The following is a 57,671-nucleotide window of genomic DNA, read 5'->3' as shown; positions in this document are numbered from 1 at the left end:
CTTCATTTGTTCACGAACCCTGTCAAAGGTCACGATCGTGTCATTGATCGAGTACCCGATGACCGTGAGTATCGCTGCAATGAAGGTGACATCCACCTCTAACCGCGTAATACTAAAGAAGGCAACGATAAAGAATGCGTCGTAAAGCAGTGAGATAATCGCTGCAATGGCCATTTTATACTCAAACCGGACGGATACATATAAGATAATCCCGATCGAAGCAATGATGACCGCGTACAATGCGTTACGTGCAAGCTCTTTTCCGACTGTCGGAGACACTGTACTTACGTTAGGCTCAGTTCCATATTTATCTTTGAAGTAATCTTTCACTTCGGCGATTTTTTCTTTATTCGGAACACCGACAAATCGAGCAGCTGCCTGATTTTCTTTTTGACCCGATAACACAACACTGTCTGTTTCAAGACCAAGCTTTTTAAAATCTTGCTCTACTTGCTCTGTTGACAGCTTGTGATCACTTTGGACATCAACCCTTGTTCCACTGGCAAAGTCAATACCTGCATTGAGCTTGAAGATCGAAAGCACAATGATTCCAGCAATGGTCACGGCTGCTGAGAAAATCATGAAGCCTTTACGTTTGCTGACGAAATCCCATTTATCAAATGGTGTTTTCGGTTCGGTATTTTCTGTTGTTTCATGAATGTTCATGATGTCTTTTTTGCGAACGCCAAACCAGCCTTTTCTCCGGTCGAGATAACGGCTTTCTACAAGAAGCCCAAGGAGGAATCTTGATAGGAAGACAGCCGTGATAAAGCTTGTTAAAATCGATAGGATGAGCATGGTTGCAAATCCTTTTACAGAACTTGTTCCAAAGAAGAACAGAACCCCGCCGGCAATAATACTTGTTAAGTTCGCATCAAAGATCGTGGCAAATGATCTGCGGTTTCCTGACCTGAAGGCAGAACGCACAGATTTACCGAGCTTGAGCTCCTCTTTGATCCGTTCATAAGTAATAATATTGGCATCGACAGCCATCCCTACCCCAAGAATCAAAGCAGCGATTCCAGGCAGCGTCATGACCGCACCCATCCAGTCAAAAACTTGCAGTGTGATATAGATATAAGCTGACAGTGTAATGACAGCAATTAGACCTGGTAATCGGTAATAAAGCAGCATGAATAAGAAGATAAATGCTATTCCTACAATTCCTGCAAAGACTGTTTCGTTCAGTGCTTGTTCACCAAACTGTGCACTCACAGATGTTGAATATTTTTCCGTTAATTTTACTGGCAATGCCCCTGCATTTAAAATGCTCGCAAGGTCTTTGGCCTCTTGAACCGTAAAGTTCCCTTCAATTTGTACGTCACTGCTGTTAATCTCTTGATTCACATTCGGCGCAGACACATACTTGTGGTTTGATTTAGTGACTTCTTTTTTGAAGGAGTCTCCCTTATGATAATCAAGCCAAATAACAAGCTGATTATTTGGTGCCATAGCCGCTACTTTTTTTGTCACTTCGCCAAATTTTTTCGCATCTTTTAGTTTGACCGTCACAATCGGCTCATTCGTTTGGTTGAATGTTTGTTTTGCACCGTTTTCAACAAGATCAGATCCGTTTAAGAGCTCTTTATCATTCGTATCTCTGAAGGAAAGCTGAGCTTCAGTTGAAAGAATTTCTCTTGCTCTGTTTTGATTTTTTACACCCGCAAGCTGCACGCGGATACGGTTGTTGCCTTCAATAGAAATGTTCGGCTCACTGACTCCAAGCACGTTGGCTCTTCGGTTTAAAGCCTCTACTGTACTGACGAGAACACCATTTGTGATCTTGTCTTCTTTTTTCACTGGGTGTACATCATACAGAACTTCAAATCCACCCTGTAAGTCCAGCCCTAGCGTCATATCTTTCGCAACAGGCTTCGTTAATAAGCCCACACCAGTTCCGATTAACAGAACCACTAAGAAAAACGCAAGAATGCGCCCTTTTTTCATTATGTATTTCCTCCTTAAACACCTGAATCCATTAAGATGGCTTATTTCAACAGTTCATCCAGCATATTCTTGCCATCTTCACTGTCCAAAAAAGCAGACGTTTTAAACGACTGAACGGTTGCATAGTTCATAAATTCGCCAATTTTCACAGATAAAATATCTGCAACCATTTCATGAATCGGATAATCTTGTTTTTTCTTCCACTTCTTATTCTCTAAGTATGACCATAATTCCTCTAAATCAACATCTTTGTAGCCCAAAACGATGAATTCTTCAAGCTTACTGAACAGAAAAGGCTTTAAATGGTCTTTGTATATAGCAGCCGGATGTTGTGTCAATGTGAGGCTCCCCCTTTTCAGTTTTTTATCGAGAGACTTGTCATGCTTGGACGATATACACGCATATCTTATTGTATATGATTCTATGTCGTTTGAGAAGGCAGGTGATCTGTGATTTGACGAAGCAAACGTTTTTAAAAGGGACAATCATTTTAATTTTAGCAGGTTTCATCACGAGAATATTGGGTTTTGTGAATCGAATTGTGATTGCAAGGTTCATTGGAGAAGAAGGCGTAGGGCTTTACATGATGGCAGCACCTACCTTTTTTCTCGCGGTGACGCTGACACAATTCGGACTGCCTGTCGCTATCAGTAAGCTTGTCGCAGAAGCAGAAGCCCGGGGTGACAAACAGAAAACAAAACGCATTCTGGTCATGTCCCTTGCGATAACAGGAACACTTAGCCTGATTTTCACGCCGCTCTTTTTATGGTTTGCCCCTATTATGGCGGAAAATATGCTGACAGATCCTAGAACGGTCTATCCACTGCTTGCGATTACACCAGTCGTACCCGTCATCGCTATCTCAAGTGTGCTGAGGGGATATTTCCAAGGAAGACAGCAAATGAGCCCGCTTGCAATGTCACAGGTACTGGAACAGGTTGCAAGAATTTCACTTGTGGCAGTATGTACAACAGCTTTCCTTCCTTATGGAATTGAATATGCGGCAGCAGGTGCTATGATTTCATCAGTGATTGGCGAGATGATTTCACTTGCTTACTTACTGATCGCCTTTCGCTATAAAAAAACCATCCGTATCCGAAAACGATTTTTCAAGGCGATTCATGACGGGAAGGACACATTTAAGCAGCTGATGAGTATTGCGCTGCCAACGACAGGCAGTCGTTTTATCGGCAATATCTCGTGGTTTTTAGAGCCGATTGTAGTCGCGCAAAGCCTTGCAATTGCCGGATATGCGGCTGTTGAAGCGACAAGGCAGTACGGAGAATTGACCGGTCTTGCGCTCACCCTTTTGACATTGCCTAGTTTTATTACGTATTCCCTCTCCACCGCATTAGTCCCGGCAATTAGTGAAGGAATGGAGCAGAACAAACGCAAAACGGTAGAATACCGGCTAAAGCAGGCGATGCGGCTTTGTTTATTAAGCGGGGGCATTTCATGTATTATCCTTTTTGTGTATGCAGAAAATTTAACCCTCTTTATGTATGGTTCATCTCATGCGGCCATCTATGTAAAATTCATGGCACCCTTTTTTCTTCTCTATTACTTTCAAGGGCCGCTTCAAGCCGTCCTTCAAGCGTTAAATTTAGCTGGTGCGGCAATGACCAACAGCCTGATAGGGGCTGTTGTAAAAACAGGAATGATCTTCGTCCTTGCCTCACAGCCAAGCTTTGGTATTATGGGCGCAGCACTTGCAATATTAATCGGCATCGTCCTTGTCACATTGCTCCATGCGGCAACTGTCGGTAAAGTGCTGCCTATTCATTTACCATTGAAAGAATATGGACTTTGCTTCCTTGTGATCATAGGCACAGGGGCTGTCAGCTTATGGATGAAGCATCAAGCGGGCGGACTCTTTTCTGCCCCTTTAGAGCTGATCATGCTGATCTTTGTTACATGTGTGCTGTATGTCATTCTATTAATCTGTTTTGGGCTCGTGAAACGAGAAGAGCTGCGCCGCATCCCGTTAATTGGGAAGCTGCTTTAGCTCATCTTTTCTTTATGACTTCATCTTTCAAATCAATATAAAAATGCTTCTGATTAAAGCTGCAGTAGGAGATTTGTTCGATGTGATCATAGCCTCTTTTGGCAAGCTCCTTTCTCAGCCACTGTTCATCATGGTTGATCTGCTTGAGATGATCATGCTGAACCACACCGTCTGCAATAAGAGGAAGCTCAAGCGCTGCATGTGTGCGCTTGTTTTCTTTTTCAACAACGGCAAGCTTTCCTGAAGGCTCTAAGATGGCGTACGAGACATCCTGAATACTATCTATGTTATTTTCTCTTAATTGAATGAGCAAATCGTCAAAATTGTAACGCTGTTTTCTCATCGCACCCTCGTCTATTTTCCCGTTTATAATGAGCAAGGCCGGCTTGCCGTCAAGAAAGCGCCGAACACCTTGAAACTTTAATGAAAGATAGGCAAGGGTGATTTGAATGAAGGTTAACAGCAGGATCGGCCATACCGTATGTAACATATGATCCTCTACTTCTTCTATGGCCAGCACCGCAATTTCAGCGATCATCATAAAAATGACAAGATCTAAAATACTCAGTTCTCCAATCTCCCTTTTGCCCATTAAACGAAAGATAAACCAAATAAGAAAATATAAAATGATCGTTCTCATGGAGATAATTAAGATGTCCTGCATATGATGTAAACCCTCCTTATCCACCATAGCTTGTGTCAAAACACTTTATTTATGTAGAAAAGAGAGCCTCTGTTTTTATCGTGAGAAACATGTCTATTTTTTCTTCAACGTGAATACATTTTAGTAAAAGACAAGCTTCGGTCAATTGGAGAGGAGACGAATCACATGCAGGAAACGAAACAAATAGGAAAAGGCATTTTATCCGGCTTAATTGCTATTTTTGTCGTGATGATTGTGACAAGCTTACTTGTGTCACTTATGCTTACCTTTACGAGTATGCAGGAATCATCGTTTAAATGGATGATTATGATATTGTCCTTTGCGGCACTTCTTCTAGGAGGAATCATTTCTGGTGGAAAAGCAAAGGAGCGGGGCTGGCTCATAGGCGCCATCACCTCTTTTATCTTTTCTCTCACTGTATTTTTATTTCAATATTTAGGGTTTGGAGAAACCTTTTCGCCAGGACAATTCATCTATCATGCGGCCTTTTTGGGGATTTGTATGCTAGGGGGAATGATTGGCGTCAATCTTCGAGGCAAATAAAAAAAGAGCGGTGTGATCCGCTCTCTCTTTTTTATGGCTATGTATTGGAGGATTAGCCTTTGTCAGCTAATTCTCTAATAGCACGACGGTCGAAAGTTAAACGGTTGTTTTCGCTTGTTTTGATGACCACTTTTGATTCATCAATTGAGTCGATTTCACCGTGTAAGCCGCCGATTGTGACGATTTTATCGCCTTTTGATAAAGATTGCTGCATTTGACGCACAGCTTTTTGTTGCTTTTGCTGTGGACGAATTAACAAGAAATAAAGCACAGCAAACATGACAACAATCATAATGATTGAACCCATACCACCATCCATTCTATCTCACCCCTTTCTAAATCATTGTAAAGCTTTTCGTTTATGCGTTAAAAGTTTTTCGCATTCGGTTTGTTAAAGCCATACCGCTCAAAAAACTCTTCTCTAAAATCACCTAAACGATCCTCACGGATAGCTTCTCTCACTTGCTCCATTAATTTTAACAGAAAATGAAGATTATGATAAGTTGTTAATCGAATTCCGAACGTCTCATTTGTACGGATTAAATGTCTAATATAGGCGCGTGTGTAGTTTTTACATGTGTAGCAGTCACAGTTCTCATCAATTGGTCTGAAATCACGCTCATATTTTGCATTTTTCACCACAAGGCGTCCTTCACTTGTCATCAGCGTGCCGTTTCTTGCAATTCTCGTCGGCAGTACACAGTCAAACATATCGACACCGCGAATGGCACCGTCAATTAATGAATCTGGTGAACCGACACCCATTAAGTACCTTGGCTTGTCTGCCGGTAAAAATGGTGTGGTGAACTCTAGCACACGGTTCATCACATCTTTTGGTTCACCAACAGATAAGCCGCCAATTGCGTAGCCTGGGAAATCAAGTGAAACAAGATCTTTTGCACTTTGTTTACGAAGCTCTTCGTATTCTCCGCCTTGGACAATGCCAAACAGACCTTGATCCTCTGGACGCTGGTGCGCTGTTAAGCAGCGCTCTGCCCATCTGCTTGTCCGTTCTACAGAACGTTTCATGTAATCGTATTCTGCTGGGTATGGAGGGCATTCGTCAAACGCCATCATAATATCAGAGCCGAGTGCATTTTGAATCTCCATCGCTTTTTCAGGAGATAGGAACAGCTTATCTCCGTTTAAGTGATTTCGGAAGTGAACGCCTTCTTCTTCAATTTTTCTAAATTCACTCAAAGAAAATACCTGAAAGCCGCCTGAATCTGTTAGAATCGCTCGATCCCAGTTCATAAATTTGTGCAGGCCGCCTGCTTCTTTGACAATGTCATGCCCCGGGCGGAGCCATAGATGGTACGTATTGCTTAAAATGATGCCTGCATCCATTGCTTTTAATTCTTCAGGCGCCATTGTTTTCACTGTAGCCAGCGTACCAACTGGCATAAATACAGGTGTTTCAAAGGAGCCGTGCGGTGTATGAACGCGCCCAAGACGTGCCCCTGTTTGTTTGCATGATTTAATGAACTCATAACGTATCGGTAATTGCGACAAAAATGAGCCCTCCTGTCTTTGTTGATGTTATTGAATCAGCATGGCATCGCCAAAGCTGAAGAATCGGTATTCCTCTTTTACAGCCTCATTATACGCTTTTAGGACGTGCTCTCGTCCAGCTAATGCACTGACAAGCATAATTAATGACGATTTCGGCAGATGGAAATTCGTAATCATGCCATCAATGGCCTTAAATGTATAGCCTGGATAAATAAAGATCGACGTCCATCCGCTTGACGCTTTGAATTCACCATCATAGGCACTTGCAATGGTTTCAAGTGTTCTTGTCGATGTTGTTCCGACTGAAATAATCCGCCCGCCTTCTTTGCGCACGCGATTAAGCTCTTCAGCCGTTTCTTCATTCATTTCATAAAATTCTGCGTGCATTTCATGTTCTTCGATGCGTTCAGTACTGACCGGACGAAATGTACCAAGCCCCACGTGCAAGGTGATAAAAGCAATATGCACACCTTTTGCTTTTAGCGCATCCAGCAGCTCGGTTGTAAAGTGAAGGCCAGCAGTAGGAGCAGCAGCTGAACCAACCTCTTTCGAGTATACTGTTTGATAGCGCTCACGATCATCAAGCTGCTCTTTAATATATGGAGGTAGCGGCATTTCTCCTAGAGATTCAAGCACTTCATAAAAAATGCCTGTATACTGAAACTCGACTTTTCTTCCGCCATGCTCCAGTTCCTCTGTACACACCGCTTTTAGCCGTCCATCACCAAACGTAACGACCGTTCCTTTTTTCACACGTTTTGCTGGTTTTACGAGCGTTTCCCATTTGTCTCCTTCTTCTTGCTTTAAAAGAAGAAGCTCAACTTTGGCACCTGTATCCTCTTTCGTCCCAAACAGACGCGCAGGTAAAACGCGTGTATTGTTTAAAACGAGACAATCTCCCTTTTGAAAATAATCTGTGATTTGTGAAAATGTATCATGTGTGATCGCACCCGTTTGTTTATTTAAGACCATCAGTCTTGATGCGTCTCGTTTTTCAAGCGGGACTTGCGCAATCAATCTTTCTGGTAAATCAAAATCAAATAGTTCTAGCTTCATTTCCTTCACCTATTCTGTAGTTAACTAGTTAACGTTATTTCATCCGTCCAAAGACATTGAGTAAAATGGTTAGTACGATGCTAATGACAATGCATGTAATAACGGGAAAAAAGAACGTTACGTTTCCTTTTTTCACAAAAATATCACCTGGCAGCTTCCCAACCAATTGAAATACTAAACCTGCGGCAAAAAGGACACCACCTAAAATCATCAACATTTTAGGGAATTCAGTCACGAATCGGAACCTCCATATGAAAATGTTCATACGCTTCTCTTGTGACGACCCGCCCTCTTGGTGTTCTTTGCAAGAAACCAATTTGCAGTAAATACGGTTCGTACACATCTTCAATCGTATGTGATTCTTCTCCAATTGTCGCTGAGATCGTATCAAGTCCAACAGGACCGCCTCTAAATTTTTCGATCATACTTAAAAGCAGCTTGTGATCGATATGATCGAGTCCAAGCCTGTCAACTTGCAGACGCTCAAGGGCATCTTCTGCAATGTCTTGTGTGATGGCATGATTTCCAAGCACCTGCGCAAAATCTCTTACTCTTCTGAGCAGCCGATTGGCGACCCTCGGCGTTCCTCTAGATCGTCTTGCAATCTCTTCAGCTGAGCGAATGTCGATCCCAATCTCAAACAACTCGGCTGTTCTTACCACAATGTCAGCCAAATCTCTTTGCTCATAGTATTCCAATCTTGCATGTACCCCAAACCTGTCACGAAGCGGCGCTGTTAAAAGCCCGACACGGGTCGTTGCCCCTACAAGAGTAAATGGCGGTAAGTCAAGCCGGACAGAGCGTGCTGTATCTCCTTTTCCAATCACGATATCTAGACAAAAATCCTCCATCGCTGGGTATAGCACTTCCTCTATTGAGCGCTGCAAGCGATGAATTTCATCAATAAACAGAACATCGCCAGGTTCAAGAGATGTCAAGATCGCCGCCAAATCTCCAGGACGCTCAATGGCAGGTCCAGACGTTGTACGCAGCTGAACATTCATTTCGTTGGCAATAATCGACGCTAGCGTTGTTTTTCCGAGTCCAGGCGGTCCATATAAAAGGACGTGATCCAGCGTTTCCTGCCGCATTCGGGCAGCTTCAATAAACACGCTAAGATTATCTTTTACTTTTTGCTGGCCAATATATTGGCTAAGCGTCTGTGGCCGCAGACTTTGCTCAATGGCTGATTCATGGTTGTCTGCTTCAGTTGAGACGAGCCGTTCATCCATGAGACATCACCCTATTTCAACATTTTTTGTAAAGCTTTTTTCACATATTGATCGGTTGTGAGATTCTTTTCTTCTTTTAATAAAGGGAGAACCTTTTTGATTTCGCGATCACCGTATCCAAGGACACTTAAAGCCTCAAGCGCTTCATCTAATGCAGTTTGCTGCGTTTCGACCTGAATATGATCCTCGTGGGTAAATAAGTTTCCAATCATTTCTGGCACCACATCTGCGAGCTTTCCTTTTAGATCCAGAATGATCTGACGTGCTGTTTTTTTGCCAACACCAGGGAATTTAATGAGAAAAGCTTCATCCTCACGTTCTATCGCTGAAATGACAGCGCCAGGATCACCGGAAGCAAGGATCGCAAGCGCGCCTTTTGGTCCAATCCCTGTGACATTTAACAGTTTTGTGAACAACGCTTTTTCTTCTCGTGTTTGGAATCCATATAACGAAAACGCGTCTTCCTTTATGTAATGATACGTATAAATCGTTTCTTGTTTTGTTACTTGATAGATAAACGGGTTTGGGGTATAGACTTGATATCCCACGCCGCCGTTTTCAATGACAACATATTGCGGGCACACATAATCAATGGTCCCTTTTACAAACTCTATCACCGTTTTCACCTCTTTGACTGTTCTCCATTGTAACATAAATCGAAGAGAAAACCGCAATAAAAGTTAACATACGTTCGCTCAGTCCGTCTTTACGATGTAACCCACGAAAAACAGCTTGCGGTCATCACACCAGCAAGCTGTCACATCATTAAAAGGATCTTTCATGTCGGTAAGGTTTCATGACTTCAAGCACATGCTCAAATTCATCTTTTGTTCGAAACGGAATGCCTTGCTCAAGCTGCTCCTCCACATGGCTTTCTAAACGGGACGTATCAATTTGAAAAAAGAGATGAATAGGCTCCGCCCAGCCGTCAGGCCTTCCATGAAACGTAGAAATCAAACCATCCTCAGATAATCCAATATATCCATTTGCTTTACTTAATGGGGATATATCATCAATTTGCTTTCTAAAAAGGGCAAAATCCTCTCGCTGTTCTACCAATGTCCAGCCTTTATACTGCGCCCAAAATGTATCTTTGTCTTCTAATGATGCTTGGTGTCTTTCAATGCTCACATCGCCGTCTAGATAGACTTTTTCAAGCTGAACGTTGATGGTTTTTGACTCTTTTTGCAAGTGTTCTTTTGCTTCCATATCCGCAGCGAAAAAAAGCACACTTGTCATGATAAGTCCTGTAACGAAATATTTCATCTTCACTTTCACTATTTACACCTCTTTAGAACATGAGATCGATGCATGACATATGTAGTTTGACCCATTTTTCTAAACATTAACCAAATCGATAAACCTGACACATATGAAGACTCTTTCATTGTATCCTTCATTCGTAAATGTTATGTTTTATACAACCCTGTTCTACCGAATGACACGGTTTTTTCATCATTCGTTTTTCAGCCGCATAAACTGAAACCAAAGAAGGTGAAGTCAATGTCAGATGTCAAAAGATTAGCCGAGTCGATTCAGTATCATGAAGAAAAACGTTTTAATAAGCTCGCCTTCAAACCGGCAGAGCTTGAGCTGTGCGGCAAAGGAAGAAGTGCCTATGTATTTTCATACAAAAAAGACGGCAAGAACATGGCGTTAAAAGTCTTTTTTCCTTCTTATGAAAACATTGCCCGCAAAGAGGCTGCGATATACGCAAAACTTTCCGGTTCCTCATACTATCCTGAGATTTATGAATCTGGGGATCGATATATTTTAATGGAATATATTAAAGGCCATACATTCTATGAATGCCTGACAAAGGGAATTCCCATCAATAAACAAATGATTGAACAGGTAGATGATGCGTTAGAGGAAGCACGCGAGAAGGGATTAAATCCTTCTGATATCCATCTACGAAATCTAATTTTAACAAAAGAAGGACGCGTCAAGGTTATTGACGTTGCCCGCTTCACGCAAACGAAAACATGTCATCAGTGGGATGATTTAAAAGCCGCTTATGTCTATTATCAAAAGCCCTTTTTCCCTAAAAAAGCGCCTCGTCTATGGCTTGAAGTGATCGCCTATTTATATAAAAAGAACTGGCTGTCCCGGGGTCAGCTGAACAACCGAAATGATTTCTCTGCATAATGAAAGCCGCTCGAATGAAGAGCGGCTTTTCTGTTTTATTCTGTTTCTACATGGATGCTATTTACATTCAATAAGTTAATGATGTCGTCGTTTAGCTTAAACCAATGATTGGCTTCCTCGATTTTTTTATACACATCATAGGTAGCTGGACGTTTCAGCTCGAAATCAAGCACTTCCCCATTGTTCATATGAAATGTTACCTTAAATACTTTCATCATAAGATCACCTTCCACTCTGTCTTGTTCGCTAACCGAACCGGTCAGCTCCTTTCATTCATTCTCTATTTAACTCGTTTCCCCTGCTTCTTTCCTTCTAAACACAAGAAGTTTAAATGTTGTTTAAAATCGCACAAAAATGCGGAGCAAGACATTCATGTAGCAGGAGAAAAAGTGAATAAATCATTCGCAAAAACATTCCGAAACGGGCTGCTTGTAGCGGTATCCCCTGGAAACCTTGTCTTCTGGGTATCTGTGTTTGGCGCTGTACTGGCAGATGCTTATACAAAAACAGATTCATCTGAATTTATATTGGCTGCCGCCGGCATTCTGGCAGGGATTCTTCTTCATGACATCGGTCTTCTCACGATTGTATCCTTAACGAGAAAAGTGATGAATCGCACGATGATCAAGTGGACATCCATGATTGCTGGTATTTTATTACTCGGATTTGGCTGTTATTTCTTTTACGAATTTTATATAGGGATTAAGGTTTATTTTTAAGAAAAGGCTAAAGTTCGTGATGAACTTTAGCCTTTTTGATTCCTCAAACTATCGGGTCATGCCTGTTTGGCCTGTTTCAAATTGTGTTCTTCTCATATCTCTGAAGCGTGTAAATGCTCCTTCATCTTTAATGACTTGGACAGCTCTTCCATCCGCATAACGAGTCGCTGCTTCTTCTACTTGTGATACACCCTCTGACGTCAAGCGCCCATCTGTTTTGAGAGCAATATACACATTTTCATCCGTCACCATGACTTGTGAATCTGTCACATGGTTCATTTTGTTCACTCGGTTGGCGATTTTTCTTGAACGCTGAATGTTCTCTTGTTTATCGTAGCCAGAGAACGACATTTGGTTATGATAGTTCATATCTCCATGACTGTAGCGTCCATCTCCACCAGTAAGCGGCATTCTCACTTGATCCTGTGTAGGACGTGAACGATAATCAACATTCGTTGTATTTCTTCCGTTCATTCCGTCCATGAGCTCAGCAACTGGTCCTTGATGATCTTGGCCGTTGTTTGCTGTCCGCTGATTTGAATGGTAACCAACCGGCTGACCTGATTGATTATGACGTGTATCTACACCAGCATTGTGATTTGTACCACAAGCAGTTAATCCAATAGGAAGAAGCACTAATGCGATTGTTTTTTGCCATTTTTGTCTCAAACGAAAAACCCCCTGTACAAATTGAATCTTATGAGCACGAAACAGGCTCTGTTTTAGGATGTACAGTTAAGGAGAAAAACAAGCTGTCATTTATAAGCAAAAAAAGGAACGATTGAGATCGTCCCTTCTGTCATTAATCTTCTTCGTCTTCTTCTGGTCTTGCGAATACAGATTGATTAGGATACGGCTGCATGTAAGGCTGAGCTGGATAAGCGCCCATTTGACCATAAGGAACAGGAGTTGGATAATGTCCAGGCCATGGCTGATGATGGTGCTTCATGCCATCATCACATCCGCAGTCTTCCTTACCATATGCTTCATTTGAAGCGTTTGGATAAAAGCCTTGATTGGCGTTCGCATTTGCGCCTGCATTTGGATGCATATGGTGGTGCCAGTGATGCCCGTCGTTTGCATGATGCTCATGATTTTCACCGTAATAGGCTGGCGCTTGATACGCAGGATAATACGGCTGAGCTGGGTAAGGATACGGCATCATATGATGATGATAATACGGCTGAACCGGATAACAAAGACCAGATCCCGGTAAAATAGGAGAAGCCGGCACCATTTGCTGCGGGTATGGATACATCGCCGGCATGTAATGACCATGACCATAATAAGGATCATATGGATCATGATGATGCTGATGCTGATGCTCTTTATTTTCAGCCATCCCTCCTACGGCTGCCCCTCCAACATTCGGCATTTGCGGGAAATTAGGAAGGTTTGGGTAATTGCTATGCTCCATATCTTTTCCCTCCTCTTTTTGATGTGGAATATGAATGAATGGATCATATCCCTTTGCCACGTCTTCTTTTAAATGACCCTTATTTTCATGATGAAAATGATCCTTGTGATCTTTGTGGTCCTTTTTCTCATGTACGTGATCTTTTTTCTCATGATGTTCTTTTTTGGGAGGAGGCGAGAATGGCTGGTAGAGATTGGTCTGATAATAGTTCACATCGACTTGCGGAAAAACTGGCTGCTCGATCTTTGGAACTGGCGGCACATAAGGTACTGGTTCATTTGGCTTTTCCTTCGGCTTCGTATCTTGAACTTGCACGACATCCTTTGGCTTTTCTTTTACATACGGGTGTTCTTTCGCTTTTGGCATTTCTTTTGCTTTGTGATGATCGGTTTTCACGGGAACACCACTAGATGGAATTTTGATTTTCATTCCAGGCATGATCAAATCTGGATTACTGAGCTGTGAATTAAGTTTTTTCAATTCTTGAAAGTCGACTCCGTACTTCTTTGAAATTTTCCAAAGGGAGTCTCCTTTTTGCACAATATGAATTTTCAACGTTTTCCCCTCCTATGCAAAACGTGAACGTAGCGGTTATGTCAGAAGTACAATATGTTTCAACATAAATTTATGCCTATTTACAAGCCAATATGATAAAAACTTGTTTTCTCATAGGAGGGGCTGATTCATTATTGAATGGTGAGCATTTTATTTAATGCAAGCAAAGCGTCTTTGGTCATGTCTTCATTGACCTGAATCAAACCGACAGGCTCACCCTTTTCAATGCTTTCTAGTGCCCATAACAAATGAGGCAGATCAATACGGTTCATGGTTAAACATGGACACATATCTGGGTTGAGTGATTCAATTTGTTTGTCAGGATGCTGGTCTATGATGCGTTTCACTAAATTCATTTCTGTCCCTATGGCCCACTTGCTTCCTGCTGGCGCCTGCTTGATTGTGTCAATAATAAATTTTGTTGAACCAGCTAGATCAGAAGCCTTTACCACCTCATGCATGCACTCTGGATGGACAAGGATTTGAATGTCACGATCTCTTTTTCGCGTTTCTTCAATATTCCGAATGGTAAATTTCTCATGAACGGAGCAGTGCCCTTTCCATAAAATCATTTTGATCCGATGAAGCGGATGATCAGTGATGAGCTTTTCTTCTATTTGATCCCAGACAGCCATTTCTTCTAGCGGAATCCCTAAATCATAGGCCGTATTACGCCCTAAATGCTGGTCAGGGAGAAAAAGAATCCGCTCTTTTTGCGTGAGCGCCCACTCCAGTACTTTTTTAGCATTTGAAGAAGTGACAGTCGCCCCGCCATGCTTGCCGACAAATGCTTTAATATCAGCTGTTGAGTTTACATAAGTAAGCGGGAGTATCGTATCGCCAAACAGGTCAGTGAGCTGATCCCATGCGCTGTCTGTTTGTTTCATGTTCGCCATATCTGCCATTGAACAGCCTGCTCTCATATCTGGCAATATGACATGCTGATTCTTTTTTGACAGCATATCTGCCGTTTCCGCCATAAAATGAACGCCGCAGAACACAATGTATTCTGCCTCTTGATTATCAGCTGCGATTTGCGCCAGCTGCAATGAATCACCTGTGGCATCTGCAAACTGGATCACCTCATCCTTTTGATAATGATGACCCGGTATAAAAAGCTTTGATCCAAAATTTCGTTTAATGTCTAACACACGCTGCTTCATTTCTTCATAAGAGCGGTGCTTATATTCATCTGGCATCATCGTTGTGTGTTGTGCCGCAAATACATCAAGCATGGACATGAGTCGTTCCCCCTTTATGACTGAATTCCATATTCATACTAAAATCAAATGATGGAGCAGAATGTGTCAGAAAGCCAAGTGAAATAAGGTCTACACCTGTCCCCCGGTAGCTTGGTAGCGTCTCTAACGTGATGCCACCTGATGCCTCTGTCAAAATGGTTTCAGGTGTCATCTGTTTAAACCGTTTCACTTCATCCGGAGAGCAGTTATCAAACATGATGACATCTGCTTTGGCGTCAATGGCTTCCAGTAGCTGTGCTTCGGATTCAATTTCCACTTCAATTTTCACCATATGACCGGCGTATGCTCTAGCTTTCTCTACAGCTTCACGGATAGAGCCACATGCGGCAATATGATTATCTTTAATCATCACACCATCTGATAAGCCGAAGCGATGATTCTTTCCGCCTCCGACTTTCACTGCGTATTTCTCTAACATGCGCAAACCGGGTGTCGTCTTTCTCGTATCACAAATCGTAATAGATGGATCAGCTAATCGCTCTACTGCTTCATGAGTGAGAGTTGCGATACCTGTCATTCTCTGAAGTATATTCAAAATAACCCGTTCCCCTTTTAGCAGGTCGTTGACAGGGCCGCTTATTTCTGCCAGTACAGCCCCTTTATGAATCCAATCGCCTTCCTGAAAAAACAGCACAGTTTCAATCTGTTCATTCAAAAGCTCGTATCCCATCTCAATGACTTGTGATCCTGCCAATACGCCGGATTGTTTCGCAATGATGTAAGCTGTTCCTTTCTTATCTTCAAAGATGGCATCAGCGGATACATCTCCAAAGCCAATATCTTCTGTTAAAAAATGTGTAAGCATCTGTTTTAACTGTAAACGTTCCATTTGGCACCAATCCTTTCATTTTTGATGATGTGAATTTGCCCTTGTTCATGTACTATCTGTTTCCCCTGCCACAAAGCATCATGGCGCTTTGGATAATCCTTGCGATAATGACCGCCCCTGCTTTCTGTCCGGAGTAATGCCGATTTGGCAATGCAACTGGCTAATGCCCATTGATTGCTTAATTCGATTTGCTCATTTGTGATATTCTTCACATTAGTTTGCTGAAAAGAGACATGTTCTAATTCATGAAGCAAGGTCTGTAAGCCTTTTTCATCTCTCACAATGGCGGCATATGCTGTCATCCATTGTCTGAGCTGAGCCTCTGACATAGCCGGGACAGACCATATTTCTTGTATTGAAAGAGATGGGATGGTTTCTTGGTGAACGGCCAATTGCTCGATACGCCGAGCCGCTTTGCTGCCTAAAACGAGACCTTCCAAAAGAGAATTACTTGCCAATCGATTGGCGCCGTGTAAACCTGTACAGGCCGCTTCACCGATGGCAAAAAGCGATGGAACTGTTGTTTCTCCATGTTCATTGACCTTGATTCCGCCCATTAAAAAGTGCATACCGGGTGAAACAGGCAGCCGGCCGCTTGCCGTATCGACTCCAGCACGCTGACACATCGCATCAATCGCTGGAAACCGTGCAGAAAAATGCGGAATATCCTGTATGTTGAGATCAATAGAATGACCTAGCTGCTGCTCATGGAAAATGGTTCTTGCCACGACATCTCTAGGAGCTAAATCACCAAGTGGGTGAATACCTTTCATGATCCGTCTGCCCGATTCATCTTCTAAATAGGCACCCTCTCCCCTGACTGCCTCTGATACGAGACCGACTGCTTTACCAGCAATCGTCAGAAGGGTCGGATGGAATTGGACAAATTCTAAATCCACTAATTGTGCGCCGACTCGATAGGCCATCATTAGCCCATCTCCTGTCACAGAAGGGTCATTTGTGTTTATCTCATATAATGAGCCACAGCCGCCAGTGGATAACACCACTGCATCTGCGGTCATTGTATGTACGTGTCCCTCCTCGTCTTTCCACACAACACCAATACATGTCCCTTCATGAATTAATAGATCAATGACATGATGGTTTTCGTATACATGGATATGTGAGCCATGCTTGCCTTTCAAAAACTGCACAAGGGTTTTACCTGTTTGATCTCCTCCTGCATGCAGAATGCGATGAAAAGTATGTGCTCCCTCTTTACCTAACTGCGGCATTCCCGCTTCATTTCGATCAAATGGACAGCCTTCTTCTACAAGCTGATCCACAAGGTTTTTTCCAAGCCGTACGATCTCTTCTACGGTTTTGTCATCATTGTGATCACAGCCGGCAGCTAGTGTGTCTTGCACATGCTGATCGACAGAATCGTGTGCTGAAAAAGCAGCAGCGATTCCTCCTTGTGCAAGCATAGAATTACTAGAGGAAAATTGTTTTTTTGTCATGATGATGACTTGGCAGTTGTCTGAGATGGTATTCGCAAAGGAAAGAGCCGCAATGCCTGATCCCACCACAATGACTTTTTTGATTGATGACACAATCTCCCCTCCTGTCATTTACACCTGTCTTGACACATATCATTACACAACACTACAATAAATACAAGAAAAAATTTTTATACGGGAGTTGGATGGGTTTGATCTATTTAGATTATGCAGCCTCTACACCTGTTTCTGACGAAGCGCTACATGTATTCCAGCAGCTGAGCAAAGAGTGCTACGGGAATGCAAGCAGCCTTCATGATGCAGGCGGAAGAGCAAATGACATATTGACTTACAGCAGACAATCACTTGCGACAATCTTAGAGGGCGAACCCGGCGGCATTTACTTTACAAGTGGAGGAACTGAATCCAATATCCTTGCGATTCAATCCATCATGAATGGACTTCCGCCGCATAAACGGCATGTCATCACAACATCAGTAGAGCACCCTTCCGTTCATCATGCGGTCAATGCCATGCAGCGCCTCGGTGTGAAGGTCACGATTATCGAACCGAACCAAGAAGGGATCATCACAGCGGAAATTCTCAAACAAGCTTTATTGCCTGAAACAGGACTCGTATCCATCCAGCATGCCAACTCAGAAACAGGAATTATCCAGCCTTTGGCTGAATTAGCGGCTCTTTTAAAAGAAAGACAGGTTCTTTTTCATACAGATGCAGTGCAAACATTTGGGAAAATTCGTGTGTCCGTGAAGGAACTTGGGGTGGATGCGATCTCTATTTCCAGTCATAAAGTGTATGCACCTAAGGGTACAGGCGCTGTCTATTTGGACACACATGTCCCTTGGAAGCCTTTATATGAAGGGGCAGTGCAGGAAAACGGCCTACGCCCAGGGACTGTGAACGTTCCTTCTATTGGTGCTTTTGTTGCCGCGAGCGAACAAATAATGCTTCAGATCGAGGAGCAGCAGCAGCTCGATGGTCAGCTTCGTGATTATTTTCTTCAGCAGCTAAAAAAACGACAGCTGCCTGTCCGTACGCTGCAAGGCAGTGGAAAGCGCCGCATTCTGCCTCATATTATTGGTTGTTTTTTTGAAGGGTTTGAAGGACAATATGTAATGTTAGCATGTAACCGAAACGGGGTTTGTATATCGACTGGAAGCGCATGTGCTTCTGGTTATCATCATCCTTCCCCAGCTGTGAAGGCATTGCATGTATCAGATCGTGATGCCCTTCAATTCATTCGAATATCATTTGGACGAGGATCATCAAAAGATGACATCGACCAGCTTTTGCATACATTTGAGAGCTTGCAAAAGGAGAAGAAAGGAGCATAAAACGTGGAGCAAGAGAAAAAACTCATTGGCGAAGAGAGAAGATCCGCCATTTTAGAGTGGCTGAAAGAAACAGATACACCGCTTACCGGAAGCTTTTTAGCTAAAAAAGCCGCTGTCTCACGACAAGTCATTGTACAAGATATTTCATTACTAAAAGCAAAAAACGAACCCATTATTGCCACAAGTCAAGGCTATGTGTATATGGCGCAGCATACACCAGAAACTGAAATCCAACAGATTATTGCCTGTAAGCACGACCCTCATCGTACAGAAGAGGAGCTGACACTGATTGTCGACTACGGTGTAACGGTGAAAGACGTGATCATTGAGCATCCTGTCTACGGGGAGCTGACGGCCTCTATTCGAGTGAGTACGCGCAAACAAGTGGCTGACTTCGTTCGTCATATTGCTAATACGGGCGCCTCCTACTTGTCAGAGCTGACAGATGGCGTACACTTACATACCCTTACTTCCTACAGCCAAAAGCAGCTTGACCAAGCCATTCAAGCGCTTGATGACGCTGGATTTCTCATTAAAGACTAAAAAATAGTGTCCCCATCAGGACACTATTTTTCATTCGTTAATTCATATGTTTGATAGCTGCCAAGCAGTTTGACCTCGCAGCCAATCGCTTCTAATTCTTGAATCGCACCAGGGACAAGCACATCATCCATCTCTTTTTCGATATCAATGATAAATAAATAGTGTCCAAGACCCGTTTTTGTCGGACGGGATTCAATTTTTGACAAGTTCAGATTCCGCCAAGAAAAAGCAGATAACACGCGGTGTAATGCACCGGATTGGTCATCCTTTGGCAGACTGACAACAATGGTTGTTTTTGGCTTCGAAGAAAAGCCTGAATTCATTGGAAACGATGCCTTAGGGTCTTTATGTAAAATAACAAAGCGTGTGTGATTGTGCGGATAATCATGAATGTCTTTTTTCGCAATGGCCAATCCGTACGTTTTTGCGGCAATCTCATTGGCAATCGCACCAACAGCTTCATCGGGATGCTCACTAATATATTTCGCTGCATAGCCTGTTGATTCCACCGGTCTATGCGGAATATCAGGGTACTGCTTTTTCAAAAATTGATGACACTGCGCAATTGCGTGCGGATGTGACTGAATCACATCTAATGTCTCCCAGCTCTCCGCTTTTGATGGATGGACAAGCAGGTGCTGGCGAATCGGTGCTGTCATTTCGCCAACAATGGACAGTGCGTCTTCATGGATTAAATAATCAATCGTTAAGTTTACAGATCCTTCGAGTGCATTTTCAAGTGGAACGACCGCCAAATCTACTTCGCCCTTTGACACAGCATCCATACATTGCGGAATGGTTGCATAAGCCCGCTGCACTGCATCTTTTGGAAAGCAAGAACATACGGCCAAATGAGTAAATGTTGCCTCTGGTCCAAAATAACCTACAGTTAATTGCTTCATCTGCTATGATCTCTCCTTTTACGCCCCAGAACCGAGAATTTCAACTTTTTCGACAAATTCAAGTTTTCTTAATTGATTCATGACTGTATTGATATCATCTGCCATGCCGGCCGTACTGATCGATAGGGTGACATTGGCTCTTCCTTGCAGCGGAATGGTTTGGTGAATGGATAACACATTACAGCCAGAGTCAGCCACAATTTGCAGCAGCCTTGACAGAGCCCCAGACCGATCCTCTAGGTGGAAAAACAATGTGATGATCTGCTCTTTCACCATCGTATAAAATGGAAAAACAGCATCCCGGTATTTATAAAAAGCACTGCGGCTTAAATCCGCTTTCTGAACAGCATCCGCAACTGAATCCGCTTTTTTGCGATCGAGAAGCTTTTTGACTTCAAGCGTTTTTCGCATCGCATCTGGAAGTACATCCTCTCTTACTAAATAGAACGTTTCTTCTTTCACCTGTTTTCTCCCCTTTTAAAAACGGGAGAGCCCATGAACTGGACCCTCCTTTTGATCAATCAATAAATTCAAATTCAAATTCAAGCAGACGAATGATGTCGCCATCTTTCGCACCACGCTCACGCAGGGCATCATCGACACCCATTCCGCGCAGCTGTCTAGAGAATCGTTTCACTGACTCGTCTCTTGAGAAATCTGTCATCTTAAACAATCGCTCCAGTGCTTTACCCGTTAAAACAAACGTGCCATCAGGATCTCTTGAGATCTCAAATGCTGCTTCTCCTTCATCAAACTTGTACATCACGCGGTTATCAGACAGCTCCTCTTCATTGTAGAGCGGGAATTCCGGTGTTGTTTCAAGCTGATTGGCGATCTCAAATAAGAGCTCACGAAGCCCTTCTCTTGTGATCGCACTAATTGGGAACACTTTATGGTCATCCGTTAGTTTTTCTTTAAATGCTGCTAGATTGTCAGCTGCATCTGGCATGTCCATTTTGTTAGCCACAATGATTTGTGGACGCTCTGTCAATCTCATATTGTACTGCTCAAGCTCTTCATTAATCGTCACATAATCTTCGTAAGGGTCACGTCCTTCAAGTCCTGACATATCAATGACATGGACAATGACACGTGTACGCTCAATGTGGCGTAAAAATTGATGACCTAAACCAACGCCTTGGTGCGCGCCTTCAATTAGTCCCGGCAGATCCGCCATGACAAAGCTTCGGTTATCATCCGTCTCGACAACACCAAGATTCGGCACAAGCGTTGTAAAATGATAATCTGCAATTTTCGGTTTCGCAGAAGAGACAATGGAAAGCAGCGTCGACTTCCCGACACTTGGGAAACCAACGAGTCCAACATCTGCAAGTACTTTTAATTCCAGGATAACGTCACGTTCTTTACCCGGTTCACCATTTTCAGAAAGCTGTGGTGCAGGGTTTGCAGGTGTTGCAAAGCGTGTATTTCCACGTCCGCCTCGTCCACCTTTTGCAATGACTGCCCGCTGCCCATGCTCTGTTAAGTCAGCAAGTACTTGTCCCGTTTCTGCATCTGTTACCACTGTACCAGGTGGAACTTTGACGACCATTTCTTCCGCATTACGGCCATGCTGGTTTTTACTCATCCCGTGCTCGCCGCGATCCGCCTTGAAATGACGTTTATAACGAAAGTCCATCAACGTTCTGAGTCCTTCGTCCACCTCAAATACAACATCTGCACCATTTCCGCCGTCGCCGCCTGCTGGACCGCCTTTTGGCACATATTTTTCACGACGGAACGCTACCATACCGTTTCCGCCGTCACCGCCTTTAACATACACTTTAACCTGATCTACAAACATAACTTCCTCCGTTTCTCTGCATCACATATCTCGTTCTTGCCTCAAACAAAGCTCAATCATGGACTCATGAGAGGTCACATGAAATTGCGTTATACTCATACATGGATAGTTTGCGTCATGAAACGCATTTAACGCATCCAAACTTGTTAATTTTCCTTTGAAATCAAAATATAAGACCACATCATTCTCATCATGATCTGTTTGGAACGTGACCGTTAAATGATTTTCAGTTTTTTGGCAAACTGATTGATCGAATATCGAAAACAACTCCCGTGATACCGTTAGCAGCTGCGATTCATATGCTGATAAGTCTCGGGTTTCACCAAGCACTTCATATTCTAGGGTGATAAAATGCGACTCCCAATTAAATGTTAGAAAGTAATAGGCCAATTGGGGAATTTTTAAATTTGAGAGTTTGGATTCATGCTGTGCTTCAATGACCATTTCTTCTATTATTTCGAACACTCGGTCATATTTTTCTAATGTCAAGTTGCCTTTGATTAACTGCAATTTATTCATCCAGTCGTGTCTTGAGCGACTAAGTAGATAAATCAATTCATTTGTTAATGCAACGTGAGTTAATTTTTCAGTTTGTTTACTTGGTATCTCTTCCATTATCGCACTCCCAATCGTTTGGTCTCTCTTTTAGGAGTCTTATCATCACTATGTCTCCCTGAATTATAACAGAGAAGACAGCTTAGAAAAACACTAGTTATGTGAGGAAAGGTTGTTTTTTCTGATCGTATAGGAGAAAATGAGGCAAAGTCAGCAAACGTACTCTGATATTTATGGAGTGCATCTTCTTTTATCATCTTCGGTACCACTTGTAAAAAGCGCAAAAGCTCCCTGAACAGTGAAAAAAACTCCAGTCAATGACCGGAGTTTTTAGCAATTATTGTGCCGCAGGATATACGCTCACTTTTTTACGGTCACGACCGAAACGTTCGAATTTAACTGTTCCGTCGATTTTAGCGAAAAGAGTGTCGTCGCCTCCGCGTCCAACGTTTTCACCTGGATAGATTTTCGTTCCACGTTGACGATAAAGGATAGAACCACCAGTTACGAATTGACCATCCGCACGTTTAGCGCCTAAACGTTTAGACTCAGAGTCACGTCCGTTCTTTGTAGAACCTACCCCTTTTTTAGATGCGAAAAATTGAAGATCTAATCTAAGCATGAAGTTCACCTCCTATTTTTTTGTAGATATTCTCACATAATCGTGATAATCTCGTTCGATTGTCTCTAAGGAAACGACCATGCCTTCTAAAAGCAGCTGGGCTTTTTCAAAGGTGACTGGATCTGTATCAGCTGGTAATTCAAAAGAGAAATATCCGCCTTCATCTCCAATATCAAGCAGTGGATCAATTCCTGTCAGTGCAATAATTGAATTGACTGAACCGAAAACAACTGCAGATACACCTGCACAAACGAGATCCTGACCTTTTTCAGCAAACTCGGCATGTCCAGTCATCTGAAAAGACGTAATGCTCTCATCTGCTGGCGACCGAGTAATGGTTGCTTTGATCATATCACTCACACGCCTTAAGCGTTGATTTTTTCGATAACAACTTTAGTGTAAGGTTGACGATGACCTTGTTTTTTGTGGTTGTTTTTCTTCGGTTTATACTTGAACACAGTAATTTTCTTACCGCGACCTTGTTTTTCAACTTTAGCCGTTACTGTTGCTCCAGCGACTGAAGGGTTACCCACTTTGACAGTGTCTCCGCCGACAAACAATACGTTTTCGAAAGTAACTGTTTCACCTGCATCAGCAGCTAGTTTTTCAACATAAACAGTTTGGCCTTCTTCAACTTTGATTTGTTTACCACCAGTTTCAATAATTGCGTACATCTCTGCACCTCCTAATAAACTCAGACTCGCCGAATACAGGGGGCCATAGGCACTTTACACCTGCTCCGCGCGGTTGTAGCACGGGTGCTACATATCCATAACATTAAAAAATATATCAAACTAGACGCAGAATGTCAATGTATTTTCACCATTAGTACGGTAAAAGAAGCTCTTCCATCGAGGAGGTCGTTCTTCGATCTGAAAAATAGGCATGGAGCAATTCATTTTCATCGAGCTGGCTCATTTTCACACCATTTCGTTCGATAATAATGGGGTGCTTACAACCCCTTTGGAATCGTGACATGACCTCGTATATTTTCTCCTCAGCACTGGCTCTCAGCGGAATGAGTTTCTCTACCTTTTGCTCTTTTTTGCCGTAATACCGCTCTAGTAAAAAGCGTACCCTGACGTAATGCCGCTGCCGGTGTTCCATCACAAGGGAATAGGCTAAAAAAGTGAGCAGGACCCAGCCGTTGAATTGCAGCGGAGCAAAACAGATCAGCCCTGCTGTCAAAAGACCGAAAAAGACAAGTGAGCCTTTTATCGCAAGGGCATGTGCGCGCTGGAAAGGGTAAAAAACAGATAAGAGCAAAAAAAATAATTTTCCGCCATCGAGCGGCCAAATAGGTAAAAGGTTGACAAGAAAAATCGCCATATTGAAAAAGGTGAACATCGTAAAGACGTCTTGAGAAATAAAAGAAGCTTGCATGAAAAGCCACGCCATAAGCTGGAGCAGCACATGCTGAAGCGGTCCGCATAAAATCACCGCCAGCTCTTCTTTTAGCGGACGGTTCCCATGTTCTTCTACTTCTACCGCTCCGCCAAATGGAAGTAAAAATATCCGCCGAATGCGCCAATGATAATAGCAAGCAGCCGCTGCATGTCCAAGTTCATGGACACAGACGATAATGAGCAGACAAAGCAGCGGCTTAATTTGACCTGATAGAATGGCAAACGCCATCACAATCCAAAGAAGCGGATGGATGTGAACCTTTGTCAGCATGAGCAGCCATCTATTCAAAGGTCATCACCTGAATGGGATCAATAAACTGTTCGTTTTGCTTAATGGCGAAGTAGTACGTCCCTTTCCCTTGTTCATCTAGCGAAATTCGGCCAATTTTTTCACCTTTATCGACAAAATCGTATAGGGCCACATCGGCTTCCTTTAGTTGACCGTACCAGCTGTAGCTGTTATCTGCATGCTGCACCACCACTGTGAGCCCTGTGTCGCTTTTCTTTTTCACCTCTACAACATAGCCTTCTTTCATACTATCAATGGCTTCTGCGGATGTTTCCACTTTGACACCTGCACCATTTTGTGTGAATGATTCCTGTACTTTTCCAGAAGCAGGCACAGCCAATTCTTGATTGGCTTGTACGTCCTTTTGACCATCCTTTTTCTCGGTTAAAAAGGCAAGCGGGTTCCCAATTGTCTTCTCAAACCACCGGTTGGCGGCGGCAAATTGAAAATCTTGTTCAAAGGTTTGACTAATCACCGGCTTCAGCTGCTGAAAAGGACCTGCCTGACCTTTAAATGAAATAGCTGCAATCAAAACAAGCGACGCAGAAAGTAAACATTTAAGCACAAAAGTATTGGGGTTAAATAGTGGATGACGATATTTTTTTGACTGATGAGACGTCGACTCGTAGGAAGCTGACCCAGAATGCTTTTCTTCTTCCGTTAACATGACCCATGGCGGTATATCTCCTTTTTTCTTGGAAGCCGCCTTCTTAGGAGCAGCAGCCGGCTGCTTCGTTTTGCGGCGCTGCGCTATTTTTTTTCGATACTCGTCCACTCTTTTCATGAGATCACCCTTTACATACAAACAGTTTGTACATTTTATGTGACGACCTCATGTGATATGCAACAAAAAGACCGATTCAAAAAGAATCGGTCTGATCTCACGTGAATGATTATGCTCTTACACCGAAAAATGCTTTCAGCTTTGCAAACATTCCTTTGTTGTCATCTTCAAATGATTGAAGCGGAACAGATTCACCTAGTACGCGGCGAGCAATATTGCGATACGCAATCGAGACTTTATTTTTGGCATCCATGACAATCGGTTCACCATTGTTGGAAGCCTTAATGACATCATCATCATCTGCTACAATGCCGAGAAGATCAATCGATAAATGATGGACCACTTCATCCACATCCATTGAGTCGCCATTTTTCGCCATGTGTGTACGAATGCGATTCACAATCAAACGAGGCGGTTCAATATCTTCTTGCTCCAGCAAGCCGATAATTCGGTCTGCATCTCTCACAGCTGAGATTTCAGGTGTCGTGACCACAATCGCTTTGTCAGCACCTGATACAGCATTTTTAAAGCCTTGCTCAATTCCAGCAGGGCAATCAATGACAACATAATCAAAGTCTTGTTTCAATGATTGAATTAATTCTTTGATCTGCTCCGGCTCTACAGCCGTTTTATCGCTTGTTTGAGCAGCGGGTAAAAGATACAAAAGATCCTCGAAACGCTTATCTTTCACAAGCGCTTGGTGAATTTTGCATCTTCCTTCTACTACATCGACTAGATCATAAATAATGCGGTTTTCAAGCCCCATCACGACATCCAAATTCCGAAGGCCAATGTCGGTATCAACTAGACACACTTTTTTTCCTTGAATTGCTAGTGCTGTGCCTAAGTTTGCAGATGTTGTTGTTTTGCCAACGCCGCCTTTTCCTGAGGTAATCACAATAGCCTCGCCCAATTTCACATTCCTCCCTCAAGCCTTGTCAGATTAGGTCTTATATGAGCCAATTGCTGCAGGCGTTCAATGATCATATTGCCATCTATATCTAAATAAGCACATTCCATTTCATTTCCATCTTCTTTTTGATCTGGTGCACGGTTAAACACTTGTGCGATGCGAAGCTGGGTTGGAATCATATGAGATGCCGCAATGACAGCTTGTTTGTTTCCATTACATCCAGCATGTGCTACACCTTTTAACGCACCAAGCACAAAGATATTCCCCCCTGCGCGAATGGTTCCGCCAGGATTTACATCCCCTATTAATAGAAGATCTCCTTCGACATGCAGCACCTGTCCAGAGCGTACAATTTTTGCTACAGAGGTGATCTCGGCCTCTGCTTTTAACCGTCTCGCCTCTTCAGTTGACATGACGTCACTTTCAATAGAGTGAATGACGAGATGTTCATTTGCAGACACCGCTTCAGTCAAACGCGCCTCCTGATCCTCGGTTAAATACCGAAAACCAAGTTTAATATGCACATTGACTTTATGTCCTTCTCTTCCATCTGTATATTGCTCAAGTAAAAGAACCTCTCGCAGGCCAGAAAGAAGGTCTTCAAACGAACAGTCGTCATTTAACTGTAGTGTTAATCCGTTTTTTGTACCTTTTATTGTCACATATTGCTGTTTTTGAGTTTTCAAGATGCTCACCTCAACAACATACTCATTTCGCCGTAATTGGACAAACTCCTGCTTTTATTCGTCGACCAGTCCTTGTTTCACATTGATGAAAAAGAGCCTAAGCGGCACAACAAGTATGAGAGACGCAGCAGTATTTAAAAGAATCGTTGGAATAAAGCGTTCGATCACATACGTATTAAACGGCATGATCCCTGGTTGAATCGTCGCTTGAACGCCGTACACATAAAACTCCATCACTGCAACAGCAATAATTGACAGAAAGACAACGACTAAAATATTCGTCTGAAGCACTTTGAAGGCTTTCGCCAGCAAATAGCAGAGCGCACCAAAGCCAAACATATGAACACCAAGAATACCTGTATACGAAATATCATATAAAAGTCCAAAGATAAATCCGTAAATCACACCGTATTTTTGATTCACAAAAGCTGTCAAAAATACAAGCGCGAGTAAGATGAAATGAGGTGCTAAAATTTGATCCTCTGAAACAAATGGGAGCCTCACTAAATCAACAAAAATACTGTCAAATACGAAAATAAACAACATGACGAAAGCAAGAAGGACACGTTTCACGAGCCTTCCTCCTTCGTTAATTGAGATGCATCTGCCGTACTTGTACTGCGATTCACAACAATCACATGGTCTAAATTATTGAGTTCAGCAGCTGGTTCTACATAAATAATTTTTGTCAGTCCGTAATGGTCAGGCTCGATTTCACTCACCTTTCCAATCGTCAAGCCCTGCGGGAATACGCCCCCTGCTCCAGATGTTTCAACAAGATCTCCTTTTTTGACATCCCCATCAGCATCGGATTTTAAAATGTTCATTGTCAGCATTTTTTTCTTGCTGTCATAGCCGTTAATAATTCCATTGAGTTCTTCTTTGCCCTTTTTCGCAAAAATTTTCGTTGAAATTCTATTATTTTGGTCTGTAGAGCTTAGCAACCTTACAGTCGAAGTAAAATTGTTGAGCTTATCACTTTCAATTTTTCCAATTAACGCACCACTCTCATTTGTGACCGCCATATCTTTTTCAACGCCTTGTTTTTTGCCTTTATCGATCATCACAAAGCTATCCCAAAGGGAGGGATTTCTTGCGATGACTGTTGAAAGGATCGGCGTGTAGTCACGAATAGAGTTTACATATCCGAGCTGCTTGCGAAGCTTTTTGTTCTCATCTTCTAGTTCTTGAAGTTTCGCCTCATATTGGGTTTGTCCATCAAGTTTTTTTCGAAGACGCTCGTTTTCATCGTATGTGTTCTTTAAATCTTGTACATTTTCATAAATACCGGCAATAAATTGTGATGGTTTATGAAAGACACCTTGAAAAAAGCCTGTCGTATCCCCCACTAATTTTTCCGGCCATGAAGCACCTCTTCCGCTTTTCACTGAAAAACCAATCATGGCCACCAGCACGATGACGCAGACAAGGAGCAACATTAATCTTTTATTCATAAAAAACTGCGGCATGTCTTACACCTCTTTATTTACGCCCGATTATCTTTTGATTTTCCTTTGAACAAGTGAATATGTTCTAGTGCTTTCCCTGTTCCGATCGCCACACAGTCAAGTGGGTCTTCAGCAATAATGACTGGCATTTTCGTTTCATCACTAATGACTTTATCAAGATTACGCAGCAATGCACCGCCGCCTGTTAAAACGATTCCACGGTCCATAATATCTGCTGCCAGCTCAGGCGGGGTTTTTTCAAGCGTCATTTTTACCGCATCGACAATTGTTTCCACTGTATCGCGAAGCGCTTTTGCAATCTCTTCCGCCGTAATAGAGATTGTTTTTGGCAGACCTGTTAAAAGGTCACGTCCGCGAATGTCCATCTCATCATGCACATCTGGCTGCGCTGAACCGATTTCCATTTTTATCGCTTCTGAAGTACGATCACCAATCATTAGATTATACGTTTTACGGATATAACTACTGATCGCATCATCCATTTCATCCCCTGCAACACGGATGGATTGAGATGTCACAATGCCGCCAAGTGAAATAATCGCTACTTCTGTTGTACCGCCGCCAATATCCACAACCATACTCCCTGTTGGCTCCCATACAGGCAGGTTCGCACCAATCGCCGCAGCAAATGGCTCTTCAATTGGGTATGCATCACGTGCACCAGCTTGTCTTGTTGCATCAATGACTGCGCGCTCTTCTACAGCTGTAATACCGGATGGTACACATACCATCACATAAGGTTTACGAGCAAATAGTCCTTTGTTTTTTAATGCTTGATTAATGTAGTATTTCATCATTGTTGCTGTCGTCTCATAATCTGCAATGACACCGTCTTTCATTGGACGGAGCGCCACCACATTACCTGGTGTACGGCCAATCATATTTCTAGCGTCATTTCCGACCGCCACTATAGACTTCGTATCGGTTTCCAAAGCTACGACCGAAGGTTCTCTCACAACAATGCCTTTTCCTTTAATAAAAACAAGCGTATTCGCTGTTCCAAGATCTATTCCAAGGTCTTTTGTACCAATTCCAAACATATGTATGTATCTTCCTTTCTTAAACCAAAATTCCCTTTAGGGAAAAACTCATAAACTCTATTATATCGTAAAACATTGAAAAAAAAAGTGTTACAAATACCCTTTTTCCTTCAAACTCACAAATTTTTGATCACCTATCACAAGATGATCAAGCAACTGGATTCCAATCAGCTTTCCACATTCAAAAAGTCTCTTTGTCACTTCAATATCTTCCCTACTAGGTGTCGGGTCTCCAGATGGATGGTTGTGCACACAGATAAATGAAGCGGCCGAACGTTTAAAGGCCTCTTTAAAAATTTCACGCGGATGAACAATCGACGAATTCAAACTTCCAATAAACACAGTATGTTTATGAAGAACCTGATTTTTCGTATTAAGATAAAGACAAACGAAATTTTCTTGCGTCAAAAATCTCATATCTTCCATCACAAAGTTCGCCCCATCTTCTGGCGTGCGAATCACATAACGGTTGTCCGTCGTTTGATGGTGTAATCTTGTGCCTAGTTCTAAAGCAGCTAAAAGAGAGATCGCCTTCGCTTTTCCAACTCCGCGAATCTTTGACAGTTCTTCAATTGAAGCTCCCTTCACAGTACGAAGACCGCCAAATGTTTGCAGAAGCCTTGCAGAAACTTGAAGAACCGATTCCTTTTTTGTGCCTGTTCTCAACAGGATTGCGACAAGTTCATGGTTTGATAAACTACTTGGACCATATTTGATAAATCGTTCTCGCGGCTTTTCATCATGAGGAAAATGCTTCAGCAACATAGGGAAATGACTCAAGATAAACACTCCTTTTTAGATTCCTTCCCGTCATCAAAAAGGGGTGATTCCAAATGTTTCAAGCACTCTAACTGTTTTGGCAATAGGGAGTCCTACAACGGAAAAATAATCACCGTCTATTTTTTGTACAAACAGGGCACCTTTCCCTTGAATGCCGTAGCTTCCAGCTTTATCAAGAGGTTCGCCTGTTTCGATATAGCGGTCTATTTCATTTTGCGTAAGCGGCCAAAATGTCACTTCTGTCTGCTCATAAAAGGTTTCTTTTCTATTTTCTGATTGAATCGTAACACCCGTCAAGACTTGATGTGCCTTACCTGACAATAATTGAAGCATTGAAGCCGCTTCTTCCTTGCCTTTTGGTTTTCCAAGGCATTTGCCGTCCATTGCAACAATTGTATCTGCGCCAATGATCACAGCGTTGGGATGTATTTTTTGAATATCATTTGCTTTTTGTTCTGCCAACCATTGGACGTTCTCAGCAGGAGAAAGGTTTCGATTTATTTCTTCTTTTAATTGACTTGCTTGAATGTCATATGAAAACCCTGCTAAATCAAGCAATTCTTTTCTTCTAGGTGATTGAGATGCGAGAATCAATTGGTTCATGTTTGTTCATCCTTTCAGGGTATAGCCTAAGAAGTAAGATACCCATTCATCCTATCAAATGTACATCTTACCGACAATTGATGAAAAATCATTTTTCATGTTCATTCATCATTATGTTGGAAGGAAAAGAAAAAAACTAGTCATTTTTTGACTAGTTTAGTTGATTAAAAAATGATTTTACGTATTTAATTGATCAAGCAGGGCTTGCTGAGATTTCCACCCATTTTCAGCAGATGGGTTATTTAAGAGCTGAACTGCTTTCAGCAAACTGCTCTTGGCTGATGCATCAGTTGTTTTTGCATTTTCCAGCTCAGAAATCAGCTGCGTGACTTCCTTTTGATCTACATCATCCCCTGCAATGACCTTTGAAGATAAGACAGATGCCTTTTCTATTAAACTAGTCAGCTCATCCGGCACTTGAAACGAGAGCTCCTTCCCTCCCCATGCTTCAAAGTGCTGATCGATCAACTTTTTCCCAACAGCGCTTGTCATGCCTTGTTCTGTGGCAAGCCCGGCAATCACATAATATCCATCATCCATTGATACCTTTTTACCTGCATATCCTGCCTCTTTTAAACTGCCAACTAAGTCATCTGCTCCTTTTTCAGAAGAAAACTTTCCAGCCTGTACGACAAAGGTTGAAAAGCTGCCAGAGACACTTTTTTCATCTTTATTGTCTTTTGATTCATCTGTAGTATCAGCCGGCGGCGTCTCTCCTCCTGCTTTCATCGAAGGCTCGCTTCCAGATGCTGAGACGCTGATATGATCTCCGTCTGACGGATTGGCTGAACCATTTTGACTTAAACTTAGTGCAAACACACCGAGGCCTGTCCCAAGAACCACTGCAAACACAATCGTTGTCATCACTCTTTTGAAGGGACCCCGATTTTTACTGAACTTCTGATCAAATGAGCCTTTTTTCTTTTGATAAGGCGTGACAACCTTTGGATCAGAGTGATAAATATGATCAGCTGCATCGTCCCACTGGAAATCTTCTTCCTTCGGTTTAGACGGTTCTTCCTGGGAAGCTGCTGCCTCCTGTTCCGATTGCCTCTTTTCCTCCCAGTTCGAAAACGTTACATGATCCTCTTGCTGTTTTTGAGGCTGATGATCATCTTCATGAAGCATTTCTTCCTTGCCATTAATATTAACCTTTAACCCTTGTTTTTTTGCCTGCCTTTTTTTCACTGTCATTCCCCGCTTTCTGACATTGTTTGTAAGAAAGACCTTTTTTGTCCAATGAATCAGCGCGAATGTAACCCGTCCTTCTTTCTGCTTCACACTTTAACATAGCAGATAAAAAAAAGAACAAGACTTTTGTCGGCAGGTTAAAAAAGTGTTCGCCAATTTTTTCATCCAAAAAAATCGCCAATTGCGATCAGCCTATCACCCCAAAAAAGATACAGCCAAAAAGAGAAAGCGATCGCAGGAACAAAGGGAAATGGCTCATCCAGCCTGAAGGGAAACAGCTTTGCATAAACCATTCCAGTGACAGATGAAAGGAAAAGAATGATAAGAAACCATTTGAAACCAAAGCAAAACGCAAGCACACCAAACAGCTTCATATCCGCTCCGCCCATGCTATTTGGCTTGAAGCAGTCTAAGCTATAAAACAAAAGAAAACAAAAAAGGAGAGACGCCGCTCCTTCCCACCAAATCAAAAGCGGTTCTAGCGTGCGGTATATGACGAAAAGAGGAAAAAAGAAAAGAAAGAGCTCGTTTGGCACTCTCATATAAAGAAGATCACTCACGACAGCAATCACGAATAAACTACAAAGAATCACAAGAAAAAGGCCCTCAAACGAAAAACCAGCAGTCCTATAAATGAGCAAAAAAAGGCAGCCTGTTAGCAGCTCAGTCATTGGATACAGGAAAGACAAGCGGGCGCCACAGCGCTTACAAGACCCTTTCAATACAATATAAGAGATGAGCGGAAGCATGTCATGAAAAGAAAGCGACTGTTTACAAATTTCACAGTGAGAACGTGGAAAAAGAATGGACCGTTTCATTGGTAGCCTGTCACCAACGAGATGAAAAAATGACCCCATGATCATGCCCGCAAAAAACACAAAAAGATCCGTCAAATTCAGTAGCCCCTTCCAGAAATAGAATAGACCGGATTGTACCATAGCGATTCATCTTGAGCACCTAGTGAAAATGTGATTTCTCCCCTCTTTCTCATTTCAAAAGAAAAAAAGACGCACATTGCATCGAAGCAATTGCGTCTTTTGATTACCTTAAAATACGATTTCGTATATCTGAAATAAAATAAAGGGAGCCTGTCACAAGGATCACTGCCGAAGGGTCAGCACTTTTTTTCTGAATGAAATCAAGTACTGCACGAGGATCTTCATCAAACGATTTTGCTTCTAAATGACTGCAAGCATACAGCTTTTCTGCTGATTCAGCTCTAGGAAAATCAAAGGAAACAAAATGAATTGAGGAACTAATAGCTTCAAGCTTGTCAATCATTTGCCTGTACGGTTTATCTTTTAACGCGCTAAAACATACATGGACTTGTTTACTGGAAAAATGAGCTTGTACGGTTTCTATTAAACGGTCCATCCCCTCTTCATTATGAGCACCGTCTATATAGACAAGAGGCTGATCTTTGACCTTTTCAAACCTTCCAGCCCATGCCGCTTGCCGAATTCCTTCATACACTTGCTCTTCTGACACATTGATATATCCCTCTTGCTCCAGCCATTCGATCAATAGAACCGCAAGGGATGCATTTTGTCTTTGATGTGTTCCGATTAACCCTGTCTCTAGCTGTGGATACTGCCTTTTTGGGGTAGTTAATGTGAATCGTTCACCTGTTTCCGTCGGCTGTTGATGCTCAAAGGTACAAGTATCATGTAACGAAAGAAACGGTGCATTGTTTTCTTGTGCCTTGTTTTGAATGACAGAAAGAGCCTCTAGTTGATGGACGGCCGTGATCATCGGAATGCCATTTTTGATAATGCCCGCTTTTTCTGCTGCAATCTGTTCCAGTGTGTCGCCTAAAATCACCATATGATCATGCCCAATCGACGTAATCGCTGTTAAGATGGGCGCTGCAACATTTGTTGAATCCAGCCTTCCGCCAAGCCCTGTTTCCAATAGGACAAAGTCTACTTGATGCACATGGGCAAAATAAGCAAACGCACATGCTGTAATGATCTCAAACTCTGTTGCTGCACCAAGCTCTGTATCATCTAATTCATCGACTAAAGGCTTGATCTCATTCACCAAGCTCAGCCACTCCTCATCCAAAATCGGCTCCCCATTTACACTAATTCTTTCATTGAACGTTAAAATAAACGGAGAGGTAAAGGTTCCAACTGAATAGCCTGCTGACTGTAAAACGGAACGAGTAAACGCAATCGTTGACCCTTTTCCATTAGTACCAGCAACATGCACCGCTTTTATTTTTTGTTCTGGATGGCCTAGTCTGTCCATCAGCCATTTCATTCGTTCAAGTCCCGGTTTGACGCCGAAGGCTAGTCTGCTATGAATCCATTCAATGGCTTCATGATAGGTTGTAAACAATGTCATCTCCCATTTCATACGAAATTTTCAAAAAAGACGACTCCATTCCATTAGGAGCCGTCTTTTCAACATTATGCTTTCAGCTCTTCAATACGCTTTTGAACAGCTTCGCGTTTTGCGACATAATCACGTTCTTTTTCACGCTCTTCTTCCACGACACTTTCAGGCGCTTTTTTCATAAAGCCTTCATTTCCTAGCTTTTTCTGTACGCGCTCGACTTCTTTTGTGAGCTTATCAAGCTCTTTTTGCAGACGAGCGATTTCTTCATCTAGATTGATTAAGCCTTCAAGCGGTAGAATGAGTTCAGCTCCAGAAATAACAGCTGTCATCGCTTTATCACTTGCAGGGACATCTGTGCCAATTTCAAGCACACTTGGATTTGTGAAACGCTCAATATATGAACGATTTTTTTCTAAACGTTCCTGTACATCAGATGTAGATGCTTTGATATATAGCTCAACTTGTTTGCTCATTGGCGTGTTCACTTCACTGCGAATGTTACGAACAGAGCGAATGAGTTCAACGAGCAGCTTCATGTCAGCAGAAGCCTGTTCGTTCGAAAGCTCGGGCTTTACTTCAGGCCATTTCGCAACGGTAATGGACTCACCTTCATGCGGCAGATGCTGCCAGATTTCTTCTGTTAAGAACGGCATAAATGGATGAAGAAGTCTCATCGTTTGATCTAGAACATATGCCAGAATCGAACGAGTCGTTTTCTTTGCTGCTTCGTCTTCTCCATAAAGCGGAAGCTTCGCCATTTCAATATACCAATCACAGAAATCATCCCAAATGAAGTTGTATAAATGTCTGCCCACTTCTCCGAATTCATATTTGTCAGCAAGCTGTGTGACACTTTCAATCGTTTCATTTAGTCGTGTTAAAATCCATTGATCCGCAACTGATTTTTCTCCTGTCAAATCAAGCTCGTCATACGTTAAACCATCCATATTCATTAAAGCAAAACGGGATGCGTTCCAAATTTTATTCGCAAAGTTCCAAGTGGATTCAACCTTTTCAAAGCTAAAACGCAGATCCTGACCTGGTGAGCTTCCAGTGGCTAAGAAATATCTTAATGAATCCGCACCGTACTTGTCGATGACCTCCATCGGATCAATTCCGTTGCCAAGTGACTTACTCATTTTACGCCCCTGCTCATCGCGGATAAGCCCATGAATGAGGACGTCTTTGAACGGTTTTTCTCCTGTGAATTCAAGCCCTTGGAAGATCATACGTGATACCCAGAAGAAAATGATGTCATAGCCTGTTACAAGCAGATTTGTTGGATAGTAGCGCTTGAAATCTTCACTGTCTTCATCTGGCCAGCCCATTGTAGAGAAAGGCCATAGCGCTGAACTAAACCATGTATCAAGCACATCGTTATCTTGCTCCCAGTTTTCAATATCTTCTGGTGCTTCGAGTCCAACGTATACTTCCTTCGTTTCTTTATGGTACCAAGCCGGGATGCGGTGCCCCCACCATAGCTGACGAGAAATACACCAGTCACGGATATTTTCCATCCAGTGTAAATACGTCTTTTCAAAACGGTCCGGAACAAATTGAACTTGCTCATCACCTTTTTGCAGTTTGATGGCTTCATCTGCGAGCGGCTGCATTTTCACAAACCATTGTGTAGATAAGTACGGTTCTACAACAGCTCCGCTTCGTTCACTGTGACCAACTGAATGCATATGATCCTCAATTTTGAACAAAATGCCTGCTTCTTGTAAATCCTTCACAAGCTGTTTACGGCATTCGAAGCGGTCCATTCCTTTGTATTGCAGCGCATTCTCATTCATCGTGCCATCTTCATTCATCACAAGAATGCGTTCTAAGTTATGACGGTTTCCAAGCTCGAAGTCATTCGGGTCATGAGCAGGCGTAATTTTCACAGCTCCTGATCCAAATTCCATATCAACATAATCATCACCAACGATTGGGATCTCGCGGCCTGTAATTGGTAAAATAACTGTTTTCCCAATCAAATGCTGATAGCGTTCATCTTCAGGATGTACAGCGACTGCCGTATCTCCAAGCATCGTTTCAGGTCGTGTTGTCGCAATTTCAATCGAACCTGATCCATCTGCTAAAGGATATCTCAAGTGATAAAACGCACCCTGTACATCCTTGTAAATCACCTCGATATCAGAAAGGGCCGTCTTTGTTGCTGGGTCCCAGTTAATGATGTACTCTCCGCGATAGATCAGTCCCTTCTCATACAATTGAACAAATACTTGGCGAACAGCCTTATTCAAACCTTCATCTAATGTAAAGCGTTCACGCGAGTAATCTAGGCCAAGACCCATTTTCGCCCACTGGCTGCGAATAAAATCTGCATATTCTTCTTTCCACTTCCACGTTTCTTCTACAAATTTTTCACGCCCGAGGTCATAGCGGCTCACGCCTTCTTCGCGAAGCTTTGCCTCTACCTTTGCTTGAGTGGCAATACCCGCATGATCCATTCCTGGAAGCCATAGAACGTCATAGCCCTGCATCCGCTTCATGCGTGTCACGATATCTTGAAGAGTTGAATCCCAAGCATGCCCTAGGTGCAATTTTCCTGTCACGTTTGGTGGAGGAATGACGACTGTATATGGATCTTTCGTTTTGTCATTTTTTGCTTCGAAAAACTTTCCTTCAAGCCAGTACGTATAGCGGTCTTTTTCAATCGCATTTGGATCGTACTTTGTAGGCATTTCTTGATTATTTGTTCCCATTTGTGTAACCTCCACATTTTTTCGGCTGATGAAACATAAAAAAAGCCCTTTCATCCTTATAAAAGGACGAAAAAGCTTTTTCGCGGTACCACCTTTTTTCATGGAACACATACACGTGTCCCATACACTCTAAAGGATAACGGGGTTCTCCCGAATTTCTCTACTCAATCATTCAAGAAATTAAGCTCACAGGCGACCTTCCAAACAAGTGTATCCTAGGAAACCTTTCAGCTCTTGGTTTCCCTCTCTTTAGGGGCTTGCTTGTACTCTTCCTGGTCCACGCTTACGATATATCACGTTCATCAGCACATACTCATCTTTTATTAATATTACTAAATGCCTTTTGTTTTCGTCAATCATCTTTTCCGCTTTTCTTCTTCTTTATACAAATTGGGCAGGCACCCTTTGCCTCATTGCCCATATAATAATAACAAAATAAAGAAGGAGGGCGTTTGATTTTGAAGAAGATCAATCCTTACACACTCCCCCCCTGGCTTAGACAAATTCGGGCAGTTGCCTCCCAAGTCGTTCTCCCGATTGCCATATTTCAAGGGTTTCGCACGATCATTTTTCCCACAACATTTGACGTCCTCATCTTAGGTATTCTCATATTTCTCGCCTGTGCCTTTCACCTTGATTGGTTTTAAAAGAGCTGAAAGATGCAGGCTCACTCTTATGTAAAGGTCCTCCCATTTTTCAAACAAAAACCTCGTCATTCTGCTGATGACGAGGCATTTTGCTCTTCTTCAAGGCGTCTAGCCTGCTCCATTTCGTGAATCTTCATGACAGTCGGCTCTGAATTTTTCATTTGCCAATACGCTCTTAACAGCTCCTGACAGCTTTCCATCTCATCCTGACCGCCTGCTTCATAGGCTTTCACCGTATCAAACAGGCCCTGCGGGTAAGCGAGGTAACTTAGGAACAAATGAAGCTCTTCCTCCCGAAGCGGATTCCCCTTTTGATACGTATAAAATAAGGAAGTACATTCAGGACAAGCAGTAGGATAGGTTTTAAAGGTTCGGAAGTAAAAGGTCAGAAGATCGTAAATGGGGGCAGCCTTTTTGGACCGCTCAAAATTGGTGAAATGTCCTGTGCCTACATCATTGTACAAAAAGTGATGGACCGACAATTGCCCATGATTTAACACAATACGTGTCGTCTCTTGATCTTTCATTTCCTCGTGCCAATCCTCTAAGCGCTCAAGCGCGAATTCACTTGCAGACATCGCTTCTGAAAAATACATAGCAGCAGCCAGTTCAAATGGCGACATATACCATGTTTGTTCTGCCCGCTCTATAAATCGTTCATACATGTCTTTCTCTGCTTCCCATTTGCTTTTTATTTGTGTGTAGTGAGCTTCTATTTCTTGCTCTGTGATGTCCATCATCACTTCAGTTCGTTTATGAAGTCTTGCAATCTCTTGAAATAAATATTCATGCTTATCGTCCTGCTCTTCTCTCTTTTCATTCGTCAGCCATGGCATGAGGTAATAGGCATACTGGGTATCTCGATGACTTGAGAAAAAGGAACCGCTCTTCGTGCGATAAATCGGCACAAAGGAGCGATAGCCCTTTGATTCTAATTCAAGCATTTGCTCTGTAAACTGCATATGCCGATGAGATTTGACTCGCTTTAGTGCAAATACGCCCTGCTTTGTATACACTTTGACGACTGCTGAACTGACAGGTTCCATATATTCAGCCTCAAGCCCGTATTCATATAGAACAGATTGGATTTCATCCACGTTCACTCACCACATTTTCTCGGTCGATCATCGCTTCTTATGCATTGCTTTTTTGATATTCTGGTATATAAAGAATCTGCCCTTCCTCAAGCTCCGCATCAATCGATAACGAGTTCGTTCGAAGGAGCTGCTGCACATTCAACTGATATCGTTCACAAATACGATCGACCGTATCTTCTTGCTGAACTATACATATTTTCATGCGAGAAAAATCTTCCTCCTCCTGCTTAGCGAACAGCTTCGTTAAATAAAGAGAATTCTCACTGCCAGACGTTTCTCTCACGTCATCTTCATGATCCTCCGCTTTTTGAGCTGACTCATACACCTTTGGCGCTTCCCGTTCATATAATCGCTCGAATTGATAACTGTCATCCCGCTCCTCCTGCGCTTGTTCCATCTGATACGCAGGTGATTCAAATGCTGGATAAGCTGGCGGTGGTTCTTCCTCATGTCCCTCCGCTTCAGGATCTTTCCTCACTTCCACCTCAAAGAACGTATCATCCCGTTCCTCTTCTTCTAATAGCTTAGGCGGTTCAAAAAATGGCGGCTCCTGCACCTGAGCTTCCGGGAAGGAGCGATATCCGAGTGCCACTGCTTCTTCTTGCTCCTCATATTCTTCCTCTTCTGCTTCTTCCACCATCACCGTCTCTATGTCTATTTCTTCTTCTTCAGTTCGTACATCATGTTGCCGCACAGCCTGCTTTTCTTCATCTTCCTCACGCTCGTCGCCTTGTAGCACTTCTTGCTCTTCATATTCTGGCTGCGCCTGATATTCATAGGTGACATCGCCATATTCCTCTTCAGAACGATGAACAAATTCATACGGCTCATCTACAACCGGTTCGGGCGTTCCTTCATCTAATAAGCCCTCAATCGCTAGATCAGCCTGAATGGTGAGCAAACGGCTTTCTGTCAGCTGGTAATCAAACGCATCAATAAACACAAACACATCATTTAAATGACTAATTTTGTTCTTAGGAATGGTGATATCTACCGGAAATTGATGCAGCAGCTCCGCCGTTCCGTCCTCTCTAACCTTTACCTCATCAGCTTGCCTGTATGATGCATAGGAACTGGATTCACCCATTAGCTCCTCTTGATTTATGTTGTATTCTCCTGTTAGCTCGAGTGAACCTCTAATGGAAACATAATCATTCACTTCTTGAACGAGAATGTCAGGGTCGAGAGAAATTGACAGCAGCTCACTGACTTCCTGTCCGTTTTTAAAATAAATGGACTCTTCTACCGAAAACTGTAATCGATTGTTTTGAGACAAGTCGGTGTCCTCCTTTCATCTAATCCTTCAAAATAAAATTAGATGTCAATACAGATGTATGTAGGAGGCAGCGAAAATATGATTGGTTTTACGTAAAGCAAAAAGCCGATATGTCTCCATACCGGCTTCATCGTGTAGACAAACCCTCGCATTCGTTGTCAGGTCTGCGCTCCAGTGCTCTCCCTTCCTAGACTTCAAAGGTTTTCTATCACGCTGAAAAAAAAAAGACAAAGGGCTAAAATAAAGTTCATTTTAGCCCTTTGTCAACAATCTAAGCCGATATGTTTATCGACGTAATTTTTGAAATACCTTTTCCACTGTCTCAATCGTATAGTCAATGTCTTCATCCGTATGAGCAGTTGATAGGAACAGCCCTTCGAATTGAGAAGGTGGAAGGAAGATGCCATGATCAGCCATTTCCTTGTAAAATTCAGCGAATAAAGCGAGGTCTGCTGTTTTCGCTGTGTCGTAATTCACGACCTTCTCGTTCGTAAAGAAGAATCCAATCATGGAACCAGCACGGTTAAACGTTAATGGAATTCCATTTGCTTTCGCCGCTTTTGAAATGCCTTCTTCCAGCCGATCCCCTTTTCGTCTAAATTCTTCATAAGACTCAGGTGTCAGCTGTTTTAATGTTTCTAAACCTGCTGTCATGGCAAGCGGGTTACCCGATAACGTTCCTGCTTGATAGATCGGTCCGCTTGGTGCAATTTGTCTCATAATATCCGCTCTTCCTCCATAAGCGCCGACTGGCAGACCGCCTCCGATCACTTTGCCAAGACATGTCAGATCAGGCGTAATGCCAAAATAGCCTTGCGCGCAGTGATAATCCACACGGAAGCCTGTCATCACCTCATCAAAAATGAGTAAAGAGCCGTATTGCTCTGTGATGTCTCTTAAGCCTTGCAAGAAACCTTCTTGCGGAGGAACAACCCCCATATTTCCTGCAACTGGTTCTACAATGACACCTGCAATGTCGTCACCAAATTCCTGGAAAGCGACTTTGATGCTTTCTAAATCATTGTATGGAACGGTGATCGTATTGCTTGCAACACCTTCAGGGACACCAGGACTATCTGGAAGACCAAGCGTTGCTACACCTGATCCCGCTTTAATGAGTAAAGAATCACCATGTCCATGATAGCAGCCCTCAAATTTCACAATTTTATTTCTGCCTGTAAAGCCGCGCGCTAGACGAAGTGCACTCATGGTCGCCTCTGTTCCAGAGCTGACCATGCGAATGACCTCAATAGAAGGAACTCGTTCTGATACAAGCTTAGCTAATTCATTTTCAACTAAAGTAGAAGCACCGAAGCTTGTACCATGTTCAGCTACTCGCTGTATGCTTTCAACCACACGGTCATTCGTATGTCCTAAAATAAGCGGGCCCCACGATAAGACATAATCAATGTATTCATTTCCGTCAATATCGTATATCTTTGCGCCTTTTCCTCGTTCCATAAAAATCGGGTCTGTGTTGACTGATTTAAATGCACGCACAGGGCTGTTCACACCACCAGGCATTAAGTGCTGCGCTTCTTCAAATGCTTGCTTCGATTTTTCATAGCTACGTCCCATTTCAACGTCCTCCTGTCTATCCGTTCTTTATTCTGAGAGCCATTTTGCCGCATCTTTTGCGTGATACGTAATGATTAATTCTGCACCTGCACGTTTCATGCTTGTCAGCATTTCAAGGACAAGCTCTTTTTCAGAAATCCAGCCATTTTGAGCAGCGGCTTTCACCATTGCGTACTCTCCGCTCACATTGTAAGCGACAACAGGAAGTGTAAATTCATTTTTCACATCACGCATAATATCTAAATAAGAAAGGGATGGCTTGACGATGAGGAAGTCAGCCCCCTCTTCTACGTCAGATTGCGCCTCTCTTAGCGCCTCTAAACGGTTTGCAGGGTCCATTTGATACGTTTTACGATCTCCAAACTGCGGTGTACTATGCGCCGCATCACGAAACGGACCGTAAAAAGCACTTGCATATTTCACAGCATATGACATCACAGGCACATGAATAAAACCAGCTTCATCAAGTGCCTCACGGATTGCGATAACAAAGCCGTCCATCATGTTTGATGGTGCAATGATATCTGCACCTGCACGCGCTTGGCTAACTGCTGTTTTTGCTAAAAGCTGAAGCGATTCATCATTTAAGATTTCACCATCTTCAACAATTCCACAGTGTCCATGATCGGTATATTGGCATAAGCAAGTGTCTGCAATGACAACAAGCTCTGGGAAATGCTTTTTAATCTCAAGCGTTGCTCTTTGAACAATACCATGATCGTGATATGCTTCACTGCCTACATGGTCTTTATGGTCTGGTACTCCAAATACAATGATGGATTGAATGCCAAGATTCACAAGCTCTTGAACTTCTTCTTTCACAAGATCAACTGAAATGTGATAGACACCCGGCATCGAAGGTACTTCTTTCCGGACATTTTCTCCCTCAACAAAAAAGATAGGGTAAATGAAATCAGATGGTCTTAAAAAGGTTTCTCTGACTAGCTCTCTCATTCCTGCGCTTGTACGCAATCTACGGTGTCTGTTAAATTTCATCAATGATTCAACTTCCTTTCAGATAAACGGCACATCAAATCAAGCATCCCGTCTATCGTATAAGTATCTGGGGTTTCAGAGGAAATCCCGTATTGAAGCAGTGCCTCTTTTGTAAGAGGACCAATGGTCACAAAACATGTGTCAGATGCTGCTAACCTTGCTACATCCGCTTCCATGGCATGCATAAAAGAATGAACAGTAGATGAGCTTGTAAATGTAATAAAATCAAATGATTGCTCCATCATGGCCGACTTGAGAGCCGCAATTCCGTCCTCATCCTTCACTGTTTCATATAAAATCCATTCTTTCACTTCAATACCAAGCGGAACGAGCGTTTTCTTCACCACATCTCGTGACAGGCGACCTTTCGCTACAAAAACACGCTCTTTTGGCTGAACATGTTCAATTAAGGCATCTGCCAGCTCTTCTGCTATAAATTGTTCTGGAACGACATCCACCTTAAATCCATGCTGCTTAAGATAGGCAGATGTTTTTTCACCTACAGCCGCCACTTTCAAGTGGGATAAGCTTTGATGTAAACGATGCTCCTCTATATAATTGAGAAAAAACGACGCACCATTCACACTCGTGAACACAAGCCAATGACTGGCTTTTAAGTCTTGTAAAAATGCCTCCGCTTTTTCTTTTGTGAGCGTTGGCTCAAACCTAATTAGAGAGGTTAATACAGCACGGCCGTTCAGCGCTTCAATTTTCTGCCGAAACACGCCCGCTTGACGTTCATTTCGAGTGACAAGCACCGTCTGTCCGTAAAGCGATTTGGCTCTTGTCATTGGGAGGACAGATCCTTTTTCACCTTGTCGATCAAATCCTTTGCTCCCTTATTAGCCATCTGTTTCGCACACGCTGTACCAATTGCCTCAGGGTCAGTACCCGTCACAGTTTCTCGAATGATCGTATGGCCATCAGCTGATGCCACAAGACCCGTCAGTTCAATTTCATCACGCTCATTCATCGTAGCGTAACCAGCGATTGGCACTTGACAGCTTCCGTCCATTTGTTTAAGAAAGGCTCGTTCAGCAAGGACTGTTTTCTCCGTATACTCATGCGTGAATTGAGCTAAAAGCTGCAAGAGCTCTTCATCATTTCCGCGGCATTCAATAGACAATGCACCTTGCCCAACAGCTGGCAGACAGGTGTCAGGAGATAAAAATTCCGACACGACTTCTTTGCTCCAGCCCATTCTAGACAGACCGGCGGCTGCTAGAATAATGGCATCATATTCTTCATTTTTCAGTTTTTCAAGTCTGGTATCAATGTTTCCTCGAATCCATTTAATCTCAAGATCTGGTCGCTCCTGAAGAAGCTGTGCACTGCGCCGCAAGCTGCTCGTTCCCACAATGGCTCCCTTTGGCAGTTCATGAAGGCGAAGATGCCCCTTTGAAATCAGTGCATCCCGCACATCCTCACGCTCAGGAATACAGCCAATGACTAAACCTTCTGGAAGAGCGGCCGGCATATCTTTCATGCTGTGAACCGCCATGTCGATGTCATGATTCAGCATGGCTTGTTCAATCTCTTTGACAAATAGCCCTTTTCCGCCAACCTTCGATAAGGTCACATCTAAAATTTGATCACCCTTTGTGACAATCTCTTTTATTTCAAAAGAATAAGAAGGGTTTAGTTCAGACAGCTTTTGGATGACCCATTTTGTTTGTGTAATCGCAAGCTTACTTCGTCTAGAACCTACTTTAATTGTACGCATTACGTCTTCCTCCCGACAATGCCCTTAAGACTCATCATTATTGAAACCAATGAAAGGTTGATAAGCTCCCAAGCAGAAAATAATTGATCATCAGCACAAGGAATGAAGCGACATTCCAGCGTGCCACGATTTTGCCCTGCATATTCCTCACCAATCTAATGTATAAGTAAAAGCCGTATAAAAACAGCATAATAAACGAACCAAGCACCTTGGCATCTGTCCAGTACAACGTATCATACGAAATATATGCCCATATAATACCAAGAATTAAACTAAGCAGGAGCATGGGTACGCCAATTATATTTAATACGTACGCCATATGATCAAGCTTTGATAGGTCTTCAATTCTTAGAAGCCATTTTCCCCATTTTTTCTTTTTCAGTAAACGGTATTGAAAGAGATAAAGAAGTGAAAAAGCAAATGAAAGTGAAAAGGCACCGTACGATAAAATGGCCATCGTAATATGAATGACAAGCAGCTCACTCGTCAGTCTCCCCGTCAATTCCGCAGAATGGAGATTAGATGGTGTAAAGGTGTGAATCGCCATCATGGAAAAACCAATTACATTTGTAAAAAAGACAATAAATTCAACGCGTAATACTTTTGTGAGAACGAGTGACAGTGTCACAAGCACCCATGTATAAAAATATAACCCCTCTGCTACATTCAACACAGGGAATCGGTCTGTTTCCATCATAATATAAAACATGTAGACTGTTTGCAGCAGCCAGACAATAGAAAGCAACCAGAAAGCCATTTTTCCAGCCTTCCGGTTGTGTTGAAGAAAATCTATGAAATAGAACAAGACACTGAGTGCATAAATCAAGATCGTCGCTTCGCCTAGTCTCGCTACAATGGATTCCATCATCGCCTAATCACTCACTGGCAACTGTAGCAAAGCCTTGTGCCATATTTGATTTGAACAGCTGAAATGACCCTTGATCCACCTGCATCGGCTCTACCTTTTGCTCTTCATCTTCAACCTGTAAATCAAAGATTTCTTTAAAGAGTAAAAGCTTTTCCTCTGCATTCGGTTCCCCGGCAATTTCTTTTGCCTTTAAAATAGGATCTTTCAGCATTTGATTGATGATGCTTTTCGTATGCTTATTTAACAGCTTCATTTCACGATTTGTAAGGTTTGGAAGCTTTCGTTCAATGCTTTGCATCGTGTCTGCTTGAATCGAGAGTGCTTTTTCTCTTAAAGCAGAAATGACTGGAACCACTCCGAGCGTATTGAGCCATTGCTTAAATTCTACAATTTCAGCTTCAATGAGGAGCTCCACCTGCTCAGCCACCGCACGGCGTTCTTTTAAGTTAGCTGCCACAATGCCTTCTAGGTCATCAATGTCATACAAAAAAGCACCTTCTACTTCAGAAATGGCTGGATCTAAATCACGGGGCACTGCAATATCTACCATAAATAGCGGTCTGCCTTTGCGCTGTTTGTTCGCATTTTCGACCATTTCTTTTGTAATGACAAATTGCTTAGCACCTGTTGAGCTAATTAAAATGTCCGCTTCAGATAATGTCTTTTCTAATTGGTTTAAACTCTTAGGCTCTCCTGAAAAACGGCCGGCCAGTTCTTTTGCCTTCTCATACGTTCGGTTGATGACCGTCACATGACCAATTCCTTGACCTTGAAGGTTTTGCGCCGCAAGCTCGCCCATTTTACCCGCACCAAGAATAAGGACATGCTTATCAGAAAGACGTCCAAAGATTTTTTTCGCAAGTTCCACTGCCGCATAGCTGACAGATACAGCATTAGATGCAATATCTGTTTCCGCATGAGAGCGCTTCGCCACGGTGACCGCCTGCTTAAATAAATAATTGAAAACGGTACCAATGGTTTTTTCCTCTTGAGCTAGTTTAAAGCTGGATCGCACTTGACCGAGTATTTGTGTTTCGCCAATGACCATGGAATCAAGTCCGCAGGCCACACGGAATAAATGCTCAACCGCACCATCGTTTTCATAAAACTTCAAATACGGAGATACATCTTCTTTTTCTAAACCGAACCAATCTGCTAAAAATCTTTTTATATAAAACCGACCAGTATGAAGCTGATCTACTACTGCGTAGATCTCTGTTCGATTACATGTTGAGATGACGATATTCTCTAGAATGCTTTTTTCTTCTTTAAGCTTGGACATCGCTGTTCCGAGCTCGCTCGGTTCAAAGCTTAGCTGTTCCCGTATCTCAACAGGGGCTGTTTTATAATCTAAACCCACAACAAGAATATGCATAACTTCAGCTTGCACCCCCAACGCCCTGTCTAATTTATAATAATTACAATATAGAATTTATTATTTATAATGATTATAACATATATTCATTTTTAACTGGATAAAAATTGTGAACAGATTTCAAAAATGTTGTGATATAGTAGAAAAATGTTCGACATCAGATGCCATATCATCACTTCAAGCAATTTATCAGATTTGGCGAGTGTGAACAAATGATCTGCTTAAAAGAAGGTGACATCTTTGAAGAAGAAATCCATTTTGCTGCCGCTCACATTGCTGGCTGTAGCGCTATATGCCATTCTCTCAGGAGATCAATTTGACATTTGGAAAGACCAGGAGAAATGGTATACACTTGTACTGCTTTTTGGCCTTGCTTTCTTATACCAAGGAAAGAAGGAGCAGGAAACCTCTCATGTGTTTATCGGTATGCTCATGACGGGCCTTGCGCTACACTTTATCCTTCAGCCAAAATTGGACCACTGGCCAGACACATTTACAATGATTGTGTTCATCGTCGGCCTTGCGCTTTTCATGAAATCATCTCAGAAAAAGGAATATCGTATCGAAAGTCTAGTTCTCATTGCACTTGGCCTGTTCCTTTATTTCTTTCAGCAAATTACAAAACAGCTGAGCACGCTCTCGATCCCTACTTCCGGTTTTGAATTGTACTGGCCATATGTACTGATTGCCATCAGTCTCCTCTTATTATTTTTAAAAAGGAAATAACTTATACAATCAAAATGTTTAATAAGCCATCAATTGGTTGTTGTATAAATGTTTGTAATCACATCTTAAGAGAACAGTTTCATTGATGATAGACGACAATAACCGCCTTATCTGCAGTTGCTTGTGTAGCAACATTTTTGCAGGTAAGACGGTTTTGTTTTTCTTTCCTCATGTCAAACTGCCTGAATAAAAATATGAACCAGTCATTTCAAAAAAATAAAGAGGCAGTCCAGTCCAAACTAATGCCCCTATGAAAACGATCATGGTATCCAAATAGACAAATGTATTCACGTTCCGAATGTTCATGTACACTATTCCTTATTTAAGTGTTAAGAAACAGAGATTTTAAAAAACCTCTGTTTCTCATCATATTCTCTCTTATTTTTTCTTTAATACCTTTTGCATTTCTTTCATTTCATTGAGCGAGTAATTATAGCACGTTCTCGCCTTCAGTTTTGATTGCCTTTCCTTCATTTCATTTAGTGAGTAATGATAACAAGTTCTTGCTTTTAATTTCATTATGACCACTCCTATCTGAAATATTTTCAAATTCATATTATCAAAATTACTTTTATTTATAAATATGGTATTTAATTTACATGTTGTATCTTTTTAATTAATTTTCAGCACGCAACCATTTGAGTATTTCTAGAAACAAAAACGAATCATTCAAGTTCTACGTTTTTTCTCGACATATGAAAAAAAGTTGTAAGAAAACAAATGTTTTCTTACAACTTTTTATAGACTTCTTAGCTGTTCACCTTCGCAAGGATCGCATTCCAGGCTTCCTCTTTTCCCTTTTTTGTTTCAGAAGAGAATAGGATTAATTCATCTGATGGGTCAATATCGAGTGTCTGCTTGACGACCTTCGCATGTTTTTCCCATTTGCCTTTTGGAATTTTATCCGCCTTTGTCGCAATGACGATGACAGGAACCCCGTAATATTTAAGGAATTCATACATGTTCACATCATCTACTGATGGCTTATGACGCAGGTCCACAATTTGGACGACTGCTTTTAATTCTTCACGCATCGTAATATACGTTTCGATCATTCTACCCCAAGCTTCTCGCTCTGTTTTTGATACTTTGGCAAAGCCGTAGCCTGGTACGTCCACAAAATGGAGCATATCATTAATAATGTAGAAATTAAGCGTTTGGGTCTTCCCTGGTTTAGAAGACGTACGCGCTAAGTTTTTACGGTTAATCAATGAGTTAATGAACGATGACTTTCCAACATTTGATCGTCCAGCAAGAGCGATCTCTGGCAGTCCCCCGCTTGGGTACTGCTCTGGTTTCACCGCACTAATGACGATATCTGATTTTGTTACTTTCATCTTCCCTCTCCTACTAACGCTTTCTCAAGCACCTCATCTACATGTGAGACCGGAATAAAGGTCAGTCCTTCTCTCACACTTTCAGGAATATCATCAATATCCTTCTCATTGTCCTTTGGAAGAATAATCGTTTTCAGTCCTGCACGATGTGCGCCTAATGCTTTTTCTTTTAATCCGCCAATTGGAAGCACTCTTCCTCTTAACGTAATCTCTCCTGTCATACCAACATCTTTTGATACAGGACGTCCTGTGAGTGCTGATACAAGAGCGGTCGCAATGGTAATACCAGCTGATGGCCCGTCCTTTGGAACCGCACCCTCTGGAACATGGATATGAATATCATGCTTTTCATTAAAATGAGGATCAATGTTTAGGTCATCTGCTTTTGAACGGATATAACTGAATGCCGCCTGCGCAGATTCTCTCATGACATCACCAAGCTTACCAGTGAGCAAAAGCTTGCCTTTACCTGGCGAGAGTGAGACCTCAATGGATAAGGTATCTCCGCCTACTGAGGTATACGCAAGTCCTGTGACAACGCCCACCTGATCTGTCGTTTCAGCTTGACCATAACGGTAAAGTCTTTTTCCGAGATATTCAGATAAATTCTTTTCCGTCACTGTGATACGCTTACGGTCTTCAGCCACAATCGCTTTTGCCGCTTTTCGGCAAATTGCCGCCAGCTGACGCTCTAACCCGCGGACTCCCGCTTCTCTTGTGTAATAGCGAATGATATCGTAAATCGCTGCTTCACGAAGCTGTAAGTTCCCTTTCTTTAATCCGTGCTCCTTTAGCTGCTTCGGCAGAAGGTGATCTTTCACAATTTCTGCTTTTTCAACTTCCGTATATCCTGCAATCGTGATAATCTCCATTCTATCACGAAGTGGACCAGGAATGGTTGCTAAATTGTTGGCAGTTGCGATAAATAACACTTGAGACAAATCAAATGTCTCTTCAATATAATGATCGCTAAAGTTATGATTTTGCTCTGGATCTAACACTTCGAGCATTGCAGATGAAGGGTCGCCTCTAAAGTCAGAAGACATCTTATCGATTTCATCTAAAAGAAATACCGGATTCATCGTGCCAGCCTTGCTCATTCCCCGAATAATACGGCCCGGCATCGCGCCTACATAAGTTCTTCGATGACCACGAATTTCAGATTCATCACGTACACCGCCAAGTGAGATACGGATAAACTTTCGATCCAGTGATTTTGCAATGGATTTTGCCAGTGACGTCTTCCCTACTCCTGGAGGTCCAGCGAGGCAAAGAATCGGTCCCTTTAATGAATTTGTCAGCTTCTGTACAGCAAGATATTCAAGCACACGTTCTTTAACTTTTTCAAGCCCATGATGCTCTTCATCTAAAATTTCACTTGCCAGCTTTAAGTCTAGACGATCTTCTGTATAGATGCCCCAAGGCAGATTGATCAGCCAATCAATATAATTTCGAATGACAGAGCTCTCAGCAGAGCTTGATGGAATTTTTTCATAACGATTCAGTTCTTTTAATGCCGTTTCACGAACAGAATCCGGCATGCTGGACTCTTCAATTTTAGCCATTAATGAACTGACTTCGCCTGTTTTTCCTTCTTTGTCTCCAAGTTCCTTTTGGATGGCTTTCATTTGTTCACGCAAATAATATTCTTTTTGCGTTCGTTCCATTGAACGTTTGACGCGCTGTCCGATTTTCTTTTCAATCTCCAGCACTTCTTTTTCATTGTGGATCAGGCTAATCACCCGATTCAGCCGCTTTTTGACATCGACTGTTTCCAGCACTTCTTGTTTGTCTTTTAATTTGAGCGGCAGGTGAGAAGCGACGATATCTGCCATTCTGCCAGGTTCCTCAATATCCGTTACCGTTGCATATGTTTCAGCTGAGATTTTTTTAGAAATTTTTATGTACTGATCAAAGTGATCTAACAACGTGCGCATGAGTGCTTCTGCTTCTGCGTCCTTTAATTCTTCTTCTGCCAGCTCTTTAATATCGACTGACGTATAGTCCTCCAGCTCCACGTACGATTCGATCTGTGCTCGGTTTAAACCTTCAACAAGTACACGAATCGTTCCATTTGGCAGTTTCAGCATTTGTTTAATTTTTGTGTAGGTGCCGACTTTAAAAATTTCCTCTTCACCTGGTTCATCTATTGAAATTTCCCGCTGTGTTGCTAGAAAAATCATATGATCGTTCATCATGGCCTGTTCTAATGCTTGAACAGACTTCTCGCGTCCAACGTCCAAATGCAAGACCATTGTTGGATAAACAAGCAAACCTCGCAATGGAAGGAGCGGAACATTCTTTTTGATTTCATCTGCCATGTTGATAGACACCTCCGTCACTAGTATGAATCATTATAATATACCTGTTTCAGTCTTGTACAATGTAAAAGACTTGAGAAATGATGATCTTACCGTAGTATACCCTTTCTTTTTATCCTGAAAAAGAAAAAAAGATCTATTTCACTAAAAAATCCCCATATGAGATGGGGATTAAACAGATTTTCTTTTCATTTCTTCTTCTAGTCCGTCTTTCTTCTCATCTGGCGGATTGATCAAACAATGATCCAGCACCTCTTGGAAGTGCTTCACAGGCACAATCGTAACCCCTTCAATCTCTTTTAGAATCGACTGCTGGTTGTCATAAGGGATGATCACTGTTTGAACACCAGCTTGTTTAGCTGCCTTAATTTTCGGTATCACACCGCCGATCGGTTTTACCTGGCCCTGCAATCCAATCTCACCGGTCATCGCTGTCAGATGATCAATTGGAATCTGATGAATGGCTGAGAAAATCGCTGTGGCCATCGCAATTCCGGCAGACGGGCCATCAATCGGAGCACCTGCTGGAAAGTTAATATGGATATCATATTCATTTGTCCGTATGCCTAAGTTTCTCAGCACGGTTAATACATTTTCAACTGAGCCTTTCGCCATACTTTTCCGTCTGATGGACTTAGACTGATTGCCAATGCTTTCTTCTTCTGCAATGCCCGTAATATTGATACTGCCTTTTTCAAGCGCTTTACATATGTTCACTTCAATTTCAAGCAAAGCGCCGCTGTTCGGTCCATAAACGGCAAGACCATTTACGACTCCTACCTTTGGCTTTTCCGGTACTTTTTGTTCATATCTTGGTGTCAGCTGGCTTGAATGAATCACCCACTCTATATCAGCGATCGTAATGTCTTTTCGGTTTTCAGTGACAGCCATACCAGCTGCGATCTGCACCATATTGACCGCTTCACGCCCATTTTTTACATAAGACGTTAACAGGTTCAAGCCTTCATCACTTAATTCCTTTTGTATTTTTTGGACAGCTTTCGCTGCGACTATTTTGAGTTCATGCTGATCGAGGTCCTTAAAGAAAATTTCCAAACACCTCGACCGAATCGCTGGTGGAATTTCATCTGGTGTTCTTGTCGTAGCACCAATCAATCGAAAATCAGCCGGCAGTCCATTTTGGAAAATATCATGAATGTGATTTGGAATTTGCGTATTTTCCTCACTGTAATAGGCACTGTCTAAAAACACTTTTCGATCCTCAAGCACTTTGAGCATTTTGTTCATTTGAATCGGATGCAGTTCTCCAATTTCATCAATAAAGAGAACCCCGCCATGAGCGTGTGTGACCGCTCCTTGTTTAGGCTGCGGAATGCCTGCCTGTCCCATTGCCCCTGCTCCTTGATAAATCGGGTCATGCACAGAACCGATTAAGGGGTCTGCGATGCCTCGTTCATCAAATCTTGCGGTTGTGGCATCAAGCTCTACAAACACTGCATCTTTTTTAAATGGCGAGTCAGCATGGCGCTTCGCCTCTTCCATGACAAGACGAGCAGCAGCTGTTTTTCCAACGCCAGGCGGTCCGTAGACGATGACATGCTGCGGGTTCGGTCCGCAGAGGGCGGCTTTGAGTGCACGAATGCCGTCTTCTTGTCCTACAATATCTTGAAACCCCTTTGGCCGGACTCTCTCTGATAAAGGCTCACTCAGCTTAATTGATCTCATCTTTCTAAGTGCTTCCATTTCCTTCTTTGATTCTTTGTCAATCGTCACCTTTTGTGTGCGTTGATTTCGCAGTAAGTTCCAAAAGTACAGCCCGATGACGATACCAAAGAACAACTGTATGAATAATACGATTCCTGTCCAGCTCAATCGGTGCTCCCTCCTTCATCTATTGTATGTATTGATGGTTTCTGTCTGCTAGTATTTCCTAGAGCTGGACGGAATAAACACAACTTCCACGATAAATAAAAAACTCCTGAATCAAAAGATTCAGGAGTGATCCATTGGCTTACGCCGATGTTTTTGTATCTTTATTCACGACTGTACCGTCTTTTAACACAAGACGCGGTGGCTCACCATCAGCAACCGTTGCACCAGTGATGACACATTTTTCAATATCATCACGAGATGGAAGGTCAAACATCACATCAAGCATGATGCCTTCAATGATGGAGCGAAGACCACGAGCACCCGTTTTACGCTCAATTGCTTTTTTCGCAATTTCGCTAAGAGCATCTTCTTCGAATACAAGCTCTACATCGTCAAGCTCAAGCATTTTTGTATACTGTTTGACAAGCGCATTTTTAGGCTTCGTCAAGATTTCTACAAGTGCTTTTTCATCTAACGGCTCTAGGCTTGCAATCACCGGCAGACGGCCGATGAATTCTGGAATTAAACCGAAGCGAAGCAAGTCTTCTGGCAATACTTTTGATAGAAGAACTTCTTTTTCAAGGTCTTCGACTTTATTTTCTGCACCGAATCCAATGACTTTTTGCCCTAGGCGGCGTTTGATGATTTGCTCAATACCATCAAAGGCTCCACCACAAATAAAGAGGATATTTGTTGTATCAATTTGAATGAATTCTTGATGAGGGTGCTTACGACCACCTTGAGGCGGTACACTAGCGACCGTTCCTTCTAGAATTTTCAAAAGAGCTTGCTGTACACCTTCCCCAGATACATCACGAGTGATAGAAGGGTTTTCTGATTTTCTTGCTACTTTATCGATCTCATCGATGTAGATAATGCCTTTTTCCGCTTTTTCTACATCATAATCCGCTGCTTGGATCAGCTTTAGTAAGATATTCTCTACGTCTTCACCAACATAACCTGCTTCAGTTAGTGACGTTGCATCTGCAATCGCAAATGGAACATTTAAAATGCGAGCAAGCGTTTGAGCAAGTAATGTTTTACCGCTTCCTGTTGGTCCAATCATCGAAATGTTACTTTTCGAAAGCTCAACATCATCAATCTTGCTGTTGGAATTGATCCGTTTATAATGGTTATAAACCGCTACAGCTAAGGATTTCTTCGCTTTCTCTTGTCCGATGACATATTCATCAAGAATCTCCCGAATTTCATGAGGTTTCGGAACATCCTTGAATTCAACTTCTTCCTCTGTACCAAGTTCTTCTTCAACTATTTCCGTGCAAAGCTCGATACATTCATCACATATATATACGCCAGGTCCTGCGACCAGTTTACGCACTTGATCTTGCGTTTTTCCGCAAAACGAGCATTTTAATTGACCTTTTTCCTCGTTGAATTTAAACATTCTTTCACCCCTTATTCTTCTTCACTTGCCTGTAGCTAACAGTCAGCTACCTTTTTGGGTCCAGTATGTATGCATTTTACCATACATTCCTAAAAGACGGTAATGATGTGTTTCTAACACTGCACATTGAAATATGTATGACAGAAAAGCGTGACTTACACTATCGTTTCCAAAAGAAGCAATGATAAGTCAAAAATTGTACAAAACAAGGCACGAGTCACTCGCGCCCTGTTTTATTATTATGCACCATATTAACGGTTTTCTACAAGAAAATCAATTGCTTTACGAACTTTTAGATCTTCTTTCATTGCGTCAGTAGATCCAATCGCTTGTTTGATATTTTCAATTGGCATGTTGTATGCTTCAGCCATTTTTGAAAGTTCTTCTTCCACTTCTTCGTCAGACACTTGTAAGTCTTCGGCAGCAGCAATTGCTTCAAGAGTGAGGTTAGATTTTACACGTTTAGCAGCATCTTCTTTCATTTGCTCTTTAAGCGCTTCTTCATCTTGTCCAGAGAATTGGAAGTAAAGCTCAAGGTTCATCCCTTGCATTTGAAGACGTTGTTCGAATTCTTTCATCATACGGTCAAGCTCTGTGTCAACCATCGCTTGTGGGATGTCAACTTCCGCATTTTCAGAAGCTTTCGCAACTAGCTCTTCACGAAGTTTTCCTTCCGCTTCGTTTTCTTTTGCTTCTTCAAGACGTTTCTTCGTTTTTTCAGTTAATTCAGCAATCGTTTCTACTTCTTCATCAACATCTTTAGCGAACTCATCGTCAAGTGCTGGGAGTTCTTTTGCTTTGATTTCATGAATTTTCACTTTGAATACAGCTGGTTTACCTGCAAGGTCTTCAGCATGGTATTCTTCTGGGAATGTAACTTCTACGTCTTTTTCAGCGCCTGCTTCAAGACCAACTAATTGCTCTTCGAAACCAGGGATGAATGAACCAGAACCTACTTCAAGAGAGTAGTTCTCCGCTTTTCCGCCTTCGAATGCTTCTCCATCAACGAATCCTTCGAAATCAAGAACAACTGTATCGCCGTTTTCAATTGCGCCTTCTTCTTTGACAACAAGCTCAGCTTGACGGTTTTGCATTGCTTTTAACTCTTCTTGTACATCTTCATCAGTGACTGTTGTGTCGTCTTTTTCTACGTTAAGACCTTTGTAGTCACCAAGTTTCACTTCTGGCTTCACTGTTACTTTTGCAGTGAAGATTAAGCTTTCGCCTTTTTCGATTTTCTCAACATCGATTTCAGGGCGGTCAACTGGTTCGATACCAGCTTCGTCGATTGCTTTTGGATATTCAACTGGAAGAAGAATATCTAATGCATCTTGATAAAGAGATTCTACTCCAAAACGCTGCTCGAAAAGACCACGTGGTACTTTCCCTTTACGGAATCCAGGAATTGATACTTGCTTAACCACTTTCTTAAATGCATCATCAAGTGCTTTGTTAAATGTTTCAGCGTCAACTTCTACAGTTAAGACACCTTCGTTACCTTCTTGTTTTTCCCATTTTACTGACATGTGTGTTTCCCTCCAAAAATCTATTCAGATTGTGCGTTGTTACATTCTAAAGCATCACAAAGACTTCGTCCAATCAAAAAACCACGCACTCCGCTAAAGCAGCGGTATTATGTATACAACATTTGACTTGATTATACATATCGTCTTTCAACCATTTGAATCGTACAACTACACGATATAAGCACAAATACAACCATTATATTATAACATAACAAGTCCGTCTTTCAACTAAATCGACAAATTACAAATAAGAAATTTCTTCAATATCTTTCAGCATTGTACAAGCCTCTCTCAGCTCTCGTTCGTTAAAATCATACAATAGATGCAATTCTTCAAGGTCAATTTCGATCCCATGCATTTCATAGCCGACTTTATGAAGTGACGCTGCCCAAAGGTTTGGATCAGTATATTTTGGAAGAAATGGATAAAGCACAAATAAGTGTCTGCGCCATAACTCTTCCACCCCTTGATAAAGGGTTGGATTCTCATTGCCGAGTGTGTCATCCAGCAAACGCAATACTTGCTGAAGAAGCGGCATCTGCTCTGGCTTCACCGCCTCCGAAGGAACAAGCGTTAAAGAGTCTCCGAATTTTGTCACATGAACCGGCTTTGCCACATCATGGTCTGACAAGAGCTGTAAGATCAATGATTTGACCAAAGGGTTTCCGTCAGGTTTCTGTAAAATTGTATTTAATAGACCCATGTGCGGTGTAATATTGCGGTCTTTTAAAGAATGGATAAACTGCACCTGCTCTTCTGGCCGCTCCAGCATATCATCTATATTGATTTCACCGCTGTCATTCTCGTCTTCGTCTAAAATCTCTTCCGGCGATTCAATCATCTTTCTGCTAAATTCAAGCAGCTTATAAAAATGCTCCGCACTTTCTGCTGGAAGGTGGTTCTCCTCGAGTACAGCCTCAATCGTCTGTTTGACTTCCTCGTATTCTTTCAGCTGAATTAAGATGGTCATATATACTTGAAGCACTGTGAAGTAGTGACCATATCCTTCATTTAACATCTTTTCACACACACGCTTTGCATCCTGCAGCTCACCAAGCTCTAGAAAACAAATCGCCATACCGAGGTGAATATCGGATTCTTCATCGTCATCATAAGATTTCGCTTCAGAAAATAAGTGAAGCGCCTCTTGATACTGTTTATCTTTTAATGCTGCCATTCCTTTTTCAATCAGTCTTTCTTTCAGACCAGGAAACAAAATGACATTATCTTTCTTCTTGTCATGTTTCATGCTTACGTTCCTTTCGGGCGCATATTTTTTATCAGTTTACCAACGAAGGTTAGTAAACACAAGTAACGAGAGGTTTTCATGAAAAAAAAGAAGCTGTCTCACCTCGGGCGGACAGCTTCTCGTTGTTTATGCACGCAGCCAGCTGCTGCGCTTGTCTTCAAATGCCTGAATCTCATCTTCTAGTAACAATGTTAATGAAATCTCATCATAGCCATTCAGGAGCATTTCTCTCCAGTGAGGATCTACATCAAAAGGAGTCATGTTCCCTTCGTGGTCTTGAATCTGTTGTTTTTCCAGATCAACCGTCATCTCATATCCTTTGTTTTCATATGATGCAGCAAATGTTTTCCACACATCATAATCAAGACGAATCGGAAGCATCCCGTTTTT

At 42.3% G+C, this 57,671-nt stretch carries 59 protein-coding genes, 1 pseudogene and 2 other annotated features (2 of these 62 only partly in view); of the genes and pseudogenes, 8 read left to right on the top strand and 52 right to left on the bottom strand.

The genetic code is table 11. The features are described from left to right. Together secDF and BK049_RS14950 are read right to left on the bottom strand one after the other, a co-directional pair. Nucleotides 1–1,947: the 5' portion of a protein translocase subunit SecDF gene (gene secDF / locus BK049_RS14955; RefSeq protein WP_008360988.1), read on the bottom strand. It extends 282 nt beyond the left edge of the window; only the first 1,947 of its 2,229 coding nucleotides appear in the window; it begins with the start codon at nt 1,945–1,947; its stop codon lies beyond the left edge, outside the window. Nucleotides 1,948–1,988: 41 nt separating this feature from the next. Further along, nucleotides 1,989–2,285 carry a post-transcriptional regulator gene (locus BK049_RS14950; RefSeq protein ID WP_008360989.1) on the bottom strand — a complete coding sequence of 99 codons (297 nt, stop codon included), beginning with the start codon at nt 2,283–2,285 and terminating at the stop codon, nt 1,989–1,991. A gap of 116 nt (nt 2,286–2,401) precedes the next feature. On the opposite strand from BK049_RS14950, the gene spoVB reads away from it, so the two are divergent. Next, complete coding sequence (gene spoVB, locus BK049_RS14945; RefSeq protein WP_071168858.1) at nt 2,402–3,952, top strand: stage V sporulation protein B; 1,551 nt, start codon at nt 2,402–2,404, stop codon at nt 3,950–3,952. 1 nt (nt 3,953) lies between these two features. Here the strand turns inward: spoVB and BK049_RS14940 are convergent, their stop codons facing one another. Next, nucleotides 3,954–4,616 (bottom strand): DUF421 domain-containing protein, encoded by a 663-nt coding sequence (locus BK049_RS14940; protein WP_008360991.1) that lies wholly within the window; start codon nt 4,614–4,616, stop codon nt 3,954–3,956. Between the two features lie 165 nt (nt 4,617–4,781). Between BK049_RS14940 and BK049_RS14935 the strand changes: the two genes are divergently transcribed. Continuing rightward, entirely contained in the window at nt 4,782–5,159 is a 378-nt protein-coding gene (locus tag BK049_RS14935; RefSeq protein ID WP_008360992.1) for a TIGR04086 family membrane protein, read from the top strand. A gap of 52 nt (nt 5,160–5,211) precedes the next feature. Here BK049_RS14935 and yajC read toward each other — a convergent pair whose 3' ends face one another. From yajC to BK049_RS14900, 7 genes are all read right to left on the bottom strand, one after another. After that, nucleotides 5,212–5,478: a preprotein translocase subunit YajC gene (yajC, locus tag BK049_RS14930; protein ID WP_008360993.1), complete on the bottom strand. Its 267-nt coding sequence runs from the start codon at nt 5,476–5,478 to the stop codon at nt 5,212–5,214. A 47-nt stretch (nt 5,479–5,525) separates the two neighbouring features. Next, nucleotides 5,526–6,671, bottom strand: coding sequence for a tRNA guanosine(34) transglycosylase Tgt (gene tgt, locus BK049_RS14925; protein WP_008360996.1), 1,146 nt, complete (start codon nt 6,669–6,671; stop codon nt 5,526–5,528). A gap of 27 nt (nt 6,672–6,698) precedes the next feature. Then, the gene (queA, locus tag BK049_RS14920; protein WP_008360998.1) at nt 6,699–7,727 is read right to left on the bottom strand and encodes a tRNA preQ1(34) S-adenosylmethionine ribosyltransferase-isomerase QueA; all 1,029 of its coding nucleotides are present in this window, start codon (nt 7,725–7,727) and stop codon (nt 6,699–6,701) included. A 34-nt stretch (nt 7,728–7,761) separates the two neighbouring features. Then, nucleotides 7,762–7,962, bottom strand: a complete 201-nt coding sequence (locus BK049_RS14915; protein ID WP_008342752.1) for a DUF2905 domain-containing protein — start codon at nt 7,960–7,962, stop codon at nt 7,762–7,764. Beyond that, on the bottom strand, nt 7,955–8,959 hold the full coding sequence (ruvB, locus tag BK049_RS14910; RefSeq protein WP_008361000.1) for a Holliday junction branch migration DNA helicase RuvB: 1,005 nt from the start codon (nt 8,957–8,959) through the stop codon (nt 7,955–7,957). The genes BK049_RS14915 and ruvB overlap by 8 nt, the downstream gene beginning before the upstream one ends. A gap of 11 nt (nt 8,960–8,970) precedes the next feature. Next, a complete protein-coding gene (ruvA, locus tag BK049_RS14905) occupies nt 8,971–9,576 on the bottom strand; it encodes a Holliday junction branch migration protein RuvA (RefSeq protein ID WP_008361001.1) in 606 nt (201 codons plus the stop codon). Nucleotides 9,577–9,724: 148 nt separating this feature from the next. After that, nucleotides 9,725–10,225, bottom strand: a complete 501-nt coding sequence (locus BK049_RS14900) for a BofC C-terminal domain-containing protein (protein WP_425304343.1) — start codon at nt 10,223–10,225, stop codon at nt 9,725–9,727. A 237-nt stretch (nt 10,226–10,462) separates the two neighbouring features. Between BK049_RS14900 and BK049_RS14895 the strand changes: the two genes are divergently transcribed. Further along, nucleotides 10,463–11,107 (top strand): serine/threonine protein kinase, encoded by a 645-nt coding sequence (locus tag BK049_RS14895; protein WP_071168856.1) that lies wholly within the window; start codon nt 10,463–10,465, stop codon nt 11,105–11,107. A gap of 35 nt (nt 11,108–11,142) precedes the next feature. Here BK049_RS14895 and BK049_RS14890 read toward each other — a convergent pair whose 3' ends face one another. Then, nucleotides 11,143–11,325, bottom strand: a complete 183-nt coding sequence (locus BK049_RS14890) for a hypothetical protein (protein WP_174549238.1) — start codon at nt 11,323–11,325, stop codon at nt 11,143–11,145. 126 nt (nt 11,326–11,451) lie between these two features. On the opposite strand from BK049_RS14890, the pseudogene BK049_RS14885 reads away from it, so the two are divergent. After that, nucleotides 11,452–11,826 (top strand): annotated as a pseudogene (locus tag BK049_RS14885) (LysE family transporter); the annotation flags it as partial. Nucleotides 11,827–11,874: 48 nt separating this feature from the next. On the opposite strand, the gene BK049_RS14880 reads toward BK049_RS14885, so the two are convergent. The 5 genes from BK049_RS14880 to nadB form a co-directional block, all read right to left on the bottom strand. After that, a complete protein-coding gene (locus tag BK049_RS14880; RefSeq protein WP_071168855.1) occupies nt 11,875–12,495 on the bottom strand; it encodes a YhcN/YlaJ family sporulation lipoprotein in 621 nt (206 codons plus the stop codon). A 133-nt stretch (nt 12,496–12,628) separates the two neighbouring features. Then, complete coding sequence (safA, locus tag BK049_RS14875) at nt 12,629–13,798, bottom strand: SafA/ExsA family spore coat assembly protein (protein ID WP_008361014.1); 1,170 nt, start codon at nt 13,796–13,798, stop codon at nt 12,629–12,631. Between the two features lie 131 nt (nt 13,799–13,929). Then, a complete protein-coding gene (gene nadA, locus BK049_RS14870; protein WP_071168854.1) occupies nt 13,930–15,039 on the bottom strand; it encodes a quinolinate synthase NadA in 1,110 nt (369 codons plus the stop codon). Continuing rightward, a complete protein-coding gene (nadC, locus tag BK049_RS14865; RefSeq protein WP_008361019.1) occupies nt 15,026–15,889 on the bottom strand; it encodes a carboxylating nicotinate-nucleotide diphosphorylase in 864 nt (287 codons plus the stop codon). The genes nadA and nadC overlap by 14 nt, the downstream gene beginning before the upstream one ends. Beyond that, nucleotides 15,871–17,442, bottom strand: coding sequence for an L-aspartate oxidase (gene nadB / locus BK049_RS14860; RefSeq protein ID WP_083381134.1), 1,572 nt, complete (start codon nt 17,440–17,442; stop codon nt 15,871–15,873). Before nadB ends, nadC begins: the two co-directional genes overlap by 19 nt. Nucleotides 17,443–17,534: 92 nt before the next feature. On the opposite strand from nadB, the gene BK049_RS14855 reads away from it, so the two are divergent. Then, the gene (locus BK049_RS14855) at nt 17,535–18,683 is read left to right on the top strand and encodes an IscS subfamily cysteine desulfurase (RefSeq protein ID WP_071168852.1); all 1,149 of its coding nucleotides are present in this window, start codon (nt 17,535–17,537) and stop codon (nt 18,681–18,683) included. 3 nt (nt 18,684–18,686) lie between these two features. Beyond that, complete coding sequence (locus tag BK049_RS19650; protein WP_071168851.1) at nt 18,687–19,226, top strand: transcription repressor NadR; 540 nt, start codon at nt 18,687–18,689, stop codon at nt 19,224–19,226. Between the two features lie 23 nt (nt 19,227–19,249). Here BK049_RS19650 and pheA read toward each other — a convergent pair whose 3' ends face one another. The 20 genes from pheA to BK049_RS14745 all read right to left on the bottom strand — a co-directional run bounded on the left by pheA (nt 19,250) and on the right by BK049_RS14745 (nt 37,324). Further along, nucleotides 19,250–20,128, bottom strand: coding sequence for a prephenate dehydratase (gene pheA / locus BK049_RS14845; protein WP_008357894.1), 879 nt, complete (start codon nt 20,126–20,128; stop codon nt 19,250–19,252). An 18-nt stretch (nt 20,129–20,146) separates the two neighbouring features. Then, nucleotides 20,147–20,590, bottom strand: coding sequence for an ACT domain-containing protein (locus BK049_RS14840; protein ID WP_008342790.1), 444 nt, complete (start codon nt 20,588–20,590; stop codon nt 20,147–20,149). A gap of 55 nt (nt 20,591–20,645) precedes the next feature. Continuing rightward, the gene (gene obgE, locus BK049_RS14835) at nt 20,646–21,932 is read right to left on the bottom strand and encodes a GTPase ObgE (RefSeq protein WP_071168850.1); all 1,287 of its coding nucleotides are present in this window, start codon (nt 21,930–21,932) and stop codon (nt 20,646–20,648) included. Between the two features lie 21 nt (nt 21,933–21,953). Beyond that, the gene (locus BK049_RS14830) at nt 21,954–22,547 is read right to left on the bottom strand and encodes a sporulation initiation phosphotransferase B (protein ID WP_008357900.1); all 594 of its coding nucleotides are present in this window, start codon (nt 22,545–22,547) and stop codon (nt 21,954–21,956) included. Nucleotides 22,548–22,824: 277 nt separating this feature from the next. Continuing rightward, a complete protein-coding gene (gene rpmA / locus BK049_RS14825; RefSeq protein ID WP_003216586.1) occupies nt 22,825–23,109 on the bottom strand; it encodes a 50S ribosomal protein L27 in 285 nt (94 codons plus the stop codon). A 12-nt stretch (nt 23,110–23,121) separates the two neighbouring features. Next, nucleotides 23,122–23,460 (bottom strand): ribosomal-processing cysteine protease Prp, encoded by a 339-nt coding sequence (locus tag BK049_RS14820; RefSeq protein ID WP_008357903.1) that lies wholly within the window; start codon nt 23,458–23,460, stop codon nt 23,122–23,124. A gap of 14 nt (nt 23,461–23,474) precedes the next feature. Then, nucleotides 23,475–23,783 (bottom strand): 50S ribosomal protein L21, encoded by a 309-nt coding sequence (rplU, locus tag BK049_RS14815; protein ID WP_008357905.1) that lies wholly within the window; start codon nt 23,781–23,783, stop codon nt 23,475–23,477. 12 nt (nt 23,784–23,795) lie between these two features. Beyond that, nucleotides 23,796–23,868, bottom strand: a sequence feature (ribosomal protein L21 leader region). Between the two features lie 66 nt (nt 23,869–23,934). Then, nucleotides 23,935–24,804 carry a M50 family metallopeptidase gene (locus tag BK049_RS14810; RefSeq protein WP_071168849.1) on the bottom strand — a complete coding sequence of 290 codons (870 nt, stop codon included), beginning with the start codon at nt 24,802–24,804 and terminating at the stop codon, nt 23,935–23,937. Next, entirely contained in the window at nt 24,797–25,588 is a 792-nt protein-coding gene (locus tag BK049_RS14805; protein WP_008357909.1) for a M23 family metallopeptidase, read from the bottom strand. The genes BK049_RS14810 and BK049_RS14805 overlap by 8 nt, the downstream gene beginning before the upstream one ends. A 109-nt stretch (nt 25,589–25,697) precedes the next feature. Beyond that, on the bottom strand, nt 25,698–26,501 hold the full coding sequence (gene minD / locus BK049_RS14800; protein ID WP_008357911.1) for a septum site-determining protein MinD: 804 nt from the start codon (nt 26,499–26,501) through the stop codon (nt 25,698–25,700). Nucleotides 26,502–26,503: 2 nt separating this feature from the next. Next, nucleotides 26,504–27,187 carry a septum site-determining protein MinC gene (gene minC / locus BK049_RS14795; protein WP_071168848.1) on the bottom strand — a complete coding sequence of 228 codons (684 nt, stop codon included), beginning with the start codon at nt 27,185–27,187 and terminating at the stop codon, nt 26,504–26,506. 54 nt (nt 27,188–27,241) lie between these two features. Next, nucleotides 27,242–27,760: a rod shape-determining protein MreD gene (gene mreD / locus BK049_RS14790; RefSeq protein ID WP_008357915.1), complete on the bottom strand. Its 519-nt coding sequence runs from the start codon at nt 27,758–27,760 to the stop codon at nt 27,242–27,244. After that, the gene (gene mreC, locus BK049_RS14785; RefSeq protein ID WP_008357916.1) at nt 27,757–28,656 is read right to left on the bottom strand and encodes a rod shape-determining protein MreC; all 900 of its coding nucleotides are present in this window, start codon (nt 28,654–28,656) and stop codon (nt 27,757–27,759) included. Before mreC ends, mreD begins: the two co-directional genes overlap by 4 nt. A gap of 17 nt (nt 28,657–28,673) precedes the next feature. Continuing rightward, nucleotides 28,674–29,696 (bottom strand): rod shape-determining protein, encoded by a 1,023-nt coding sequence (locus BK049_RS14780; RefSeq protein WP_008357919.1) that lies wholly within the window; start codon nt 29,694–29,696, stop codon nt 28,674–28,676. Nucleotides 29,697–29,786: 90 nt separating this feature from the next. Beyond that, on the bottom strand, nt 29,787–30,461 hold the full coding sequence (gene radC / locus BK049_RS14775) for a RadC family protein (protein WP_034738900.1): 675 nt from the start codon (nt 30,459–30,461) through the stop codon (nt 29,787–29,789). Nucleotides 30,462–30,509: 48 nt separating this feature from the next. Next, complete coding sequence (locus BK049_RS14770) at nt 30,510–31,079, bottom strand: Maf family protein (protein WP_008357924.1); 570 nt, start codon at nt 31,077–31,079, stop codon at nt 30,510–30,512. A gap of 177 nt (nt 31,080–31,256) precedes the next feature. Beyond that, entirely contained in the window at nt 31,257–32,273 is a 1,017-nt protein-coding gene (locus tag BK049_RS14765; RefSeq protein ID WP_071168847.1) for an SPOR domain-containing protein, read from the bottom strand. Between the two features lie 158 nt (nt 32,274–32,431). Next, nucleotides 32,432–33,163 carry a prepilin peptidase gene (locus tag BK049_RS14755; RefSeq protein ID WP_071168845.1) on the bottom strand — a complete coding sequence of 244 codons (732 nt, stop codon included), beginning with the start codon at nt 33,161–33,163 and terminating at the stop codon, nt 32,432–32,434. A gap of 148 nt (nt 33,164–33,311) precedes the next feature. Then, nucleotides 33,312–34,616 (bottom strand): bifunctional folylpolyglutamate synthase/dihydrofolate synthase, encoded by a 1,305-nt coding sequence (locus tag BK049_RS14750; RefSeq protein WP_071169240.1) that lies wholly within the window; start codon nt 34,614–34,616, stop codon nt 33,312–33,314. A 65-nt stretch (nt 34,617–34,681) separates the two neighbouring features. Beyond that, a complete protein-coding gene (locus BK049_RS14745) occupies nt 34,682–37,324 on the bottom strand; it encodes a valine--tRNA ligase (protein ID WP_008357933.1) in 2,643 nt (880 codons plus the stop codon). A gap of 59 nt (nt 37,325–37,383) precedes the next feature. Further along, nucleotides 37,384–37,613, bottom strand: a binding site (T-box leader). 169 nt (nt 37,614–37,782) lie between these two features. Here BK049_RS14745 and BK049_RS19885 point away from each other — a divergent pair. After that, nucleotides 37,783–37,971: a hypothetical protein gene (locus BK049_RS19885; RefSeq protein ID WP_003216497.1), complete on the top strand. Its 189-nt coding sequence runs from the start codon at nt 37,783–37,785 to the stop codon at nt 37,969–37,971. Between the two features lie 65 nt (nt 37,972–38,036). Here the strand turns inward: BK049_RS19885 and ysxE are convergent, their stop codons facing one another. The 8 genes from ysxE to hemA form a co-directional block, all read right to left on the bottom strand. Beyond that, nucleotides 38,037–39,068 carry a spore coat protein YsxE gene (ysxE, locus tag BK049_RS14735; protein ID WP_071168844.1) on the bottom strand — a complete coding sequence of 344 codons (1,032 nt, stop codon included), beginning with the start codon at nt 39,066–39,068 and terminating at the stop codon, nt 38,037–38,039. Between the two features lie 37 nt (nt 39,069–39,105). Further along, nucleotides 39,106–40,344: a LysM peptidoglycan-binding domain-containing protein gene (locus BK049_RS14730; RefSeq protein WP_071168843.1), complete on the bottom strand. Its 1,239-nt coding sequence runs from the start codon at nt 40,342–40,344 to the stop codon at nt 39,106–39,108. Nucleotides 40,345–40,629: 285 nt separating this feature from the next. Next, nucleotides 40,630–41,922: a glutamate-1-semialdehyde 2,1-aminomutase gene (hemL, locus tag BK049_RS14725; RefSeq protein WP_071168842.1), complete on the bottom strand. Its 1,293-nt coding sequence runs from the start codon at nt 41,920–41,922 to the stop codon at nt 40,630–40,632. A gap of 27 nt (nt 41,923–41,949) precedes the next feature. Beyond that, entirely contained in the window at nt 41,950–42,918 is a 969-nt protein-coding gene (gene hemB / locus BK049_RS14720; RefSeq protein WP_071169239.1) for a porphobilinogen synthase, read from the bottom strand. Next, complete coding sequence (locus tag BK049_RS14715; RefSeq protein WP_008357945.1) at nt 42,918–43,709, bottom strand: uroporphyrinogen-III synthase; 792 nt, start codon at nt 43,707–43,709, stop codon at nt 42,918–42,920. Before BK049_RS14715 ends, hemB begins: the two co-directional genes overlap by 1 nt. Further along, complete coding sequence (gene hemC / locus BK049_RS14710) at nt 43,706–44,641, bottom strand: hydroxymethylbilane synthase (RefSeq protein WP_071168841.1); 936 nt, start codon at nt 44,639–44,641, stop codon at nt 43,706–43,708. The genes BK049_RS14715 and hemC overlap by 4 nt, the downstream gene beginning before the upstream one ends. Nucleotides 44,642–44,678: 37 nt before the next feature. Next, nucleotides 44,679–45,509, bottom strand: a complete 831-nt coding sequence (locus tag BK049_RS14705) for a cytochrome c biogenesis protein (RefSeq protein ID WP_071168840.1) — start codon at nt 45,507–45,509, stop codon at nt 44,679–44,681. Nucleotides 45,510–45,516: 7 nt separating this feature from the next. Further along, complete coding sequence (gene hemA / locus BK049_RS14700) at nt 45,517–46,884, bottom strand: glutamyl-tRNA reductase (RefSeq protein ID WP_008357953.1); 1,368 nt, start codon at nt 46,882–46,884, stop codon at nt 45,517–45,519. 240 nt (nt 46,885–47,124) lie between these two features. Here hemA and BK049_RS14695 point away from each other — a divergent pair, with 240 nt between their 5' ends. Then, nucleotides 47,125–47,610, top strand: a complete 486-nt coding sequence (locus BK049_RS14695) for a hypothetical protein (protein WP_071168839.1) — start codon at nt 47,125–47,127, stop codon at nt 47,608–47,610. A 378-nt stretch (nt 47,611–47,988) separates the two neighbouring features. On the opposite strand, the gene BK049_RS19580 is transcribed toward BK049_RS14695, so the two are convergent. The 8 genes from BK049_RS19580 to leuD form a co-directional block, all read right to left on the bottom strand. Further along, nucleotides 47,989–48,129: a hypothetical protein gene (locus tag BK049_RS19580; protein ID WP_167358865.1), complete on the bottom strand. Its 141-nt coding sequence runs from the start codon at nt 48,127–48,129 to the stop codon at nt 47,989–47,991. Nucleotides 48,130–48,359: 230 nt separating this feature from the next. Further along, complete coding sequence (yihA, locus tag BK049_RS14690) at nt 48,360–48,947, bottom strand: ribosome biogenesis GTP-binding protein YihA/YsxC (protein WP_008357961.1); 588 nt, start codon at nt 48,945–48,947, stop codon at nt 48,360–48,362. Continuing rightward, nucleotides 48,944–51,268: an endopeptidase La gene (lon, locus tag BK049_RS14685; protein ID WP_071168838.1), complete on the bottom strand. Its 2,325-nt coding sequence runs from the start codon at nt 51,266–51,268 to the stop codon at nt 48,944–48,946. Before lon ends, yihA begins: the two co-directional genes overlap by 4 nt. A 171-nt stretch (nt 51,269–51,439) precedes the next feature. Further along, nucleotides 51,440–53,101, bottom strand: a complete 1,662-nt coding sequence (gene lonB, locus BK049_RS14680) for an ATP-dependent protease LonB (RefSeq protein ID WP_071168837.1) — start codon at nt 53,099–53,101, stop codon at nt 51,440–51,442. Nucleotides 53,102–53,240: 139 nt separating this feature from the next. Further along, the gene (gene clpX, locus BK049_RS14675) at nt 53,241–54,506 is read right to left on the bottom strand and encodes an ATP-dependent protease ATP-binding subunit ClpX (protein WP_008357967.1); all 1,266 of its coding nucleotides are present in this window, start codon (nt 54,504–54,506) and stop codon (nt 53,241–53,243) included. A 251-nt stretch (nt 54,507–54,757) separates the two neighbouring features. Next, a complete protein-coding gene (tig, locus tag BK049_RS14670; protein WP_008357969.1) occupies nt 54,758–56,032 on the bottom strand; it encodes a trigger factor in 1,275 nt (424 codons plus the stop codon). 241 nt (nt 56,033–56,273) lie between these two features. After that, nucleotides 56,274–57,281 carry a DNA damage checkpoint antagonist DdcA gene (gene ddcA / locus BK049_RS14665; protein ID WP_008357970.1) on the bottom strand — a complete coding sequence of 336 codons (1,008 nt, stop codon included), beginning with the start codon at nt 57,279–57,281 and terminating at the stop codon, nt 56,274–56,276. A gap of 126 nt (nt 57,282–57,407) precedes the next feature. Then, a protein-coding gene (gene leuD / locus BK049_RS14660; RefSeq protein ID WP_071168836.1) for a 3-isopropylmalate dehydratase small subunit crosses the window boundary here: on the bottom strand, nt 57,408–57,671 show its 3' end. Its footprint extends 336 nt past the window's final position; the window shows 264 of its 600 coding nt (coding positions 337–600); its start codon lies beyond the right edge, outside the window; its stop codon occupies nt 57,408–57,410.

It is taken from the genome of Bacillus xiamenensis (assembly GCF_001857925.1).
Classification (GTDB): domain Bacteria; phylum Bacillota; class Bacilli; order Bacillales; family Bacillaceae; genus Bacillus; species Bacillus xiamenensis.
This window is presented reverse-complemented; position numbering and strand designations above follow the sequence as displayed.

Excerpts from the sequence above, each read along its gene's own strand:
- BK049_RS14940 (WP_008360991.1), bottom strand. The coding sequence starts at position 4,616 with ATGCAGGACATCTTAATTATCTCCATGAGAACGATCATTTTATATTTT.
- BK049_RS14935 (WP_008360992.1), top strand. The coding sequence starts at position 4,782 with ATGCAGGAAACGAAACAAATAGGAAAAGGCATTTTATCCGGCTTAATT.
- yajC (WP_008360993.1), bottom strand. The coding sequence starts at position 5,478 with ATGGATGGTGGTATGGGTTCAATCATTATGATTGTTGTCATGTTTGCT.
- queA (WP_008360998.1), bottom strand. The coding sequence starts at position 7,727 with ATGAAGCTAGAACTATTTGATTTTGATTTACCAGAAAGATTGATTGCG.
- ruvB (WP_008361000.1), bottom strand. The coding sequence starts at position 8,959 with ATGGATGAACGGCTCGTCTCAACTGAAGCAGACAACCATGAATCAGCC.
- BK049_RS14900 (WP_425304343.1), bottom strand. The coding sequence starts at position 10,225 with ATGAAATATTTCGTTACAGGACTTATCATGACAAGTGTGCTTTTTTTC.
- BK049_RS14895 (WP_071168856.1), top strand. The coding sequence starts at position 10,463 with ATGTCAGATGTCAAAAGATTAGCCGAGTCGATTCAGTATCATGAAGAA.
- BK049_RS14890 (WP_174549238.1), bottom strand. The coding sequence starts at position 11,325 with ATGATGAAAGTATTTAAGGTAACATTTCATATGAACAATGGGGAAGTG.
- nadA (WP_071168854.1), bottom strand. The coding sequence starts at position 15,039 with ATGTCCATGCTTGATGTATTTGCGGCACAACACACAACGATGATGCCA.
- nadC (WP_008361019.1), bottom strand. The coding sequence starts at position 15,889 with ATGGAACGTTTACAGTTAAAACAGATGCTTACACATTTTTTAACAGAA.
- BK049_RS14855 (WP_071168852.1), top strand. The coding sequence starts at position 17,535 with ATGGGTTTGATCTATTTAGATTATGCAGCCTCTACACCTGTTTCTGAC.
- pheA (WP_008357894.1), bottom strand. The coding sequence starts at position 20,128 with ATGAAGCAATTAACTGTAGGTTATTTTGGACCAGAGGCAACATTTACT.
- obgE (WP_071168850.1), bottom strand. The coding sequence starts at position 21,932 with ATGTTTGTAGATCAGGTTAAAGTGTATGTTAAAGGCGGTGACGGCGGA.
- BK049_RS14830 (WP_008357900.1), bottom strand. The coding sequence starts at position 22,547 with ATGGAAGAGATACCAAGTAAACAAACTGAAAAATTAACTCACGTTGCA.
- rpmA (WP_003216586.1), bottom strand. The coding sequence starts at position 23,109 with ATGCTTAGATTAGATCTTCAATTTTTCGCATCTAAAAAAGGGGTAGGT.
- BK049_RS14820 (WP_008357903.1), bottom strand. The coding sequence starts at position 23,460 with ATGATCAAAGCAACCATTACTCGGTCGCCAGCAGATGAGAGCATTACG.
- rplU (WP_008357905.1), bottom strand. The coding sequence starts at position 23,783 with ATGTACGCAATTATTGAAACTGGTGGTAAACAAATCAAAGTTGAAGAA.
- BK049_RS14805 (WP_008357909.1), bottom strand. The coding sequence starts at position 25,588 with ATGAAAAGAGTGGACGAGTATCGAAAAAAAATAGCGCAGCGCCGCAAA.
- mreC (WP_008357916.1), bottom strand. The coding sequence starts at position 28,656 with ATGCCGCAGTTTTTTATGAATAAAAGATTAATGTTGCTCCTTGTCTGC.
- BK049_RS14780 (WP_008357919.1), bottom strand. The coding sequence starts at position 29,696 with ATGTTTGGAATTGGTACAAAAGACCTTGGAATAGATCTTGGAACAGCG.
- radC (WP_034738900.1), bottom strand. The coding sequence starts at position 30,461 with ATGTTGCTGAAGCATTTTCCTCATGATGAAAAGCCGCGAGAACGATTT.
- BK049_RS14770 (WP_008357924.1), bottom strand. The coding sequence starts at position 31,079 with ATGAACCAATTGATTCTCGCATCTCAATCACCTAGAAGAAAAGAATTG.
- BK049_RS14765 (WP_071168847.1), bottom strand. The coding sequence starts at position 32,273 with ATGACAGTGAAAAAAAGGCAGGCAAAAAAACAAGGGTTAAAGGTTAAT.
- BK049_RS14750 (WP_071169240.1), bottom strand. The coding sequence starts at position 34,616 with ATGACATTGTTTACAACCTATCATGAAGCCATTGAATGGATTCATAGC.
- BK049_RS14745 (WP_008357933.1), bottom strand. The coding sequence starts at position 37,324 with ATGGGAACAAATAATCAAGAAATGCCTACAAAGTACGATCCAAATGCG.
- hemL (WP_071168842.1), bottom strand. The coding sequence starts at position 41,922 with ATGGGACGTAGCTATGAAAAATCGAAGCAAGCATTTGAAGAAGCGCAG.
- hemB (WP_071169239.1), bottom strand. The coding sequence starts at position 42,918 with ATGAAATTTAACAGACACCGTAGATTGCGTACAAGCGCAGGAATGAGA.
- BK049_RS14715 (WP_008357945.1), bottom strand. The coding sequence starts at position 43,709 with ATGACAAGAGCCAAATCGCTTTACGGACAGACGGTGCTTGTCACTCGA.
- hemC (WP_071168841.1), bottom strand. The coding sequence starts at position 44,641 with ATGCGTACAATTAAAGTAGGTTCTAGACGAAGTAAGCTTGCGATTACA.
- BK049_RS14705 (WP_071168840.1), bottom strand. The coding sequence starts at position 45,509 with ATGATGGAATCCATTGTAGCGAGACTAGGCGAAGCGACGATCTTGATT.
- hemA (WP_008357953.1), bottom strand. The coding sequence starts at position 46,884 with ATGCATATTCTTGTTGTGGGTTTAGATTATAAAACAGCCCCTGTTGAG.
- BK049_RS19580 (WP_167358865.1), bottom strand. The coding sequence starts at position 48,129 with ATGAAATTAAAAGCAAGAACTTGTTATCATTACTCACTAAATGAAATG.
- yihA (WP_008357961.1), bottom strand. The coding sequence starts at position 48,947 with ATGAAAGTAACAAAATCAGATATCGTCATTAGTGCGGTGAAACCAGAG.
- lon (WP_071168838.1), bottom strand. The coding sequence starts at position 51,268 with ATGGCAGATGAAATCAAAAAGAATGTTCCGCTCCTTCCATTGCGAGGT.
- clpX (WP_008357967.1), bottom strand. The coding sequence starts at position 54,506 with ATGTTTAAATTCAACGAGGAAAAAGGTCAATTAAAATGCTCGTTTTGC.
- tig (WP_008357969.1), bottom strand. The coding sequence starts at position 56,032 with ATGTCAGTAAAATGGGAAAAACAAGAAGGTAACGAAGGTGTCTTAACT.
- ddcA (WP_008357970.1), bottom strand. The coding sequence starts at position 57,281 with ATGAAACATGACAAGAAGAAAGATAATGTCATTTTGTTTCCTGGTCTG.